Here is a 57,185-nt window from a genome sequence, read left to right as displayed (position 1 = left end):
TTGTCGCATTCAGCCCGCGCCGCAGCGTACGCTTGTTGCTGCGCAGTTCGGCAAGCAGCATGTTTTCCGCGACCGTCATCGAGGCGGCAGTGCCGCGCATCGGGTCCTGGAAGACGCGGGCAAGCCGCATGGCGCGCTTGTGCACGGGGGTCGCCGTGACATCGTCGCCGTTGATGACGATCTGGCCGGTGTCGAGCACGAGTGCGCCCGAGATTGCGTTGAGCATACTGCTCTTGCCGGCCCCGTTGGAGCCGATGACGACGCCGAATTCGCCCGTCGCGAGGCGGAGATTAAGGCCGTCGAGCGCGACCTTTTCGTCTGCCTGCCCCTTGTAGAAGACTTTGCGGGCCGATCTGATTTCCAGCATTGGCTCCCCCTAATCGTGGAGTGACGGCACTCTTGGCGCCGTCACTATTGAGACCAACCGGAAATCAGTCGACGACGCAGTTGCACTCGGTGGCGAGCGCTGCCGGCACTTCGATGCCGAAGGCGGCCGCCGCCTTCTTCGAGATCAGCGGTGCATGATCCTCATAGGCCGGGCGCGACGGCGCGATCGTCTTCGGGTCCGTGCCTTTCAGGATCTGGGCGGCGATCTTGCCGGCATTCATGCCGACCTGCTCGTAGTTGACGGCGAAGCTCGCCGGTACGACGCCGTCACGCACGGCGCCGTCGTCGGAGTTCACGATCGGGATCTGGGCCTGGCGTGCCGCCGCCGAAACGGCACCGATCGCTGGCTGCAAGAGGTTGGATGCGGGCGTGTAGATCACATCGGCCTTGCCGGCGAAGGAGGCGATGCGCTGCTGGATGTCGTTGACGTTGTCGACGCCGACCTCGACGACCTCAAAACCGGCAGCAGGGGCTGCTTCCTTGATCTTGTCGAGAAGTGCCGTGTCGTTCGCTTCGCCCGGATTATAGGGCACGCCGAAGCGCTTTGCGTCCGGCAGCAACTTGCGGGTAAAGGCCATGACCGCGGCCACGTCCTGAAGGTCGGTAGCGCCGGTCATCCCTTCATCGCCTGCCTCCCACGAAGGCACCAGCTTGGCAGCTACCGGATCGGTGACGGCCGAGAAGACGACCGGAATGCCGGAGCCGGCGAGCGCCTTCTTGGCGATCTGCGAGACGGGCGTCGTAATCGTGTAGACCAGCTTCGGCTGTTCGGCCTGCAGCTTGGCGATCATCTGCGGCACCAGCGAGGCGTCGAAGTTTGTGTGGCTCTCGGTGTAGACAACATCCTTGCCTTCGACGAAGCCGTTTTCAGAGAGCGCCTTCTTGAAGCCCGCGATCGATGCGTTCAATTGCGGATGCTCGCCGAAATTGGCGATGCCGATGCGGATCGGATCGGCGGCGGCCGTTCCCGCGCCCAACGCAATCGCGCCGGCGACAACCAATCCCGAAAGCCACGTGCTCTTAAGCCTGCTCATACATCCCTCCCAGAATCTGACGAGCGTTACCGCCCTCCTCGGCGGCTTGCGGGGATGATGGCGGCGGTCGGAGTTCTTGTCAAACAAATATATATATTTTCATCCATCGCTCGGAACTATATATATTTGCGCTAATTCGGCGTGGGCGCAAAGGGAATGGGATGCAAGACCACGAACAGTCGACCAAGACGGAATCGGCCTACCGACTGCTGCGCCGCGACATTCTTGCGACGCGGCTCACGCCTGGCGCGCCGATGAAGCTGAGTGCGCTGCGTGAAAGCTATGGGATCGGCTGGACGCCTCTACGCGAGGCCCTGTCGCGGCTGGAGGCGGAAGGCCTCGTCACCGCGATCAGCAATCGCGGCTTTGCCGTCGCACCGGTGTCACGCGAAGAACTCGACGATCTCACCCGTGCGCGCCTGGCGGTCGAAATGCCGCTGCTCATCGAGTCGATCGAGAATGGCGACAGCGCATGGGAATCCGCCGTCGTCACGGCACACTACCGGCTGTCGCGCTGCAAGGCGTCCGTCGAACACTTCTCGGAAAGCGAGGTCGACGAGTGGGACGAGAAACACGCGGCGTTCCATTTGGCGTTGATCAGTGCGGCACGGTCGCGTTGGCTTTTCCGTTTTCAGGCGACGATTTCCGACCAGCTCCGACGCCACCATCGCTTTTTGAGCCTTGCCCCGACGATGGGCGCCGCTGCGGGCATGAGCGCAGGATACGAAGAGGCGGTCGCGGCTTTGCAGGATGCCATGGCGATCGAGCATCATACCGAACTGATGGAGGCGGCACTCGATCGCGACATCGAGCGTGCCCGCGCGCTGATGGCCGAGCACATCGGCTTTACCGTCAACGTCTATGTCCAGTCCGAAGACGGTGGTCGTACCGTACCATCTCCCGGCCGGTCGACCTCCGGCCTTGCGTCCAAATGACGGCCCGTGACAACCTGTCCAAGACCTGCCAACGTCATTAAGAACAGGATCACGAAAGCGCGCGGTGATTTGCGCAGGGTTGGAAGCGGACGTTTCGAATGATGGGTGAAGACAAGTTCGACATTTCACCGGAATGGGTGGATGGCGAGACCAAGGCGCTCGAGGCGCCGGGCGATCATCGTGCAGAACTCAGGCTCTGGCTGCGCCTTCTGACCTGCTCGACGCTGGTCGAGAGCGAAGTTCGCCGGCGGCTCAGGGAAGAATTTGATTCGACCCTGCCGCGCTTCGACCTGATGGCCCAGCTCGAGCGCGCGCCCGACGGCATGGTGCTCGGCGAAGTATCCAAACGCATGATGGTCTCTCCGGGCAACATCACGGTGCTGGTCGAGCGCCTGACCGAGAGCGGCCACATCAGCCGCACGACACTGCCGACGGACCGACGCGTCCAGATCATTGCGCTTACCCCCTTCGGCCGCGCCGAATTCGAGAAGATGGCCGCAAGGCACGCCGACTGGATCTCCGACCTCTTCGCCGGGCTTCCAGCGAAGGACGGCGGCGTGCTGATGGACGAGCTCGCCACGCTCAAACGCTCGATCATCACTTCACTCGCGCGAAACGCCTGAGCCCTCCTCTTCCCCTTCCTGGCTCCGAGCCACATCGCAACGGCACGATACCGCCGTCGCGCTCCGAACGCATGCGAGGGTGTCCCTTCTGGCCAAAACAATTTTAAGCTTGAAATTTCTCCTGAACGAGTCCACCCTGCATCCAGCAGTTCGGGAGGACGACCAAAGTTCTCTCGACGGCGACGCGCGCAGCCGGAGCTCGGGAGGAGAACGACATGCGGATCGTCTGTATCGGTGGCGGGCCCGCCGGCCTCTATTTTGCGCTGCTGATGAAGCGCCAGCACCCGGAGCATCACGTCACCGTCGTAGAGCGGAACCGCGCCTTCGACACCTTCGGCTGGGGCGTCGTGTTTTCCGATCAGACCATGCAGTCGATGCGTCAATGGGATCCGGAAACAGCCGAAGCGATCGAGGTCTCGTTTAATCACTGGGACGACATCGAGCTGGTTTTCAAGGGCCGCAAGATCAGGACGACCGGTCACGGTTTCGTCGGCATCGGCCGTAAGAAGATGCTCAACATTCTGCAGGATCGCTGCCTTGAGCTTGGCGTCGAACTCCTTTTCGAAACGGACGTTGAAAGCGACGAACAGTTCGCCGATGCGGACCTGATCATCGCTTCCGACGGGGTGAACTCGCGGATCCGCAACAAATATACCGAGATCTTCCAACCCGACATGGTCGTCCGCCCGAACCGTTATGTCTGGCTCGGTACGAACAAAAAGTTCGACGCCTTCACCTTCGATTTCCAACGCACCGAGCACGGCTGGTTCCAGGCGCATATCTACCGCTTCGACGAGAACACCTCGACCTTCATCGTTGAGACCACCGACGATGTCTTCCGCGCCCATGGCCTCGACCAGATGGACCAGGACCAGTCGATCGCGTTCTGCGAAAAGCTCTTTGCAGGTACGCTCGACGGCCACAGGCTGATGACCAACGCGCGACACCTGCGCGGCTCCGCCTGGCTGAATTTCGGCCGGTTGATCTGCGAGAAGTGGAGCCACTTCAACGGCCGCAGCCACGTCGTGCTGATGGGCGATAGCGCCCACACGGCGCATTTCGCGATCGGCTCGGGCACCAAGCTCGCGATCGATGACGCGATCGAGCTCACCCGCCAGTTCGATATTCTCGGCCATGACAAGGCCAACATCCCCGCCGTGCTCGCGACGTACGAGGACGTGCGCCGTGTCGACGTCGCCCGCATCCAGAACGCTGCGCGCAACGCCATGGAATGGTTCGAAGTGGTCGGCACGCGCTATGCCGACACGCTGGAACCGGAACAGTTCATGTACTCGATGCTGACCCGCTCGCAGCGCATCAGCCACGAGAACCTTCGCCTGCGCGACAAGGACTGGCTCGAGGGATTCGAGCGCTGGTTTGCTGAGCGCGCCGGCGTCGAGCCGGCGGCGAACGGCGCTGTTCCCCCACCAATGTTCACGCCTTTCAAGCTTCGTGGCATGACGCTCAAGAACCGCATCGTGGTTTCGCCGATGGCGATGTATTCGGCGACCGACGGTGTGCCGAACGACTTCCACATGGTGCATCTCGGCGCGCGCGCCATGGGCGGCGCCGCTCTCGTCTTTCCGGAGATGACCTGCGTATCGGCGGATGCCCGCATCACGCACGGTTGCCTGGGCCTCTGGAACGACGAACAGGCACAGGCTTTCAAGCGCATTGTCGACTTCGTGCACCAGCAGACACCCGCCAAGATCGGCATCCAGCTCGGCCACGCCGGCCGCAAGGGCGCGACCAAGCTTGCCTGGGAAGGGATCGACCAGCCCTTGAGCGAAGGCGGCTGGCCGCTGATTTCGGCCTCCGCCCTGCCCTACCTCAAGCACTCCGACACACCGCGCGAAATGACTCGCGCCGACATGGACCGCGTCCTTGCCGACTTCGTGCAGGCCGCTGAACGCGCCCGCGACCTCGGTTTCGACATTCTCGAACTGCATGTGGCCCACGGGTACCTCTTGTCGAGTTTCCTGTCACCGCTCACCAACCATCGTACGGATGCGTATGGCGGCGACCATGCGGCCCGTGCCCGTTTCCCGCTCGAAGTGTTCCACGCGGTCCGCAAGGCCTGGCCTGAGGACAGGCCGATGTCGGTGCGCCTCTCGACCCATGACTGGCATGAAGGCGGCAACACACCCGAAGACGCGGCGATCTTTGCTCGCCTGTTCAAGGAGGCCGGCGCCGACATGATCGACTGCTCCTCCGGTCAGGTGGTGAAGGAAGAAAAGCCGGTTTACGGCCGCCTGTTCCAGACACCGTTCTCCGACAAGATCCGCAACGAGATCCAGGTCGCAACCATTGCCGTCGGTGCGATATCGGAAGCCGACCACGCCAATTCGATTATCGCCGCCGGCCGCGCGGACCTCTGCGCCATCGCCCGCCCGCATCTGGCAGACCCGTCCTTCGTCCTGCACGAGGCGGCAAGGATCGGCTACGACGGCCAGCCCTGGCCCAAGCAGTACCACTCTGCCCGCGCGCAATACGTCAACAATCTGGCGCGCGCCGCTACGACGGCAGGAAAATCATGAGCAAAAGGCATGCTTTCGTCACGGGCGCGGGAAGCGGTATCGGCAAAGCGATCGCCCTGGCGCTTGCCGCCGACGGCCACGCCGTCAGCCTCGCGGGGCGACGTGCGGAACCCCTCGAAGCCGTGCGAGAAGACATCCGTACGCTGGGGGGCGAGGCACACGTTTGCGCCAGGTTTGACGTGACCGATCCGGAAGCGGTCGAGCAGGGCATCGCGGCTGCGATTGCCAAGAGCGGAGATATTGCCGTTCTCGTCAACTGCGCCGGCGAGGCGCCTTCGGCACCGTTCGAAAAGACCGACTTTGCGCTTTGGCAACGGGTGCTCTCCATCAATCTGACCGGCGTCTATCTGGTGACGCAGGCAGCCCTTGCTTCCGTGCGCCGGGCCGGAAACGGCCGGATCGTCAATGTCGCAAGCACGGCGGGCCTTACCGGCTACGCCTATGTTTCCGCCTATTGCGCGTCCAAGCATGGAGTCGTCGGCCTGACACGCGCGCTGGCGCTTGAGCTTGCGCGCACTGATGTCACCGTCAACGCCGTGTGCCCCGGTTTCACCGACACGCCGCTCATCGACGGGGCGCTCGATACGATCAGCGAGAAGACCGGCCGCTCGCGCGAGGAAGCCCGCGCCAGCCTCGCCCGTTCCAATCCGCAGGGACGCCTGGTGACGCCGGAAGAGGTCGCCCACACCGTTTCTTGGCTCGTCTCAAAAAAGGCGAGCGCGATAACCGGCCAGGCAGTTGCAGTTGCCGGCGGCGAAGTTCTCGGAGGATAGAGATGACAAACCCGATGCAGGCCAAGAAGCGTCCCCTCAAGGGCCATAAGGCGAAGCACTTCCTGTTCGAAACGGATGCCGACGGCCGGGTCGCCACAATCACCCTCAACCGCCCGGAAAAGAAGAACCCGCTGACCTTCGAGAGCTACGAGGAACTCGTCGACCTCTTCCGGGCGCTGGGTCGCGCCAGCGACGTGCGCGCCGTGGTGCTGACCGGCGCCAATGACAATTTCTCCTCCGGCGGCGATGTCTTCGAGATCATCGAACCGCTGACGCGCATGTCGATGCCCGACCTCCTGGATTTCACCCGCATGACCGGCGAGCTGGTGCGCCAGATCCGCGCCTGCCCGCAGCCGGTCATCGCAGCCGTCGATGGCATCTGCGCCGGCGCCGGCGCAATTCTCGCCATGGCGTCGGATTTCCGTGTCGCGACGCCGGAGGCAAAAACGGCTTTTCTCTTTACTCGCGTCGGGCTCGCGGGCGCCGATATGGGTGCGTGCGGCATTCTTCCCCGCATTATCGGCCAGGGCCGCGCGGCCGAACTGCTTTTCACCGGCCGCGTCATGACAGCGACCGAGGGCCACGCCTGGGGTTTCTACAACGCCCTGCACGAGCGTCCGTCGCTGCTTGCCGAAGCACAGAAATTCGCACGGACCATCGCTGACGGCCCCTGGTTCGCCCACGCGATGACCAAGAAGATGCTCGATCAGGAATGGGCCATGGGCATCGACCAGCTGATCGAATCGGAAGCGCAAGCTCAGGCGATCTGCATGGCGACCGGTGACTTCCGCCGTGCCTTCGAGGCGTTCGCCGCCAAGGCGAAGCCGGAATTCAAGGGGAACTGAACATGGGCTCCCATGAGACACCCCTGCTGCAGCCGTCCCGCGATCATCTCGACTGGCCATTCTTCGCAGACGGCCACCGCACGCTTTCCGGCGTACTGGACGATTTCGTCGCCGGCGGCGGTCTCGGCAAAGTCGATCACGGCAATGTCGATGCCGCGTGTCGGCATCTGGTTAATGCGCTTGGCGGCGCGGGCATTCTTCGCCACTGCGTACCGAAGGCATTCGGCGGCAGTAGCGATGAGATCGACAGCCGCTCGCTCTGCCTCATTCGCGAGACGCTTGCCTATGCCGACGGCCTTGCCGACTTCGCCTTCGCCATGCAGGGGCTTGGCACCGGCGCGATCAGCCTTGCCGGATCCGAGGCACTGAAGCAGGCCATCCTGCCCAAGGTCGCGGGCGGCGAATGGATCTCCGCCTTTGCGCTTTCCGAGCCCGAGGCGGGCTCGGACGTCGCGGCCATGGCCTGCGCTGCCCGCCGCGATGGCGATCATTTCGTGCTCGACGGCGAAAAGACCTGGATTTCCAACGGCGGCATTGCGGACGTCTACACGGTATTCGCCCGCACTGGCGAAGCCCCCGGTACCCGCGGCATTTCCGCCTTCGTGGTCTTCGCCAACACACCGGGCTTCACGATCGCCGAACGCATCGAGACGATTGCGCCGCATCCGCTCGCCCGGATCCGCTTTGACAATTGCCGCATTCCGGCTTCGCAGCTTCTTGGGTCCCCGGGCGAAGGCTTCAAGATCGCCATGCGCACGCTCGACATCTTCCGCCCTTCGGTCGCAGCCGCTGCGATCGGCTTTGCCCGCCGCGCGCTCGACGAGGCGGTCGCCCATGCGAAGAACCGCAGGATGTTCGGCGCAACCCTTGCCGACCTGCCGACCGCCCAAAGCACGCTGGGCGAGATGGCAACCGCGATCGACGCGGCGGCACTTCTGACCTGCCGCACGGCATGGCAGCGCGATGTCCAGAAACGGCCGACCACGCGGGAAGCGGCGATGGCCAAGATGACCGCGACCGAAAACGCGCAGTGGGTCATCGACCAGGCGCTGCAGCTTTTTGGCGGTCGCGGCGTGCGCGTCGGCGAAATCACCGAGCGGCTTTATCGCGAGATCCGGGCGCTGCGCATCTACGAGGGTGCGACCGAAGTTCAAAAGCTGATCATCGGCCGCGAGCTGATGAAGAGCGTCGGCAAGTAACGAGAAGGTGTCGAACATGCATGGTTCAAAGGCGTCATTCAATTGGCAGGATCCGTTCAGCCTGGATGCGCAGCTGACGGAAGAAGAACGCATGGTGCGGCACACAGCACAAGGCTATGCCGAAGACCGGCTGGCGCCGCGCGTGCAGGAGGCCTTCCGCCACGAGAAGACCGATCCGTCGATTTTCGCCGAGATGGGCGAACTCGGCTTGCTCGGCCCGATGGTTTCCGAAGAGTACGGCGGAGCCGGGCTGAACTACGTCTCCTACGGCCTGATTGCCCGCGAAATAGAACGCATCGACAGCGGCTACCGCTCGATGATGAGCGTGCAGTCGTCGCTGGTGATCGTGCCGATCTATACGTTCGGCAGCGAGGACCAGAAGCGCAAGTACCTGCCGGGACTGATCGCCGGCACGAAGATCGGCTGCTTCGGCCTCACCGAACCCGACCACGGTTCAGACCCGGGTTCGATGATCACCAAGGCCAGCAAGGTCGACGGCGGCTACCTGCTTTCCGGCTCGAAGACCTGGATTTCCAATGCACCGATCGCCGACGTCTTCGTCGTCTGGGCAAAGACATCAGACGGTGCGATCCGCGGCTTCATCCTCGAGAAAGGCTGGAAGGGGCTGAGCGCGCCTGCGATCCACGGCAAGGTGGGACTTCGCGCCTCGATTACCGGCCAGATCGTCATGGACGAGGTCTTCGTGCCGGACGAGAACATGCTGCCGAGCGTGGCAGGACTGAAGGGCCCTTTTACCTGCCTCAACTCCGCGCGCTTCGGCATCGCCTGGGGCGCCCTTGGTGCGGCCGAATCCTGCTACGAGACGGCGCGGCAATACGTGATCGACCGCAAGCAGTTCGGCCGGCCGCTTGCCGCCAACCAGCTGATCCAGAAGAAGCTCGCAGACATGGCAACGGAGATTGCCCTTGGGCTGCAGGGTTGCCTGCGGCTCGGCCGCATGAAGGACGAGGGCAACCCGCCGGTTGAGCTGACCTCGATCCTCAAGCGCAATTCCTGCGGCAAGGCGTTGGAAATTGCCCGGACTGCCCGCGACATGCTTGGCGGCAACGGCATTTCGGACGAGTTTCCGGTGGCCCGCCATCTCGTCAACCTCGAAGTGGTCAACACCTATGAAGGCACCCACGACATCCACGCGCTGATCCTCGGCCGTGCGATCACCGGCATCGCCGCCTTCGCCAACTGAGGTCGGGCATCAATGTTCAAGGCCAATAGACCGCTCCGGTTCGGCGATTGCGACCCTTCAGGCATCGCCTACTTCCCATCCTATCTCAACATTCTCGTCGGGGTGACCGAGGACTTCTTCGCTTCGCTCGGTTTCCCCTGGAAGACGATGAATGACGAGCGACGGATCGGCGTACCGACGGTCCGGCTCGATCTCACCTTCTCGCGTCCGGGCTTCCAGGGCGACGATCTTGAATTCGCGCTTACGGTCCGCGGCGTCGGTCGGTCATCCCTAGACATGGAACACACGGTGTCCGCAAGGGAGACGGTGCTCTGGACTGCGAAACAACGGGTCGTAGCCACCTCGCTCGACAATCACGCCTCATTGCCGTGGCCGGACGACATCCGCGCCGCGCTGACACAACATCTGGAGACGACCGATGCACACCATCCTGCAACCTGAAGGCTGGGCAAAGCCGATCGGCTACGCCAACGGCGTTGCCGCCACGGGCCGTACCGTTTTCGTCGGCGGCCAGATCGGCTGGAACGCGCAGTCCGAGTTCGAGACCGACGATTTCGTCGAACAGGTGCGCCAGACCCTGAAGAACGTCGTTGCGGTGCTCGCCGCCGGCGGCGCCGAGCCGCAGCACATCACCACCATGACCTGGTACTTCACGGACAAGCAGGAATATGTCGGCAACCTGCGCGGCATCGGCCAGGCCTACCGCGAGATCATCGGGCGGCATTTCCCGGCGATGGCGGCAATGCAGGTGGTGGCGTTGGTCGAAGACCGCGCCAAGATCGAGATCCAGGCCACGGCCGTCATCCCCGCTTGAGGCTTGTCGACATGCCCGAGATCAGGCTTTCGGAGAGCGTTTCCGCCCGCACTGAAGACGGCGTTCTTGTCGTCACCATCGACAACCCGCCCGTCAATGCTCTCTCCGCGCATGTCCGTTCAGGTCTGATGGCGGCACTCGACCATGCCGCTGCGTTGCCTGAGATTTTTGGTGTCGTGATCGCGGGGGCGGGCAACACCTTCATTGGTGGCGCCGACATCAAGGAATTCGGCAAGCCGCTCGTCGAGCCGACGCTTCCCGACGTGATCGACCGGATCGAGAACTTCGGCAAGCCTGTCGTCTCGGCAGTCAACGGCGCCGCGCTTGGCGGCGGCTGCGAAGTTTCGCTCGCGTGCCATGGCCGCATCGCCGGCGAGAAGGCGTCATTCGGCCTGCCGGAGGTGAAGCTCGGCCTCGTTCCCGGCGCGGGCGGGACCCAGCGCCTGCCGCGCGTAATCGGTCTTGTCGCGGCGATCGAGCTCATCGGAACCGGACGCGCCGTCAAAAGCGCTGAAGCGCTTTCGCTTGGGCTCGTCGACAGCATTGCCACCGATCCGGTTGCTGCGGCGAAGGCCTTTGTGCGGGACTACGCCGGTAGACCACTCCGCCAGACGGGCACAATCGCCGTTCCGCCCGCTGATCCCGCAACCGTCGATGCGGCGATCGCCAAAGTTCTGGCGAAAGCGCGCGGCCAATCCGCCCCGGCCGAGGCCGTTCGCCTCGTCCAAGCGGCAGGCGCACTCGCACTGAAACAGGGACTGGCAGAAGAACGCGCTACCTTCCTGCGCCTGCGCGATGGCGCAGAGTCAGCGGCCCTCAGGCATATGTTCTTCGCCGAGCGCGCCGCGGGTAAAGTCGAGAAACTTGGGGCCGTCTCGCCGCGGCAGATCGAAACCGTCGCGGTGGTCGGCACCGGGTTGATGGGGTCCGGCATCGCCGTCTCCGCCCTAACCTCTGGCTATCGCGTGATCGCACTGGAGCAGACGCCGGAAGCTGCCGCCAGCGGGCGAGCCCGCATCGCCGAGACGCTCGACAAGACTGTCCGTTCCGGGCGGCTCACGGTCGAGCGGCGTGGCGACTGCCTTGCACGGCTGCAGACGACCGTGGAGGCTGGGGACCTCGCGGTTGCCGATCTCGTCATCGAAGCGGTGTTCGACGACCTCCAGGTAAAGACCGATCTGTTCCGTCGGCTCGACGGCATCGTCGCGCCCAGCGCCATTCTCGCGACCAACACCAGTTATCTCGACCCCGATGCGATTGCCGCGGCGACTGCCGATCCGTCTCGGGTGGTCGGTTTGCACTTCTTCTCGCCCGCCAACGTCATGCGCCTGGTCGAAGTCGTCGATTGCGCAAAGACCGCGCCCGATGTCCTTGCGAGCGCACTTGCCTTCGTCAAGCGGCTTGGCAAGTTGGCCGTCGTCTGCGGCGTCACCGAAGGCTTCATCGGCAACCGCATCTTCTCCGCCTACCGCCGCGAAGCGGAGTTCATGCTTGAGGATGGCGCCCTGCCCCACGAGATTGATGCAGCGCTTGAAGCCTATGGCTTTCCGATGGGGATCTTCGCCGTCAACGACATGGCGGGGCTCGAGATCGCCTGGGCGCGGCGCAAGCGCCAGGCGGCAACCCGTGACCCTGACGCCCGTTACGTCGAGATCGCCGACAGGCTTTGCGAGAAAGGCCGTCTCGGCCGCAAGAGTGGCTGGGGCTGGTACGCCTATCCCGATGGCCACCGGACCGTCGATCCCGACGTTACCGCCACGATCGAAGCCGCGCGCGCGGTCAAGGGTATCACGCCGCGCGACTTTGCAGCAGAAGAGGTCATGGACCGGCTTTTGAACGCCATGGCCGAGGAAGGCAGGGCTCTGCTTGCCGAAGGCATCACTGCACGCGCGAGCGACATCGATCTGGTGATGATCAACGGTTACGGCTTTCCGGCGCACAAGGGCGGGCCGATGTTCGCTGCGGAGCAACGCAAGGAGCCGAAACCATGACCGACGCCTATATCGTTAGCGGCGTCCGTACGCCGATCGGTCGCTATGGCGGTGTGCTGTCTTCCGCGCGGCCCGACGATTTGGCCGCTCACGTGATCCGCGAGGCGCTGGCGCGCGTTGCATCCGTGCCGGCCGACGCGATCGACGAGGTCGTTTTCGGCTGCGCCAACCAGGCGGGCGAAGACAACCGCAACGTCGCCCGCATGGCGGGCCTGCTCGCCGGGCTGCCGGAGACGGTTGCCGGAACGACGATCAACCGGCTCTGCGGTTCGGGGCTGGATGCCGTCGGCTATGCCGCCCGCGCGATCCGGCTCGGCGAAGCCGACATCGTCGTTGCCGGCGGCGTCGAGAGCATGTCGCGTGCGCCCTTCGTCATGCCGAAGGCAGAAAGCCCTTTCCAGCGCAGCACCGAGATCCACGACACGACGATCGGCTGGCGCTTTATCAATCCGCTGATAAAAGACCGATACGGTATAGACTCCATGCCGGAGACGGCCGAAAACGTTGCGGCGGAGTTTTCGATCTCGCGCGAAGACCAGGACGGTTTTGCACTGCGCAGCCAGGCGCGCGCGGCCGCCGCACAAATGAGCGGACGTTTCGCCGAGGAAATCGCCCCCTACCCGATCATGGGACGCAAGGGCGAGACAACGTGGGTCGAGCACGACGAGCACCCGCGCGCAACGACGATCGAGAAGCTGGCAAGCCTGCCGACGCCTTTCCGTGCCAACGGCTCGGTAACCGCCGGCAACGCGTCCGGCGTCAACGACGGCGCGGCCGCGCTCATCCTTGCCTCAAGCCACGCGGTCGAACGCTATGGCCTTCAACCACTCGCCCGGGTGGACGGGATGGCGACGACAGGCGTACCGCCCCGCATCATGGGTATTGGCCCGGTGTTCTCGACGCGCAAGCTCCTGCAGCGCCTTGGGCTCTCTATTGGCGACATCGACCTTTTCGAACTTAACGAGGCCTTCGCGGCACAGGCACTCGCCTGCATGCGACAGCTCGGCCTTGCCGACGATGCCGCTCACGTCAACCCGAACGGCGGCGCCATTGCGCTTGGCCATCCGCTCGGCATGTCCGGAGCGCGGCTTGCCCTGACTGCGGCACTGGAGTTGCAACGCCAGGGCACAAAGCGCGCGGTCGCCACCATGTGCATCGGTGTCGGGCAAGGCATCTCCATGTTGCTGACGCGGCCCTGACGCCGCCCGGCGTGCGCCGTTTCCTGTTTCGACGATCCGGTCGCCAGTCGGCGGCCGCTCGCGGACGAACTTCCTACGGCCCCCTTGGCGCGACGGCCTCCGCCGGCGCGCCAAAATGCAACCGAACAGGCGTTACTCGTCGATGTCGACCTTGTCGAAGCGATGCGATCCCAAGGGTTCCATGACGTAGCCCTTCACCTTCTTCGACATGGGCAACACGACGGTGGAATTGGCAATCGGCACCCAGGGCGCCTGGTCGCTGATCATCACCTGTGCCTCTTCGTAGAGTTTCGTCCGCTCGTCCTGGTTGGAACTGATCCGGGCTTTCTGAAGGGCCTCTTCGAGCGGCTTGTAGCACCAGTTGGCATTGTTGCTGCCGCCAACGCCGGCGCAGCTGAAGAAGTAGCCGAGCAGGTTGTCCGGGTCCCCATTGTCGCTCGTGCCGCCCAGGATGACGGCGCCATCGCGCGCCTCGTCGCGCACCTTTTTCAGATACTCGCCCCATTCATACGAGACGATCTCGACGCCGATGCCGACCTTGGCAAGGTCCGCTTGCATCAGTTCTGCCGCGCGACGGGCATTCGGCATATAGGGACGGCTGACGGGCATCGCCCAGATCTTCATCTTCAGATCCTTGACGCCCGCCTTCTCCAGAAGCTTCTTTGCCGTCTCCGGATCGTAACCATAGCCCTCGACGGCGCCGTTATAGCCCCACATCGTCGGCGGCAGGACGCTCTCAGCCACCTGCCCCATGCCTTGGTAGACGGACGAGACGATCGCCTTGCGATCAATCGCCATGTTGATGGCCTGACGCACCTCGAGCTTGTCGAAAGGCGCGACCAAGGTGTTCATCGCAAGATAGGAGATGTTGAGACCGGGTTGCTCCAGCACGTTGAGGTCCGGGTTTGCCTTGAGCCCCGCGACGTCGGCCGGCGCCGGGTAGGGTGCGACGTGGCATTCACCGGCCTGAAGCTTCTGCATGCGCGTCGTCGCGTCGGTGGTGATCGCGAAGATCAGGTTGTCGATCTTCGGTGCGCCTCCCCAATAGTCCGCGTTTGCGGCAAAACGGATCGCCGCGTCCTGCTGGTAGTCGACAAAGCGGAAGGGGCCGGTGCCGAGGGGCTTGCGGTCGAGGTCCTCACGCCGCCCCTCTGCCGCCAGCTTGTCGGCATATTCCTTCGACATGATCGAGCCGAAGTTCAGAGCGAGCTTCGAGGGAAGCGACCCGTCCGGCTGGTTCAGCACGAATTTGACGGTGCTGTCGTCAATCTTGACGATGTCCTTGATGATCGATGGCATCTCCATCGCGTTGAACATTTCCCAGTTCGCGCCGGGGAAATAGCTGTTCCACGGATCGTTCTTGTCCAGCTGGCGCTTGTAGGTGAAGAGCACGTCGTCCGCGTTGAAATCCCGCGTCGGGGTGAAGCCTTCGGACGCCTGAAACTTCACGCCGTGGCGCAGTTTCAGCGTGTATTCGAGATTGTCTCCGGAAACGGTCCAGCTTTCGGCGAGCCCCGGAACGACCTTCGTCGTACCGCTTTCAAATTCGGTCAGCCGGTCGTAGATGGTCTCGGCCGAAGCGTCCCACGTGCTGTTGGCCGAGTAGAGCGCCGCATCGAAGCCCTCGGGCGCCCCTTCCGAGCAATAGACGAGTGTTTTTGCCATCGCCGGCGTCATGGCGACACCCGAAAGCACTGTGGCTGCCAACAGGGAAACAAGAGTGTTGCGCATCCGCGCGCGTTTCATGGTCATCCGCGTTCCTCCTCAGGAATGGAAATGAGAATTCGGCCAGGTAGTCAGCAGGGCACGCTCAATCGGCCCTTCCGGCCGTCGTGCCGAGACCGCGGTTGGGTGCCCAGACGGGATCAGGCGCGGTCCAGAGCACGTCGTTGCGGATCAGCTTCACCAGCTCACCCGCCTGCAGATCGAGAAAGCGTTCGCCCTTTTCAGCGGTTGCGCTACGCGGATCGCCCCAGGTGCCGGTGACGGGCGCGCGCTCGGCAAACGAATAGAACCGGGAAACGTCGGTGGGCACGTCCACCGGATGCTGCTGGTTGCCGAAGGCCTGGCCGAACATCTCGGTCTTTACCGCGTCCGCAACGATCGCCAGCATGACCGACGCCTCGCCTTCGCAAGCGTGATGAGCGCCCGTGTCGACCTCGAAAATCTTGCTTGCCTCTTCCGGCGCCAGCATCCACGGCGTCGTCGCGACGATCGGCATGGCGAATTCGACCGCCAGTTCACGTACGGCAACCGCCAGCGGATCCATGTTGCCGCCGTGGCCGTTGACGATGAACAGTCGCTGGAAGCCGAGCGTCTTCAGCGAGCGCACGATGCAGCGGATGACGCGGCTCAGCGTATCATAGTCGAGGGTAATGGTGCCGCCGAAAGGCAGGTGGTGCTCGCTCATGCCGAGCCACAGGCCAGGAAGAACAGCAACCGGAGTTTCATCCGCGACGAGCCGCGCGGCGCGAATGGCGGCCGCCGATGCACTGGCTGTGTCGGTGATGACAGGCAGATGCGGCCCATGCTGTTCCAGCGAGCCGATCGGCAGGATCGCAAGCGCCCCCGGCTTTCCGGCAAGTTCGCGCAGAGTTGGGGCGGTCATGCGCGCCCATTCAACTTCCTTCGTCATGATAAGCCTCTTTCATGTGATCAAATCAAAAGTTCCGCCGCGGCCGCAGATGGCCGTTCGAGCGATTACGTCTGCCTTCCCCGCGCATCGATCCTGAGCGCCGCGGCACGCCCATCCGACTGCCGCAAGGTCACGCTGTCGAACTGCGCAACGACCGCGCAGGCATGGTTGGGAAAGATGCGCACGCGACTGCCGATCGTGGGCGGGGTGTTCGAAAAGCGAACGAACCCATGTTCCTCGGAGAGGCGTTCAACCTCGAAGGTTTCCGCATATGCGCCATCCGCGCTGACGGCCACGCCGAACCCGCTGCCGCCCGAGCCATGCGCACCGAGATCGGATGACAGGGATTTGGAACCGGCATCGATGATGAAGTGCTTGTCGTTGTGGGCCACGACTGTAGCGATGACTGAAAGGGAGATGTCGTCTGGCGTTGAGATGCCGAGGCGCAGCGCCGTACGATCGAGAAAGGCGTAGTTGCCCGGACGAATTTCGGTCACGCCCTCTGGGATCGCAGCGCCGAGGCAGGTTGGCGTGGCGCCGACGGAAATCCTCGATACGTCGACCCCGGATTGCCTGAGGCGTCGAGCCAATTCGGCAAGCGCCGCTGCCTCCGCGTCCGCGATCTTCGAAATCTCCTCCAGGATCTTGCTGCCATAAGAATGGCCGGCGTGGGAAAGCAGCCCAGCGAAGATCAGGTGCGGATGACGGCTGATGCTTTCAGCCAAGACGAGGGCGCGAGGATCTGAAGGCTTGACACCGACACGACCGAGGCCAACATCGATCTTGAGAAACACCCCCAGTCGAACGCCGTGAGCCTCTGCCGCAGCACCGATTGCTTCGATACCGACCTCGCTCGCTGCGATCAGAAACAACTCGGTTCCACGGGATTTCACGCTCTGGACGAGCCGGTCGATCGACTGGGGCCTGACGATCGGATAGGCGAGCGTTACGGAGGGGATGCCCGCTTCGACGAAGACAAGCGCTTCTTCCGGCTTCGACGCCGTGACACCGACAGCTCCAAGTTCGAGCTGGCGGCGCGCGATCGCCAGGCACTTGTGCGTCTTGATATGCGGCCGCAGTGTTACGCCCGCAGCCATTGCCCGCGCCTGCATTCCGCGCAGGTTGCGCGTCAGCCGGTCCTCATCGATCTCGACATAGGGTGTCGGAAGGTCGGCCGGAACCGGCCGAAGGAAAGCCGCGATCGGCGCTGCATCAGTCAATGTCGTCTCCGCAAACGGCGGGCGCGAGCGACGCTCGTCCCAGGTGGGCGTTACCGCCCGAGGCGGCTTGCGCAGGTTTGCACACCCAGCAACATCAAGCAAACTGTTTTTCCTATACGAAAATATTCTTTCTTAAAGTGCCGGAGATGCGCACCAAATGGCACTATGTCGCGCGACCACCCTCCGTGGTGGCGGCCGCCCGGCGGCATCTCTTCTGATCGTCTGGCGGTTTAGCCTAATGCCAGATGGCATCTGACATGGCGTGGGCCGTCGTCGGCGCGCTGCAACACCTGCTGCGTTTCGCATCCGGCCGCAGCCTTGCCGCATCTTTGCTTGTAGAAACAGCTGGCGGGAAGTCGGCGGTTGTTGGGAAGCTCCCCCATGCGTACCTCCGCAATCGTCGGCAACGGTGTGTCGAAACTGGGGGCTGCCGCCAGAAGGGTTTGGGTATAGGGGTGCTGCGGAAGGCTGAGTACCTCGTCGGCCGGGCCTGTTTCCACGATCTGACCGAGATACATCACCGCCACGTCATCGCAGAAATGACGCACCAGCGCGACATCGTGCGAAATCATGAGATAGGTCAGCCCACGTTCGCGCTGCAACTTCAAAAGCAGGTTGATGATCTGCGCCTGTACGGACACGTCGAGGGCCGACGTCGGCTCATCCAACACCAACAGATCGGGGTCGGTGCTGATCGCGCGGGCGATCGCGATGCGCTGGCGCTGCCCGCCTGAAAATTCATGCGGCAAACGATCGAGGTGTTCTGGTCTCAGACCGACAGAAACGGCCAGCTGCTCTGCCTTTGCGTGAAGATCGGCTTTGCTGTGGCCGCCACGAATGTGCAGCGGTTCGCTGATCAACCGCCACACCGGCAGCCGTCGATCAAGCGAGGATTGCGGATCCTGAAAGACGATCTGCATCTTCTGCCGCAGCGCGCGCTTCTCTTTCCCCTGCACCGCCCCAAAGTCCTCACCGTCGATCGCCACCCGCCCCCGTTCGTAAGGGGCAAGCCCGATGATCGCCTGGGCGAGTGTACTCTTGCCGCAACCGGATTCCCCGACAATACCGAGACTTTTGCCGGCACGCACCGTCAGGTTCACGCCATTGACGGCGTGCACATGCGAGGTAGGACGACCGAGCCAGTTGCGGGAAGCCGGGAAACGGACATGGAGATCGGACACGTCCAGTACAGCGCGCCCCATTTTTTCGACGTCCCCTGTCATTGCCGGTCCCCCTGCCCCGATGTTTCTGCCGCCGCGCCGCGCTGCCAGCACGCCACCTGCTGACGGTCGGGGCCGGCCAACCGCGGGGATCGGGATCGACAGAGTTCAACCGCTTCCTTGCACCGCGGCTCGAAGTAACAGCCTGAAGGCGGGGGGTGCACGAGATTGGGCACGGCACCGGGAATGGCTTCAAGCTCCTGCTTGGGGGCGACGCGCTCGGGAAGGCAGCGCAGAAGAGCCTGGGTGTAGGGATGCTGCGGCGTCTCGAGGACGGTGCTGGTGGCGCCATGCTCAACAATCCGTCCGGCATACATGACGTAAAGCCGGTCGCATAGTTGCGACACGACGGCAACGTTGTGCGAAATGAAGATGACCGAGGTACCCGTCCGGCGGGCACGGTTCTGGATAAGCCGCAGGATCACCGCCTGGACGGTGACGTCGAGCGCGGTCGTCGGCTCATCGGCAATGATGAGGCCGGGATTGCAGGAGAATGCCATGGCAATCAGGACGCGTTGGCGCATGCCGCCGGAAAGCTCGAACGGATAGGCTTTCATGATCCGCTCGGGCTCGCCAATCAACATGTCGGCCAGCGTGTCACGCGCGATGCGCCTGGCATTCTCAAGGCTTGTCGCCTCATGGCGCATGATGACGTCCGTCAGCTGCTTGCCGATGCGGATCGTCGGATTAAGCGCGTTCATCGGCTCTTGAAAGATGGTCGAAACGACCTTGCCGCGCACATCCTGCAGCGCGCCGTCGTCCATTGCCAGGGTGCTGTGGCCAAACAGGCTGACTGAACCACTCGTGATCCTGTAACGCCCCTTCGGCAGAAGCCCGGTTGCAGCCATGGTCGTCACCGACTTGCCGCAGCCGGACTCGCCGACAATCCCGACAATCTCGGACCTTCCAACGTCGATCGACACATTGTCGAGCGCCTTGACCGCACCGCTGAAGGTCGGGAACTCCAATGACAGGTTGTGAATGGCCAGCGCCTGGCCGCTTTGTGTCGCTAGGTTCATCATCTGCCCCTCAAGCGCGGGTCGAGCATGTCGCGAATGCCATCACCGACAAGATTGCATCCCGTGGCCGTGATCAGAATGGCGAGGCCCGGGAAGGTCGCGTACCACCACTGATCGAGCATGTAGCTGCGACCGCTGCTGACGAGCGCGCCCCATTCGGCGGTCGGCGGCTGAGCGCCCAGGCCGATGAAGCTGAGGGCGGCTGCAATGAGCACGACGCCGCCAAGATCGAGCGTCGCCTGCACGATGATCGGCGACATGGCGTTGGGCAAAATGTGCCAGCGCAGGATGTAGAACGACGAAGCACCATAGGTGCGCGCCGCCTTGACGAACACCTGCTCACGCAAGGAAAGCGTTTGACCGCGAGCAAGGCGCACATAGGCCGGGATCCGGACGATCGCCACCGCAAGCATGGAATTGAACAGGCTCGGACCAAGCGCTGCGGCGAGCGCCATCGCGAGCACGAGCGCCGGCAGTGCGAGCACGACGTCCATCAGCCGCATGATCGCCGTGTCGACACGACCACCGACCACACCTGAAAAACAGCCGATCAACACTCCGACGGTCGTTGAAATCAGGACGATCATGAAGGCAGCACCACAGGACGCCCTGGCCCCGAAGATCACGCGCGAAAACAGGTCGCGGCCGACTTCGTCGGTGCCGAACCAATGCGCCGAACTCGGAGGTAGCAGGCGGGCGGTGAGCGAAACCTTGTCGGGATTGTAGGGCGCGATCCATGGTGCAGCGACGATCATCACCATGACCATGAGGATGATTGCAACGCCCAGCAGCGTCAGCGGGCTGCGGCGGCCCAGATACCAGAGATAGCGCAGCCGCTCGGATAGAGGCTTGGCTCTGCGCGTTACGGCAGTTGCCGCAGCTGGCTCGGTCGGCATGACAGCAGACATTATCAGACCTCCCTGATTTGCGGGTCGGCAACCATGTAGGCGAGATCGACCATGAGGTTGATCAGCACGTAGCCAATGGATGCGACGATGGTGAAACCCATGATGGCCGGGAAATCGAGCGTCTGGATCGATGTCACGACATAGGTTCCCATGCCGGGCCAGGCGAAGATTGTCTCCGTCAGCACCGCGCCGTAGAGAAGATCGCCAAGGGCCAGGCCGAGGAGCGTAATGGAAGGGATCAGCGCATTTCTGAGCGCGTAATTGAAAATAATCATGCCCTTGCGCAGGCCGCTGGCGCGGGCGGTCCGAATGTAATCTTCCTGCAGCACGTCCAACATCGAGGCGCGGATCTGGCGGGTGATTACGCCCATGTTGGCAAAAGCCAACACGAAGCCCGGCAGGACGATGTGATAGGTGGCGCTGCGAAATGCATCGAAGCGACCCTGCAGCAGTGAATCGATCAACAGGAACCCGGTGATCCTTTCGGGCGGTACAATGCCCATGGCCAGACGCCCGCTGCCGGGCAGGACCTGGAACTTGGCGTAAAAGACATAGATCAGGATCAGGCCGAACCAGAACACCGGCATCGATATGCCGCAGACGGAGACGGTTCGCGCGAGTTGGTCGATCGGACCATCCTTGTAGACGGCCGACAGCACGCCGAGTGGCACGCCCAGACAGATCGCAATGAAGAGCGCGATCGTTCCAAGCTCGAGCGTCGCCGGCAGGAAGGTGCGGATGTCGGCGGCAACGGGGCGACCGGTCCGCAGCGATGTGCCGAGATCACCGTTCAGAAGATTGCCGATGTAGATCGTGAACTGTTCGACGACGGGCCGGTCGAGGCCGAGATTGCGCCTGACGTTTTCAAGCGTTTCGGCGCTCGCCCGGTCGCCGGCGATCATGCGCGCCGGATCGCCGGGGATCAGATGCGAGATCGTGAAGGTGATGACCGCAACCCCCAGCACGACGAAAAGCAAGAGGATGAGGCGCGGAATGATGATGCGGGTAATTGCCATGGACGTCGGCCCTTTCGGCAGGGGAACCCCGATTTGCTTTGAGATGGACGAAACCCTGCTGCCGCGACAGTGACGGCCGGCAGCAGGCATTTCGTCGATGGAGGCCCTTCAGGCGGCAGGAGCGGTTTCACCCGCGCCGGTCATTCCGTCTTCGACATTGTCCCGAAGTTGTAGACCTGGATCAGCATGGGGTTGTAGACATAGCCCTTCACCGCGGCGCGGCGGGCAAAAATGTCGTTCTTTTCCATGATATAGAGATAGGGCGCATCCTCGGTCGAAAGCTTCTGCGCCTCAATGTAGAGGGCCTTGCGCTTGACCTCATCGACGATCGAGCCTGCCTCCCGCACAAGGTCGGTGACCTTGCTGTTGCTGTAGAAGGAACGGTTGCCCGGACCGCCCATCTTACCCGCGTCGAACCAGTAGTTCATGAACATGTAGGGATCGGCGAAATCGGGAGTCCAGGCACCGGGCGCCAGGTCGAACTTGCCGTTGGCCGCCAGTTCGCGCTTGGTCGTATCGGCGACCGATTGCAGATCGAGCTTGATGCCGATTTCCGAAAGTGAAGCTTGCAGCGCAAGGCCGACCGGTTCCCAGGCAGGATCGGCCTGGGAGAACGTGTAGGTCAGGTGGATATCGCTCTTGCCGGATTCGGCAAGCAGCGCCTTGGCCTTCTCGATGTCGTAGCTGTACTGGAAGCCTTGTGGGTCGTGGCCCCACATCCCGCTCGGCACCGCCCCGCGCATCTGCTTGGCCTGGCCGAGCATGATGCCGTCGATGATCCCCTGATAGTCAACCGCGTAGGAAATCGCCTGTCTAACCTTGGGGTCGTCCAGCGGTGGCTGGCGGTTGTTCATGTATATGTAGTTCACATACATGCTCGGATTGCTTTCGACCACGACGGAAGCGTCCTTCTGCAGCGCCTCCGCCTGATCGAGCGGAATTTGTTCAATGATGTCGGCATCGCCATTTGTCAGTTGAAGACGGCGGGCCGACACATCCCCCACGATACGAATGACGACCTGCTTCAGCGCCGGTGCCGCACCGGCATAATGTTCGTTGCGGTCAAGCACGATGCTCTGGTTGCGCTCCCAGGAGGCGATGCGATACGGGCCGCTGCCGGCCGAATGCTCGGCGAGCCAGGCCTTCGCCATGTCGCCGTCCTTCTCATGCTCCATCACTTTCGGATTGACGATGGCCGCACCGGAAACGGCGAGCGTCGAGATAAAGGGGGCAAAGGGCGCGGTCAGGTGGAACTTGACGGTCTGGGGATCGACGACCTCGACCTCCTTCAGCACAGGGAACGCGTCAGAGGGGCCTGCCTTCAGCTTCATCAACCGATCGAAGCTGAACTTGACCGCCGCGGCATCAACCGGCGAACCGTCATCGAACTTGTGGCCACCCGCGAGCTTGAAGGTCCACACCAGGCCGGCATCGTCAGCCGTCCAGCTTTCCGCCAGTTCGGGACCAACTTCAGTCGTCCCGCCCTTGTAGGCGACCAACCGCTCATAGGCGGCGTAGATCAGCGTATAGCCGCTGTTGCTGATTTCAATACCGGGATCGGCAGTCGGCGGATCTTCCGCGCGCGCCAACACCAGCACATCCTGCGCTGCGATTGCGCCGGAAAGCGGCGTCGAGGCCAGCAGCAATGCAACGCCGATCGATTTCCACTTGGAACCGTTCATCTCGTAGTCCTCCCCAGAACTGCGGCGCACGATGCCCTCCCGGCACTCACCGCAGCAACAGACTAGGAAAGGATTTTCCGAAGCGCAAGATTTTTTCCTATCATGCGCTATTTTTACAGGAGCTAGTCCCTGCGCTTGATCGTCTGCGTACTTTCGAGCGTGGAAACCAGCTCGGTTTCCGGCGTGGAGCAGACGCAGATGATCTGGGCCGGCTCATCGCTCACGCTGAGATAGGCGTGACCGGTCGTGGCATCGAAATAGGCGGAATCACCCTTTTTCAGCCTAAGCGGCGCGTAGATTTCCGTATGAAGCTCGAGCTCGCCTTCCAGAACATAGAAGAACTCCTCTCCATGATGGCGGATAAGGGGGCCGAACTCCTCCAACGTGCGCGCCCTCACGACCGCAAAGATCGGCACCATCGCCTTCTTTGAGATCTCCGTACACAGGTAGAGATAGTCGTAGTTGTGCGTGATGATCGCCCGGCCGTCGCCGGTCCGGGTGTATGTTCGGCGCCCCAGAAGGTTCTGCGTTTCGCCGCCTGCCGCCGGCGTGCCGAAAAGCTCGACGATGTCGACCTTCAGCCCTTCGGCAAGCTGGATCAGCCGATCGTACGTCAGCTGCATCTGGTTGTTCTCGACCTTGGAAAGGGTCGACACCGCAAGCCCGGTCATCGAGCTCACCTCCGACAACGTCCAGCGATTGCGGTTGCGAATATCCTTCAGGATCTCGCCGAGGCTGGATTTCGCGTCTGTCATCGTTGGCGTCTCCAAGTTGCCTGCAGCCGCTTCGAACCGCCCACCCGGTCCATCCCGGGAGGGATTCGATTGGCATGATAGGAAAACCATTTCCTATAATACGTGCGTGAAATCAACATCACGCCGCAAGGCCAACCGTCTGCGCTTGGCCCTGGCGTCGCCATTTGCAGTGACCGACCCCACCGTTCGGCCATGACTTTCCCGGGCAGACCACGAAGGACAGGCAGGCGACGCAGATCACGAAACGCAGCCGCAGCCCACCGTTATTCGGCGAACGGGTCGGCGACCCGCGGCCAATAGGGCCGCTTGAGCTTTGTGAAGGGCACGTCGGCGAAGAAAGGTTGCAGCGCACCTGGGGCCGCGACATAGAGGATCTCACGTGCGATGGGTTCAAAGCCGGCGCGGAAGTGGTTGCTGGATTTCACCACCACGATCTTCTTCAGCGCCGGGTTCAATCCCAGTGCCACCATGCATTCGGGGTGGAAGGTTTGCGTGCGCACGGTGTTCAGGACGATGTCGACGCTGCCGGCGCTGACCCAGACCGCATCGCCTATACCAAGCGGTGTCGCGCCAAAGCGCTGGGTAATGCCGGAGGCGATGCGCCTGACCGTCACGGTCAGGTCCAGCGGGTCACCGGATGCCGGACCGATCTTGCCACCGAGCCGCAGCGGCAGGGTTGCTCCCTCTCCCGCCTCGCGGCATAGACGCACCGCAATCGGATCCCAGTAAAGGCAGGCCGCCACGTCCCCGATACCGCGCTCGACGATCCGTCGAAGGACAAAGGTGGAATCACCCGGCGCGCCTCCGCCTGCATTGTCGGAAACATCGGCCAGCACGATCGGGCCGCTTCTGGCTGCCACGGCACGATCCAGTGCAGCGTCGATGCTGAGATAGGCGCCCCGCATTTCTTCGCGCGCATCGAAAATTTCGCGCCCGAATGCCTCTGCTGTCTGCGCGGCCTTGTCCGGATCGTTGTCAGTCACAACGAGCATCTTGGCGCCGACATCCTCGACGTCGCCCCAAGGGAAACCGTGACCGAACGACACTGAAAGCACACCATCCTGTCCTTCCGCGGCTTTCATTCGGTCGACAATGCCGCGCAATGGCGCCCGATGCGGATGAAAGGTGGAGATCATGCGGCAATCGTAAACGCCCATCGTCGGCCGCACCTCGCCTGCCAGCGTGCGCTCCATCAGATGAAACAGCTCGGCGGCAACGTCCTCGATGTCGGTGTGCGGATACTCCTTGTATGTCGCGATCATGGTGGCACTGGCGAGCATGCGGTCGGTGATGTGGCAATGCAGATCGAGTTCGGCGGCGACCGGGATAGCCGGCCCGACCAGTTGGCGCACATGGTGGAGCAGGTCGCCCTCGACATCGTCATACCCCTCGGCGACGCAGGCGCCGTGCAGGGCGAGCATGACGGCATCGACCGGCATGGCCGCCTTGAGGTCATCAAGGATCGTGCCGCGGAAGCTCTCGTAAACAGCGCGCGTGGTCTTGCCCCCGGGCTCGGCCACCGCGCAGAGGCTCTCCACCACCTGCCAGCCTTTATGCTCGGCGGCCCTGCGCCACACGAACATCTGCGAGGAGCAGCAATTGAGCGGCCTGCTCGTCCCGTCGCCATAGGCGATCAGATTCTCCTCGAAGGCCTCGATACCCGTCTGCATCGGCGAAAAGGTGTTCGTTTCGGTGTCCAGACCCGCGATGAAAAGCTTCATTTTTGCACCTCACACAAAAAGAAATATATTTTCTAATCATAAAACTATGTTTATCGTCGGAAAGTCAAATGCATATTCCGCGCGATCGCGCGGCTGATAGGGGAGGCAGGAATGCGCTTATATATTTCCGCTGATATCGAGGGCATCGTCGGTGTCGTCAGCCGCGACCAGCTGATGCCTGAAGGCTTCGAATATGAGAATGCCCGCCGCTGGATGACCGATACCGTGGTCAACGCGTGCGAGGCGGCGCATGAAGAAGGCGTTGAAGAGGTTATCCTCAGCGATTCCCACGGAAATGGCGAGAGCATCCTGATCGATCGCCTGCCCGACTATGTACAGATCGTGCGCAGCTGGCCGCGCCCGCTGATGATGATGCAGGGTGTCGAGCTCGGTTCCTTTGTCGGCGCGATGCTCCTGGGCTATCACGCCGGCGCAAGCCACATTGGAGGTGTGCTGTCGCACACCATCGGTGGCACGGCCTTTGCCGAGGTTCGCATCAACGGAATTGTCATGCCGGAAGCCGGCATCAATGCCGCAATCGCCGGCCATTTTGGCGTGCCAGTGCTGCTTGCTTCGGGCGACAACGTCGCACTGGACGAGATAAGCCAGGTCATCGGCGGAGACATCGTCGCGGTGCCGGTGAAGCAAGTCTACAGCACGCAATCCGCAATCACGCTGACGCCTGCGGTCGCCCACCGCCGCATTCGCGAGGGCGTCAAGAAGGCCTTGTCGAGGGCAGGTTCGGCGAGACCTTTCAAACTGGACAATCCCGTCCTTGAAATCGTCTTCCGCAACCGCCTGCCGGCCGAATATCTATCCTATCTAAAAGGCATCGAGCGCACCGACGGCTACACCATCCGCTACCGGGCCGACGACATGGTTGATGTCTCCCGTTTCATCGAGTTCGTAGTCGGTTACAACTCGCGCCTGACTTTCTGACGAGCCCTTCTGCGGAAACAACAATGACGACATCCATCGTTCTCGGCGCCGGCATGGTCGGCGTCTCAACAGCACTCGCCTTGCAGGAAAGCGGATACCAGGTGGTGTTGCTCGATCGCAAAGCACCGGGCCGGGAAACCAGCTACGGCAACGCCGGCATCATCCAGACTGAGGCCGTCGAGCCATACGCCTTCCCGCGCACGGCGCGCGAGATTGCTTCGGTTGCCCTGAAGCGGGGCAACGATGTCGACTGGCGACTGGCCGACCTGCGGCACCTGGCGGGCCCGCTCTGGCGCTATTTTTCCCAATCGGCGCCGGAACCCTATGCCAGAAGCGTCGCGGCCTATTCGCAGCTAGCGGTGCGCGCAAGCGACGACCACGCGCGCTTCATCGAGCCTGCGGGCGCCAGCGAGTTGATCGTCCGGCAGGGATGGCGCGCGGTCTATCGGACCGCACAAACACTCGAGCGCGCGGCAGCGACCGCGGAGCGCCTGAAACATGCGTACGGCGTGCCATCAGATGTCCTCGGCCCGGACGAACTGGCTCGAAGTGAACCCGCCTTGCGACGCCGTCTGGCCGGCGCAGTGCATTGGACCGGGCCGTGGAGTTGCCGTGATCCGGGCGAACTCGTCGCTCGTTATGCCGCTCTCTTCCTTGCGCGCGGCGGTACGTTTGAAAGCGGCGACGCCATGACGCTGCGGCAGGATGGCCATGGCTGGCGCGTATCGACACAGCATGGCACCGTTTCAGCGCAACACGCCATCATCGCCCTTGGCCCCTGGTCGCCTCAGCTCGCAAAGACGTTTGGCTATCGCATCCCCATGGTGTTCAAGCGCGGCTACCACCGGCATTTCTCGGCGCAGGACGGGCCGCGCGTCCCGATCCTGGATGTCGCCAACGGCACGCTGGTCGCCCCCATGACCGCGGGATATCGCGTTCTGACCGGCGCGCATATGGCGCCGCCGGACGCAAGACCCGCATCGCGGCAGATGCGGCACGCCGTGGACGCCGCGCGCGAGCTTTTCGCACTACGCGAGCCCATCGAGCAGACGCCGTGGTCCGGCACACGTCCCTGCATGCCAGACATGCTGCCCGTTGCCGGCCCCACCCGGCATAAGGGCCTGTGGTTCCACTTCGGCCACGGGCACCAGGGCTTCACCCTGGGACCGACGACCGCGCGCCTGCTGGCCGAACAGATTGACGGCGGACAGGCCAACCCGCTTGCACTGCCCCTGTTGCCGTCGGCGCGAACCTGGGCCTAGGGATGAAACGTCGCTGGCCGGCGACGTCCCCGGCCAAGGTACTGCTGCGTCGGTGCCGTAACGCCCTGCCAAACAAATCATCACTGGTACGGTTCGCGGCGGCCGATGACGCCAACATGCCTGAGCGAGATGGCGCCAAGGACGGCTGGTACTATGCGGCTTGCGGCACTCCCCATCGCCGCACCATTGAACCCGTCAGCGCCTGCCCCGCCATCAAGAGACCAAACCGCGGCACTTCCATGCTACAGCCCCGCGGGGCTGAGCATCTGCCTGACCAGATTGTCGAGGGCGGCATTGGTGCCGATCTCGGTACCCACGATCATCTGGTCGCCGACGAAAGAGGTGACCTGCACGGTCATTTTGACCATCGTCGCGTCACCCTCGGCCTGCAGTTCCGTTGTGATCAGGCTCGCCATCAGCTTTTGTCCGCCTGCTTCGACAAGCTCGCTGCTGACCACACGTCTATCCGCAACGATGGAGACATAGGTCGTGCGCCCGGTATATTGCGGGTTCTCCCTCGAGCCGCAGCGGAAATGGTCTTCGCCCCCTTCACGAAAGTCGGCCGCATCATAGAAGAATGCAGCGCCGTCGGACGGCGCACTCCAGCTTGCCCGCGCGACCGGGTCCGCAAACGCGGCAAACACACGCTTCACCGACGCCTCACAACGCCGTTCGAAGACAAACGTCCTGTGTGTGATTTCCGATCCCATCACCTGCTCCATTCACGCGCGGCAAGGGCCGCCCCGCTAAACCGATCTCGAAACGCAACCAGAATTATCTATCAAAAGCGATTGCATTTCGCAATCAGAATGACAGTCTGAGCAATCCGACCGCCTTTGCCAAATCTTGGCACTTGGCACCGCAACTCTCCACAGCCGTCGGCACATGGTGTGCTGACGCTCCAGATCCGACAGCGATCCATGGCGTTTGGTGCTGCGACCCTCGACGGGGTCATCATTCGGGATTTCGAACGTGCATACCAACAACACCTTGTCCGCCACAAAGCAGATTGAGCTCGCCGTCATCCGAATGCTCAAAGAACGCATCGCGATTGCAACTGCAAATTCGCGGCGGTCTGTCGAAGCGCCTGAAAAGCTCGTTGATCACGTTCTGGATCAATATCGCCTCAGCCTGCATTTTCTTTCTACTGGCCTGCCACATCGTGAAGCGTTGCATCACTCGACTGATCAGAACTGGCCGGCCTTCCGCAAACATGTCAGGCTGTTCCAAGGTATCGTCGCCGAAGTGATCGAGGCTGGGATACGAAGCAGCCACTTCAAGGCGCAGGATCGCGTGTTGGCAGCGGATCTCTTCACCGCGCGAACAAAACCGATCTGGGATCCTGCGGCCGTGGCGGCACGCCTCCAAGGATCCGAACCCTACAGTCCGTACGAACAGGCCCGGCGCGCCGTAAACGACCTGACTTGACCAAATCCGCGATCGGCAGCGTGACGCGTGCTCCCGGGCGGAAGTCCTCTTCAATCTGACCACCCATGGCGCCACCGCTCTCATGCGCCCCGAAATCACCGGCACGGGCATGACGGCCTGGAGGGAGACGTCACTACCCAGCGCGACGGTCACGCGACAAACGGCTATCGACGTTAGAAACTTGGGCGCCGGAACTTACGCCATCAGATTGACTTCAGCCGATTAACCGCCCCTTCCGCGCGCCCAGTTCGCGGATGGTTCACCTTGTCGTTGTCGGCGCAGATGCCACGCCGAAACCAGGGCCCACCCGGTGCCCGACATCTAAGGCCCAGCCGAAAGACGATGCATGTGCCACAGCAAAAGCGTTGCCCTTCGGCGAGCGTGGCCGATCATGCGGGCCAGCCGCCGGCACCGGCTGCAGGTCGTGAACCGACACGCGATGCACACGCAGCCGATCGTCAGGCCACCCGCCATTTTCAGTTGAAGTGTCAGTGACCACCGGGGAATTGCAGACGCTCGGCTCAAAACACTGAGGCGAGGCGCGACAAGGCAACTTGGTATCTTTCGCCTGCCGCACGAGCGGTTGCGATGTGCGGCCCTGCGCCTCCGGCAGGAAAACGCCGCCAGTCGCAGGGACAGACTGGCGGCGTTGACCACTTGGAGATCGCCTTCTTCTCAAGGCATGGCCGTTCTATCACAAGCCGATTCATTGTCAATACATATAAGCACTAATCTCAATTCATATTTTATTGGCATTTCCCAGATCCGTCAAGCGGCCATCAGGCCAATCGGCGTGACGTCTGAGTGTAGCAATTTTGCAATACCAATCTTACAAGCGAACCTTTTCAATTCATAATCGATATTTTCTCAATTCACTTTGCCGTCGAACATGATACCCGTCCTCCTGCGCTGGCCAGTCGCAAATCGAGTGGCGCCAACAACCACAGCGCAAAGCATGCAGGTCGCGAATCCATGACGAGGTGATGGGTGGCGCAGGCTTGCTGATCAAAGGACCAAAAAAGGGATATTCCCATGACTATTAAAAGCATACTTTTGGGTTCGGCAGCCGCGATCGCGGCTACCTCCAACGTCCATGCAGCGGACGCGATTATCGCGGCTGAACCGGAGCCGGCGGAATATGTTCGCGTCTGCGACGCGTTTGGCACCGGCTACTTCTATATTCCGGGAACCGAGACGTGCCTGCGCATCGGCGGCTACGTTCGTTTCCAGACGAATTTCGGTCCCAAGGAAAGCGCAAAGCGCTGGGAAGGCAAACAATCGACATCCGATTGGGACGCCTTTGCACGTGCGCAGCTGACCCTCGACGCCAAGAACGATACGGAATACGGCGCGCTCACAAGCTACATTGCGATCCAAGCGGACACGGACAACGACGCCCACAACAACTTCAAGCTCGACCAAGCCTACATCGAGCTCGGCGGATTCCGCGTCGGCCATTTCGCGAGCTGGTGGGACAAGGGCCTGAATGGCGAAACCGACATCAGCGGCAACGACACGACGGTCTTCAACTCGGCTTCTTACATCTATGACGCCGGCACGTTCCAGGCAGGTATCGCCGTCGATGAACTGGAGGGCCTCACCTCCAAGAGCAACGGCGTTGGCGTCGAGGGTATCGTTTCCGTATCGCTGGGCGGCGTGTCATTCGACTTGCTCGGCAGCTACGACACCGAGGTGAAAGACGGCGCCGTTCGCGGTTTGATTTCAGCCGATCTTGGCCCGGGCGTGCTGCAGGCTCTCGGCGTCTGGTCGTCGAACCCGAACGCTTACTGGTCTGCGTCGAAGTGGAGCGTCGCGGCCTCCTATCGCCTCAATGTCACCGACAGGTTCGCGATCACGCCTGGCGCTCAGTACTTCGGCGACCTGCGCCGGGGCACGCTCTTCAACACCGCCTGGAACGGCGCTCAGTTTTCGAACGAGAGCTACGGCAACGGCAATGCCTGGCGGGTTGGCATTACGGCTGACTACGAGATCACCAAAGGCCTCGATGCCCGAGCCACCGTCAACTACACCAAGGTCGACTACGACAACAAGTTCAAGGACGACGACTACGTGACCGGCTTCCTCCGCCTACAGCGCAGCTTCTAACGACCAGAAACAGACGCAATATGGCCCGCAATCTGAATTGATTGCGGGCCATTTTTGCATGGAAATGCCGCTTCCCGTGCCTCATAAATCGCGATCTGCATTCGGATACCTCACGCATCGGATGGCCTTGGACGAGCTTTTATTCAGAACAAGCCATACAGTCATCGCAACAGCGAGAGCCTGTGACGATTGATTTGCATCTACTGAACCATGTAAAGCTTATCAAACGCCATACAAAAAATCGGGGTTCGGATGCCAAAGTTCAATTATCTCTCGCCCGCCTTGCAGGCCGAAGACGCTGCGTCAATGCAATACACGTCCCTGAGCGGCATTGAGGCGAAGATCCACGTTGACCTTTGGAATGCGATTATCGACCGCAAGCTGAAGCCAGGCGTCAAGCTGGAAGAGCTGGTGATGTGTGACATTTACGGGATCAGCCGCACCGTCATGCGAAAAGTCCTGATGATCATGGAACAGGACGGGCTGGTTTTCCTTCCGCCCAACAAGGGCGCCTACGTCGCATCGCCTTCTTTGCAATCGGCTTTCGAAATGCTCGAGTTGAGCGAGGCGCTTCAAACTTTCGTCGTCGACCGCATTGCCGCCAACCGCGCGTCCATTCCCTCCGCCCAGCTCGACCGGCTCGCACAACATACCAAGGCCGAGGAGAAGGCAGAGACCGCGCACGACTTCAGAATGTTGCGCCGCCTCGACATCGAGTTCGGGATCCTGCTGTGCCTGGTCCACGGCAACGGCACCCTTGCCCGCGAATGGGAGCGAAACGCATCCTGCCTTGCGCTGGCGCTGTCACTTCACCAAAGCGTCCAACCCGCCGGTAGACAATCCGGTTTTTCCAGGCAGATGCTCGAACGCCTGGCAGCTGGAGACGCGACGGGCGCTGTTGCTCTGGTACGCGAGCGAACCAGCCATCTGAAAAGTTCGCTGGACACCCAACCCGACGACGAGAACGTCAATCTGCGCGAAATTCTCGGCTTGCATTAGCAGCCGATTGCACGCGCGAAAAGAAGCGCGCCGGCCTCCATTTCGATGTGTCCAATGCGAGCCGATCGCTCCCGGGCACTGGGAACATCTTCGAGCCGGGAATTGAAGGCCGACCCGCGATCGTCGATCGTTTCGGCAACGCCGCCTTGTAAAAGGCGATTATCCCGAGTGCCCGCGCCGGTTGCCGGCCGCCGTCGACAGGATACTTCAGCCTGATCTCGGCTCTAGTCTCGCCAAGCTTGGTCGTCCGGGACAGGAGCCTGCTGTGCAGTCTCGACGATCGCATCGAGCAGGCCTGGAAAACGACGATCGAGTTCGGCTCGGCGCAACGATATCAGCCGACTCGTGCCGGACACCTCGGTGAGGGTAATGCCAGCCTCGCGCAACTTGGCGAAGTGGTAGCTGAGATTGGTCCGGGACGAGAGTTCAAGAAATTGCCAGCAATTCATCGGCACATCGTTGTTTCGCGCAAGCTGGCTGACGATGGCAAGCCGCGTCTCGTCACCAAGCGCGGCGAGCACGTTCGAGAGGTTGATCTGGTCGAGATTTGGATGCGGCAGCGACATGGTTCATCGGCAATTGGTGCGAATGCAGTTCAGGGCAAATCGCCGGCTGCGCGAGCCGACGAGATGCAGATTGACATGCGGCGGCCACAAGTTCAATAGTTCAATATATTTTGAACAACGGACACCATTATGGATAAGCGCCTTATTTGGCTCGCGGTCGGCTCGTTTGCCATGAGCACCGTCGGCTTCGTGTTCTCCAGTCTTTTGCCGGCGATTGCCGCTGACGCAAATGTATCCGTGCCGTTCGCGGGCTATCTCATCATGGCGTTTTCACTCGCCTATGCGATCGGTGCGCCAGTGCTGTCCGCCTTGGCCGGCGAAATCGACCGACGCCTCGTGCTCGCGGCAACGATGCTCGTCTTCGTCGCCGGCAACCTTATCGCCGCAACGAGCGGCTCATTTTTTGGATTGCTGGTCGCCCAGATTGTGATGGGCATGTCGGCCGGGCTTTATGCCGCGACCGCACAGGCGACCGCCGTGTCACTGGCGGGGACCGAACACAGAGCCCGCGCGATCGCCGTCGTTGTCGGTGGCACGACATTTGCCGTCGCGCTCGGTGCGCCTCTCGGGTCGTTGATCGCAACGATGTGGGGTTGGCGCGGCACGTTTGCGTCCATTGCGTTCCTCGGGATTTCTTGCGCGGCCATCCTGTGGATGCGACTGCCACGGGGGTCACGGGGCATCAAGCTGACGCTCGCCGAGCGCTTCAGCGCTGTAACCCGACCAGGCATTCTGCCGTCCCTTCTCGTGACGCTGCTCTATCTGGCGGGCGGATTTACCGTGATCTCTTACATCGCACCCTTGGCCCTGGAAGGAGCGGCTCTGCCGGCCATTGCGCTGCCTGGCATGTTGCTCGCCTTCGGCGCCGGCGCCGTCATTGGCAATCTGTCGAGCGGCTATCTGGCCGACAAGATCGGCGCAACGCGCATGGTCGTCATCTCGCTTTTGATGTCGTCAGGCTTTTGCATTGCCATCGCACTCACTCTGAAGCTGTTGCCGCAGCCTGTCGCCGGGCCGGTGCTAATCGGCCTGATGGTGCCGTGGGGCATTATCGGGTGGGCGTTTCCACCGGCACAGGCAAGCCGCATCGTCGGCTTCGCTCCCGAGGTTGCCCATCTGACACTGTCCCTGAACGCTTCTGCACTGTATTTCGGTATCGCGCTCGGCACGGTCATCGGCGGCCGTGTCCTGGAGTTCGCGACGCCGTCCGATCTCGGCCTTGTCGCGTCGGCCTTTCCGCTGGCAGCGCTTGCCGTGCTCGCGGCAAGCGGCAGCTTGGTCAGGCTCGCGCCGAGCAGCAAAGCCGGGGGCCACTAGGTTACCGGCTTTGCGAGCACCGGCTCAGCGCACTTACCCCAGGCGAGTCTGCACCAAGACCACGTCCAGGAGGACGTTCGCGCCCGCCGTGACGTCGGCGGGAGCAGCATATTCTCGCGGGTTGTGGCTGATGCCCTGCCGGCAAGGAACAAAGATCATCGTGGTCGGCACGCGCCGCGCGAGATTGAACGCATCGTGGCCGGCACCGGACACGATATCGCGGTATGGCAGGCCGCGATCCGTGGCGCTGTCACGGACGGTGTTGATCAGCCTGCTGTCGAAGGCGACGACTGGGGAGTGCCAGGTTGGGCGCGCGTTAAGGTCAATCTCGGGGTGACCGTGGCCGAGCGCGGCCAACCCGTCCATGAAGCGGCGGTGCATCGCGTCAAGAACTGCCTCATCCGGGTGCCTCAGATCAACCGTCATGTCGGCACGGCCGGGAACCACGTTGATGGCCCCCGGCGACAGCTCGATCTTGCCGATCGTGCAGCGCGCGGCTTCATCGCTGCGGCCGATCGCCTGCACCAGCGAAATCACATGCGCAAGGACGGGCACCGGGTCCTTGCGAAGTGCCATCGGCACCGGCCCCGCATGGGTTTCCTCACCGACAACCGAGATCTCATACCAGCGGATGCCCTGCCCTCCCGTGACGACGCCGATGGTCTTTGCCTCCGCCTCAAGGATCGGCCCCTGCTCGATGTGCAGTTCGAGGTAGCACGCGGCATCGGCGAGGCGCGGCCAGGGTTCGCGATCGTACCCGTGGCGGACAATCTCGCTTGCGAGGGATATTCCGGCGTGGTCGCGCGCGGCAAAAACCGTTTCCAGATCCAACGCGCCGCAGGCGACACCCGAGCCCATCATCGCCGGCTGGAAGCGGCACCCTTCCTCGTTCGTCCAGACGCAGAGGTCGATCGGGCGATCCGTTTCGACTGCCCTGTCGTCCAGGGTCTCCAGGACTTCGAGCCCGGCGAGCACGCCGAGCACGCCGTCAAAGCGGCCGCCGGTAGGCTGGGTATCGAGATGGCTGCCGATCAAGACCGGCCCTGCCTCCGGGTTGCGCCCCGCTCGGCGCAGGAGGAGATTGCCGATCCTATCCCTGCGAAACTGGTAGCCGCGCGCCGCACACCAGCCAAGAAACAGAGCGCGCCCCGCCTCGTCCTCATCCGAGAGCGCCTGCCGGCAGGAACCGCCCTCGGGCGTGGCGCCGATCTTGGCCATGGCCATCAGCCGTGCCCACAATCGCTCTCCGTCGACATCGTACCGCATCTCGTCCTCCTCGCGCGCCGTTCGTCGGGATCAAATTCCAAGGCCACCCGCACGGGCACCAGTCACCCATGTGGGGGACTGTGAGGGTATTGGCGCTGCTCGCTAAAACAGGAGAGAAACGGATCAAGCGTGGAGGCAGGTCATGGACACGACACCGGACAGACGATGGCACCGCATCGCGGACGCACTCCGCCCCGAGACGCGACTGCTGATTGACGGGCAGTTTCGCGCAGCCGCAGACGGGGCAACGCTCGCTTCGATCAATCCGGCGAACGGCGCTCTCGTCGCCGAAATCGCCTGCGGCAGTACTGCAGATATCGACGCTGCCTGTGAGGTCGCTGCCAAGCGCTTCCGACAGGGCGTCTGGTCACGCATGGCCCTCAGGCAGCGCATCGATGTTCTCACGCGCTTCTCCGATTTGATCGCCGAGAACCGCGATATGCTCGCCGTGCTCGACACGATGGAAATGGGCAAGCCGATCACCGAGATGTGCACCATAGACGTGCCCGGGGCGGTGCTCACCATGCGTTTCATGGCCGAGAGCATCGACAAGATCGCGGGTAGCGCACCGGTCACCAATCCGGACGCCCTGCATTACATCCTGCGCCAACCGCTCGGCGTCGTCGGCTGCATCACGCCGTGGAACTACCCCCTGATGATGGCGGTCTGGAAGATTGCGCCGGCCCTTGCCGCCGGCAATTGCGTCGTCCTCAAGCCGGCCGAGGACACGTCGCTCAGCGCGCTTCTGCTCGGCCGCCTGTTTCTGGAGGCCGGTGGTCCCGCTGGGGTCTTCAACGTCGTTCCGGGACGCGGCGCCGTGGCCGGACAGGCGCTGGCGCGCTCCATGCATGTCGAAAAGATTGCCTTCACCGGCTCGACCGCGATCGGCCGGCAAATGTACCGCTATGCCGCGGATACGAACCTCAAGGCCGTGTCGGCCGAACTCGGCGGCAAGTCCCCGCAGATCGTGCTTGCCGATGTGGAGGATCTCTCAGACGTGGCGGAAAAGATTGTCGATGGGCTGTTCGGCAACCAGGGCGAAGTCTGCTCGGCCGGCTCGCGCATACTGGTCGAACGGACGCTTCACGACGAATTTTGCAACCTCGTCGCCGGCCACGCCGCACGGAAGTACCGGCCGGGCGATCCGCTTGATCCCACAACCACGATGGGGCCACTCGTCAACAAGGTGCATCAAGGCCGGGTTCTCGACTATATCGACGGCGCGCGGCAGGACGGCGCGGCGCCGGTGCTTGGCGGCCGCTCGTCCGATCGCACGGCCGACGCGGCATGCTTCGTCGAGCCGACGCTCTTTGCTGGTGTCGACAACCGCATGAAGATCGCCCAGGAGGAGATCTTCGGACCGGTCGGCGCGATCATTCCGCATGATGGCGTCGAGGATGCGGTGAGGATCGCCAACGACAGCCCCTACGGTCTTGCCGCCGGCATCTGGACGTCCAGCCTCGGAAAGGCCCACCGCATTGCTCGCGATCTCGAATGCGGCATGGTCTGGATCAACGGCTACATGAACGGAGACATGAGCCAGCCCTGGGGTGGCTGGAAACTCTCCGGCCATGGCCGCGACAAATGTCTGCAGGCGCTCATCGACAACACCCAGTCCAAGTCGGTCTGGGTCACACTCGGTTGACGGTCTGCGACGACTGGCAGCGCAGAACGAGCCGCTGCCGGCAAGAAGCACGCCCGCGATATATCGCTATTGGGAGAGTACACCTGCATGGATGTCGCGGGCGTGGTAGTTAGTAAGTCCGACAGGAAAGGTACGACCCCATGCCCCGAAACATCAAGAAAACGCTGCGATCGCTGACCGGCCTGCTGCTGGCCGCGACGGCGCTTTGCGGCGCCGGCAGTGCCACCGCCGAAACTCTTGTGATAACCGACGCCAAGGTTCGCACGATGAACCCGGCCGCGCCGGTGGCAGAGGCGGTTGCGATCGATGAGGACGGTATCATCCTTGCCGTTGGCGACGAAGCGAGCGTTCTGGAAAAAGCGGGAGAGGACACGCATATCGTCAAGCTCGGCGGCAAGCTGGTCTTGCCAGGGTTCCAGGATGCGCACGTGCATCTGATCGAAGCCGGCGTCAACGCAAGCCTGTGCGAATTCGAAGCCTTCGCTTCTCTCGAAGAGACGAAGGAAACGGTGCGCGATTGCGTGAAAGAGAGCGAAACCGATTGGGTGGTCGGCTCCGGCGTCGGCATGACCAACCTGCTCGACGAAACCGACGATCCCGTCGGGGTGCTCGACAAGATTTCCAGCGACCGGCCGATCCTGATCCTCGACGACATCGGCCACGGCGCCTGGGCCAACAGCGTTGCACTTGAAGCAGCGGGCTACGACAAGCTCGAGGGCAACCCGCCCGGCGGCATCATCCTGCGCGATGAAAAGACCGGTGCGCCGAACGGCATCGTGTTGGAAAACGCCCAGCAGAAGCTGCGCAACCTCGCCTTTCCCGATACGCCCGAAAACGTCAAGTTCGCCTATGAAAGCATGCTGCCAACGCTGAAGACGATGGCCGAGAACGGCATTACCACCGTCAGCGACGCCGGCGGCTTCTGGCCGCAGGGGCACCTGAAGGCCTGGCAGATGGCCGAGAAGAACGACACGCTGACGCTGAGGGCCGCCAATGCACTCTACGTCTACCCCGACCTGCCCTTCGACGAGCAGGTGGAAAAGCTCTCGAGTTTTTACAGCAACGATCCGAACCGCCTTCTGAAATTCAACCAGGTGAAGATCTATGTCGACGGCATCCTCGAGCAGCGCACCGGCGCCCTGCTTGCGCCGTATAAAAAGGGGCCCGGCATCGACCACGGCTTCGACAGCGGCTTCCTCTATTTCGACGAAGAGGTGCTCGACCGTTACTCCAAGGTGCTTTCGGAGAAGGGCTTCAAGCTGCACTATCACGTGACCGGCGACCGTGGCGCTCGCCTGGCGCTCGACGCCATTGCGCAGTCGGACCCGGCGCCAGGCCCACACCGGCTGACGCATATCTATCTGCTCGACAAGGCCGACTACCACAGGTTCAAGGACGAGGGCGTCGTTGCCGATTTCCAGCTGGCGCCGAGTTCCCTCAGCCGTGAGTATGATACCTTCATCCGCAAGTTTATCGGTGAGCGTGCCGACAGCATGATGCCGGCCGGAAGCATCGAGAAGACGGGCGCGACCGTCGTGATGAGCAGCGACTTCGACGCTGACGAGCTTTCGCCGCTCATCAAGATCCAGACGGCGCTTGAGCGCAAGAAGGACGGTGCGCCTGATGTGGAAACGGCCGTCAAATGGATGACGATCAATCCGGCGAAACTGCTGAACCAGGACGACAAGACCGGCACGATCGAGCCCGGAAAGTTCGCCGACCTCGTCGTCATCGACAAGGATATCTTCGACATCCCCGTCAAGGAGATCGGCAAGGCCGCCGTCGAAGCGACGTTGCTCCAGGGTGATCCGGTCTATGACACGGAAGGCCTGTTCTCCGGGAACTGAGGGCTCAGGCACTGGGCGTTCAAATGAACGCACAGTGCCTACGATTTTATTTCCTGAGCATCTTCTCCGGGTCCAATGATCAATCTTGAAAGGAGAGCAGGTGCTTTAGCCGCTGGCACCGCCGAGCAGGAGCGAGAACAGCTCGCCTTGCGAGGAGATCTTGAGCTTGGAATAGATGCGCTTGCGGTGAACCTTCACCGTTTCCGGGCTGTTGCCGAGAATGCGCGCGATGCTCTTGGTGGAATGCCCTTTCAGCATCAGGCGGATGATTTCCCCCTCACGCGTGCTGACCTTCAACTGCGAGAGCGTGGCAAACACCATATCGGCCGCGGGCTCGCTTGCCGACGATCCGGCGACCGGTTGCGGCCAGTGCTTGCGGCAAAGTTCGGTGACGACGGGTAGCAGACCATCGAGATGGGCGCGGGCCTGCGGTCCGGGGCGGCAGTCCGCCGTCCGCTGGCCAAGCGACAGGGCGATCGCGGTGCCCTCGGCGCTCGCGACCAGCATGACAATCTCGTCGTACAGCCCAGTTTCGGCATAGAACATGCGGTAATATTCGCTCTCGCGAAAATCGTCGGGCGCGCAGTCGTCAAGGCTTACCACCCGGTCGCCGGGATCGCTCAGATAAAGGCTGTAGAACGGATCGAGCAGGTAGGCGAAGCTCAGATAAGGCCCGATCGTGCGCCGGGTCGCCTCCGGATCGAGATCGCTATAGAGCTGCAGCGGCGGCTGGTCGGCGGAAAAGACCGAGACGAACAGGCTGTCGAAGCCGTAGACGTCGAGGCAGAGTTGCCTCAGCGCGTCCGGAAAGGCCGGGCTGCCGATCGCAGCCACGGCCTTGCCGATCAATGTCATCTGTTCAAATGGAAATCCCGTCATTCCCCGCCTTGTCGTCAAGTTACCCTCGACGATCAAAGCGGTTCCTGCTGGGTAATGCAATGGATGCCGCCGCCACCGATGGCAATGGCGTCGATCCGGACCTCGCGCACGCGCCGATCGGGGAACAGCGAACGGAACATCTGCCGCACGACCGTGTCGGACTCAATGCCATAGCACGGCATGATCACGCCGCCGTTCACGAGGTAGGAATTGACATAGGAGCGGCAGAACTTCGGATGATCGGACGGCGCGTCGACCGCTTCTGGAACTGTGACGATCCGGATCGGCCGCCCTTTCGCGTCGGTCTGGCCCTGCATCGCCTCCAGGTTCAGGCGGATGTAGTGGTTCCACTCCTGCTCCTCCTTGCTGCCCCCTTCACGAGGGCTTTCCATCAAGACAACGCCGGGCGCGACGAAGACGGCGATGCCATCCACATGGCCGTCAGTCTCGTCCTCGATCGGATTGCCGGGCAGCCAGATCACCTTTTCACCGCCGAGCATGTCGAGAAGCTCGCGCTCGATGTCGTCACGGCTCCAGCCGGGATTGCGGTTGCGGTTGGGGAAGCAGGTCTCGGTGGTGATGATCGTGCCCTCGCCGTCGACGCTGACGCCGCCGCCTTCGGCGATCAGGTTCGACACGAAACCGGCGACGCCGGCCTTCTCCAGCACCAACCCGGAAAAGGCGGCATCGCCCTTAAACGGATGGTACTTTCCGCCCCAGGCGTTGAACGTGAAGCGCGCACCGGCGCGTCGGCCATCGGCGGCCGTCAGGAAGCAGGGACCAGCGTCGCGCGCCCAGCTGTCGTCGATGTCGGCCTCGACGAGATCGATCGACGGGTCGAGGATGGCGCGGGCTTCGGCCATGTCTTCGGGTCGCGCAGCCATCGTCACCGGCTCGAATTCGCGGATTGCGTGGGCGACGGCGGCATAGTCGCGGCGGGTCGCGGCTATATCGTCCCAGACCTCGTGGCGGCACGGCCACATCATCCAGGTGCGCTTATGCGGCTCCCATTCGGCCGGCATGCGAAACCCGGATTCGCGTGGCGTCTGGTTCTTCATGATGTAATTCCTCCTGCCTGGTCTCGACGCCCGGGATATAGCCGACGCGCCGGGGATGCCGGGCTCATTGCAAATGTTGCTCGTTCAAGAAAATCCGGTCAGACGATCGCCGTCTGGCCATCGAGAGTGCGGATGGCGCCGTAGAGATCCGGCCGGCGATCGCGATAGATCCCCCAGCTGCGCCGGAAGGTGCCGATCGCGTCAAGATCAAAGCGCGCCGTCAGATAGGTTTCGTCGGTGCGGCTGGCCTCGGCAACGATCGCGCCCGTTTGATCGGCGATGAAGGAGGTGCCATAAAACAGCGCCTCGTTGCCTCCGGCCGCTTCAGTGCCCACCCGGTTCGAGGCGATCACCGGTACCATGTTGGCGGCCGCATGGCCCTGCATCGTGCGGCGCCAGTGGCCGGAACTGTCGATCTCGGCCTTCTGCTCGCTGCCGATCGCCGTCGGGAAGAACAGAAGCTCCGCCCCCTGGAGTGCGAGTGCCCGGGCCGTTTCGGGAAACCACTGGTCCCAGCAGATGCCGCAGCCGATCCGCGCGTATTTCGTGTCGACGGCCCGGAAGCCGGTATCGCCGGGACTGAAGTAGAACTTCTCCTCGTAGCCGGGCGCCTGCGGGATGTGGGACTTGCGGTAGTTCCAGAGGATTTCACCGTCAGCGTCGATGATTGCCAGCGAGTTGTACTGCGCCGGCCCGGCCTTCTCGTAGTAGGAGATCGGCAGCACGACGCCGAGCTCCTTCGCGACCGCGCGGAAATGCCGGACGGCCCGGTCGTCGCCAAGGCTCGCTGCGAGATCGAGGTGGTCGATCGTCTGCTCCAGGCAGAAATACGGCGTCTGGAACAGCTCCTGCAGAAGGATGATCTGGGCGCCATCCTCGTGGGCAAGCCGCACCAATTCCTCGGCCCTCTCGATATTCTCGTCGATGTTCCAGCTGCAGGCCATCTGCGTCGCTGCGACGGTGACTTCGCTCATGTCTTGCTCCTCAAGCAGCGCTGCGGCGGGATGCCGTGAAGGCAGCGATGGATTCCGACAAAGCGGAAACGATCGTGTCGCATTCGGCCTCCGTGACGATCAAAGGTGGCGATACAATGAGCCGGTTGCCGACCGGGCGAACGACGACGCCGCGAGCAACACAGCCCTGGAAGATGGTTTCGCTTGCCTTCTCGTAGATCGGCAGCGGCTGCTTCGTCGCCTTGTCGGCGACCAGATCGATTCCGAGCATTAATCCGGCGCCGCGCACGTCGCCGACGATGTCGTGGGCGAGCAGGGCCTTCGCCTGCTTCTGAAGGTACGCGCCGGTTCTGGCCGCATGCGGCAGCAACCGTTCCCGCTCCATAATCTCGATGTTGGCAAGCGCCGCGGCGCAGGCGACCGGGTGTCCGGAATAGGTGAGCCCCATCGAAAACACGCCGCCTTCGCATTGCGGACGGCTGATGACGTCGTAGATCTCGTCGGAAAGCAGGGTTGCGCCGAGCGGGATGTAACCTGATGTGATGCCCTTGGCCGAAACCAGGATGTCCGGCTGGGTCTCGTAGATCGCGTCGGACGCGAACCATTCGCCCAAGCGGCCGAAGCCGGTCACGACTTCATCGGCGATATAGAGAATATCGTTGCGACGGCAGACCGCCTGCATGCGTTTGTGATAGCCCTTCGGTGCGACGAGAACGCCGCCGGCACCCATGATCGGCTCGGCGATGAACGCGGCGACATTCTGGGGGCCGAGTTGTTCGATGCGCATCTCGAATTCGCGCACCAGCAGGTCGCAATAGGTCTCCTCGGTCATACCATCAGGACGGGCGTAACAATCGGCAGCGGAGACGTGGTGGATGAAGTCTTCGCCGACCTGGGCAAAACCGTATTTGGTGCCGTGGATACCCGTCAGCGCCGCCGCCACGTAGGTTGCGCCATGGTAGCCATTGTTGCGCGAGATGATCTTGCGCTTTCCCGGCTTGCCGCGCATGGCGAAATAGTAGTGCACGATACGGATCGCCGCATCGTTCGCCGTCGAGCCGCCGCAGGTGTAGTAGACGTGGTTGAGGTTACCGGGCGCAAGCTCCGCCAGCCGGGCGCCGAGCTCGGCGGCGGGCACGTTGCCCGAGGCACCGAAGGGATTGTAGTAGTCCATGTCCATGACCTGGGCGGCAATGGCATCGGCCATCTCGCGGCGGCCATGGCCGATGTTGACGCACCAGAGACCGGCGATACCGTCGAGCAACCGGCGCCCCGCGTTATCGACGACATAGGCGCCCTCGGCCTTCTCGATGATCTGGCTGCCGGTCGCAGCAAAGGTCGAGAAATCGGTATAGGGGTGCAGGACGTGATCCCGGTCCTTCTCGAAGGCCGAACGGTTGTTCGGCCGGTCAGAGCCGGCGGCTGCAACGGATTGAACGATAGTCATTTTCTTCTCCAGAATGGCATGAGGCGTGGTTTCCGAGCGGCCCCGGTCAGCGCAGAAGCTTGGTCCAGACGCGGTCGTAAAGTTTGGTGACGGCAGGCGTGCAGGCGGTCAGGAACTCCGGCACCGGCGCGCTTTCGGGCGGGCTTAGCTCCGGGGCACCGGCGAGCGCCTTGTCGACGAAGGCTTCGGACCCCTTGATGCCGTTGGCATAACGGGCGTAGTTGGTGATCATCGCCGCGTTTTCCGGATCCATGATGAAGTTGATCCAGAGCTTGGCGTTCTCGAGGTCGGGTGCGCCCTTCGGCACCGCGACATTGTCCATCCAGCCGGTGTAGCCTTCCTTCGGGTAGATATATTCGATCGACGGCCGCTCATCGCGAGCGCGCATGGCGTAGCCGTTCCAGCTCATGGAGACAGCAGCTTCGCCGGAAACCAGCAGTTCCTTGGTCTCGGAATTGTAGCTCTTGACGAATTGCTTCTGCGTCGAGAGCAGGTCGAGCACCGCTTTCAGGTCTTCGGGGTTGTCGTTGCAGCGCGGCTTGCCGAGGTAGCGCAGCGCCATGTTGATGACGTCGTTGACGTCGCGCAGCATGTTGATCTTGCCCTTCACCGCATCGTCCGGTTCGAACAGGATCTTCAGCGACGTGTCGTCGCCCTTGACGATATCGCGATCGACGGCAAGACCGGTCGAGCCCCAGGCCCAGGGTGCCGAATAGAGGCGCCCCTTGTCCCAGAAGACATCGCGCCACATCTCGTCGACATGCTGATAGTTCGGCATTGCCGCGACATTGATCGGCTCGAGCAGCTTCTCGCCAATGAGGATCGTCATCGTATCGTGGCCGGGCACGATGATGTCGTAGCCACCCGCCCCCGACTTCAGCTTGGCAAGCATCGTCTCCATGGAATCGTAGGTGTCGATATGGACCTTCACCCCATAGGTCTTCTCGAACTTTTCCACCATCTCGGGCGGCGTGTACTCGCCCCAGGTGTAGATGAAGAGGTCACCGGCGGCGGACGCGGGTCCGGCAACGGTCGAGGCAAACAAGGCAGTCATGACGGCAGCTTTTTTCATCGGATGTTCCCTTTCTCTTTTTTGATTTTCGAGTGTTTTCGCCGCGTCAGTGCTTGCGGCCCGCCTGTCCGAGCAGTCCTGAAATCAGCACCAGCACGGTCGAGGCGGCGAGCATCAGTGTCGAGATCGCGTTGACCTCGGGCGTCATGCCGAGCCTCAGCATCCCGTAGATGTGCAGCGGCAGGGTCGTGGCGCCGGGACCGGCGACGAGTGCCGTGATGATGAAATCGTCGAGCGAGATGATGAAGGCGAGCAGCCAGCCGGAGACGAGGCCGGGGACGAGCAACGGTAAAGTGATGCGCAGGAATGCATTGGCCGGAGAGGCGTAGAGATCTGCCGCGGCCGACGGCAGGGTCGCGTCCATGCTTTCCAGCCGCGCCTTGATCGGCAGGTAGGCGAAGGGAATGCAGAAGACGATATGGGCAATGAGGATGGTCGCGAAGCCAAGGCTGATACCGACGGCGACGAAGAAGACCAGCGATGCGACGGCGGTCACGATTTCGGGCACCATCAGCGGGAAGGTGAGAACGACATAGGCCCCCTCGCCGCCACCCTTCTTGCCGTTGACAGTCGCAATCGCGGCACCAAGGGCAAAGACGCTGGCAACGGTTGCTGCGATGACGGCGATCACCACCGAGTTCAACGCCGCCGTCTGGATGTTCTGGTTGGCAAACACGGTCTGGTACCAGCGGAACGAGAAGCCTGCCCAACGCGTGACCGACCGGCCATCGTTGAACGAGTAGATCGCGAGGACGACGATCGGCGCATAGAGGAAGACGACGCAGCCGACGGAGAGAAGCCCGAAGCCTGGAAAGACGCGCAGGTCGCGCATACGTGCGGTGGACATGGCGGACCTTTCCTTAGTTCGATCGCTGCTGCTGCGCGGCGCGCCGGGCAAGCCAGAGAAGGACGATGAGGGTAATGGTGAGCAGGATCATCGACAGCGCCGCACCGAACGGCCAGTTGCGTGCCGCCTGAAACTGGGTGCCGATGAGATTGCCGATCATCAGCGTCTTGCCGCCGCCGAGAATGTCGGGCGCGAGATAGGAGCCGACGGAGGGAATGAAGACGAGCAGGCTGCCCGCAATCAGGCCCGGACGCATGACCGGCAGCACGATGCGGAAGAAGGCGACCTTTCGGCTGGCGTAGAGATCGTAAGCCGCTTCCAGGAGTCTGAAGTCGAAGCGCTCGAAGGCCGAGTAGAGCGGCAGCACCATGAAAGGCAGGAACGAGTAGATCAGCCCGAGCGAGATGGCGAAGCCGTTGTAGCTCAGCGCCAGGGGCTGGCCGATCACGCCGAGGTCGAGGAGCGCGCTGTTGATCGGACCGTCATCACGCAGCACGAAAAGCAGCGCGATGGTGCGGATCAACAGGTTCACCCAGTAGGGAATGGTGATCAGGAACAGCCAGATGTTCTTTGCCCGGTCGGAGCGGGTCGCAATGTAGTAGGCAGTCGGCACGCTGATCACGAGGCAGAGAAGCGTCGCGACGGTTGCCTGCGTGAGCGAGCGGGCAACGATGATCAGATAGTCTGGCGTAAACGTCAGGCTGTCGTCGAGGAAATCGCGCTCGAACAGGATCTGCTCGTAGGCGGCCGTGGTAAATGTCCATTCGACGCCGCCATAGGCGCCCGGGACGAGGAACGAATAGGTGAGCATGATCGCGATCGGCGCGATCATGAACGCCAGAATGATGCCGAGCGACGGCCAGAGCAGACCGGCATGGGCGAGCCCCGACGGGATGCGCGAGGACAGAGCGAGAGGCCGGGCGCTCATGACAGGAGCACCTTGATCGAGCCCGGCTCGAAGCCGAGGCTGACGACGTCACCCGGAACAAAGTCCTGCCGGCCGCGCAGGCCGCCGCGCGGCGAGCGCGCCGTCAGGGCATGGTCGCCCGCGCGCAGGTGATATTCGACCGCGTTGCCGAGATAGGTCCTGTCAGTGACCGTTGCCTGTGACCCTTCGCCATTGCAGGCGCCAAGGACAAGCCGCTCCGGCCGGATCGAGAGCCAGACCTGTTGCCGCTCTTCGATACGTTGCATGGTCGGCGCGTGGACCTGGCCGAAGCCTTCGATATCGAATGCCGCCTCCCCGCCTGTGGTGCCCGCAACCCTTGCCGCGATCAGGTTCGATTCCCCGATGAAGTCGGCAACGAAGCGGCTTTGCGGTTGCTCGTAGATATCCTCTGGCGAACCGACCTGCTGCAGAAGGCCGTTGCTGATGACGGCGACGCGGTCGCTCATCGCCAACGCCTCCTCCTGGTCGTGGGTGACGAAGATGAAGGTGATCCCGGTTTCGCGCTGAAGCGACTTCAGTTCCAGCCGCATCTTCTGCCTGAGTTTCAGGTCGAGCGCCGACAACGGCTCGTCGAGCAGGAGAAGTTTCGGCTGCGGCGCGAGCGCTCGGGCAAGGGCGACACGCTGACGTTGGCCACCCGACATCGTGTCAGGGCGACGATCCGCGTATTCGGTCATATGGACCAGATCGAGCATGCGCTCGACGGTGCGCTCGACCTCGGCGCGCGGCTTGCCGAGCATTTCCAGCCCGAACGCAATGTTGCGGCGGACCGTCATATGCGGAAACAGCGCGTATTGCTGGAAAACCGTGTTCACGGGGCGCGCTTCCGGCGGCAGGCTGCTGACGTCCTCGCCAAAAATGCGGCACGTGCCCGACGTCAGCATTTCGAAACCGCCGAGGATGCGCAGCAAGGTCGTCTTGCCACAGCCGGACGGTCCGAGCAGCGTGAAGAACTCGTTGGCGCGAATGGAAAGGTTGACGTCCCTCAGCGCCTCGTGGGCATGGGGCGTGCCGGCATTGTAGGTCTTGCGGAGGTTTCGAACCTCGGCGGCGACGCTGCTTGGATGCTGCACCGGATCGGATCCGGCCATCGGCACGATGTTGCTTTCGGCCGGCGGCCTTGGATCGGGGTGTTTGACGGCGCGCTGCATGTTTCTCCTCCACTTCGGCCGACGGGAGCGAGAGACCGTTCGGCATGGGGGAACTATGCGTGGCACCGCCTGCAGGCGTTAGTCCCCCAGAGGGGGTACCAACCGTGCTGCGACACGGGGGCCGTCGGAAACGCGAGAAGGCGGCCCTTTGGCCGCCTTCCGAACACCGGAGACTGCAGGCACCAGCAGCCCACGTCCGTGACATTCAAATCGTTGAGTTCCTATAGGATCAACACCACGTGCACTTAAGCTTCGGACTTCCGCAGCAGAATGACCAAGGTCGTTGCCACGATCATGATCACCGAGATGGCTGCGACGGTCGGATCGAGGTCGAGCCGCAGATTGTCCCATATGCGCTTCGGCAGCGTGATGACGTTGACGCCGCTGACAAACAGGGTGACCGAGCTCTCCTCCCAGGACATGAGGAGGGCGACGAACCATGCGGCAAAGAGACCGAAGCGGATGTTGGGCAGGATCACCCGGAAGATCGACTGAAGCTGGGATGCCCCGAGGTTTCGCGCTGCAAGCTCGAGGTTGCGATCCAGCCGACTGAGTGCGCCAAGGACGGCGATCACCGAGAACGGCACGATCATCACCACATGCGAGAGCACCAATCCCGGTATCGTGTCGAGCAATCCGATCTGCGCCAACAGGAAATAGAGCGCGACGGCCGACGTGACGGGCGGAACGATGATCGGCAAGAGAACGAGGCCGATCAGGAAGCGCCCGCTCGCCGGCCGGCGCAGCCAGATACCGATGCCGAAGGCGGCGGCAAGCGCCGTTGCAATGACGCTTGATAGCAGGGCGATGAGCGTGCTTGTGCCGATGCTAGCAAGCCAAGTGTCGGGATCGAAGATCGCCAGATAGTGCCTCAGCGAATACTCCCCGTCCGGCATCGACAGGAAACGTTTGGATGTGAAGGAGAACGGGATAACGGCGACGAGTGGCAGCAGCAGGAAGAGCCCGGCTGCGCCAGCCAGAAAACCCCCAAGACGTGAATTTCCAAACATATCTGCCCTACCGCGACATGAGCTGTTCGATGCGCATGACGCGCTGCGACAGCCAGAGGATTGCAAAGACGACGACGAGCAACACGGCGCCAAGGGCTGCACCCAGCCCCCAATTGGCCGTCTGGAACATCTGCACGAACACCGTCTCCGCCGTCATCACCACCCGTCCGCCACCGAGGATCATCGGGGTCACAAAGAAGCCGAGCGAGAAGATGAAGGTCATCGCCAGTGCCGAGAAGACGCCGGGCAGCGACATCGGCAGGTAGATCCGCCAGAAGACGCCGAGCGGCCGGCACCCGAGACCGACCGCCGCAAGCAGCACGCGCCTGTCGATCTTGCGCATGACCGAGGCCATCGGCAGGATCGCGAAGGGCACCATGAAATGCACCATGCCTGTCATGACCGACCAGACGTTCCGGCCGGTTGAAAGCCCGCCGAGACCGACTGCACTTGCAACGTCGCTTGCAAGCCCGTTGTTGCGCAGGATCACCACCCAGCCGAAGGCGCGCACCAGCACCGAAATCCAGAAGGGGATGAAGATGCAGATCTCGACGAGCCGGCTGCGCCGCCCACTGCCCATGACCCAGTAGTAGGCGAGCAGATAGGCGATCGGGATGGTAATCACCGTGCTCACCAGGCATACCCAGAACGTTCTCACGAAGATCACCTGGAAGTCCGCACCGGTGAAGATGCGGACGTAATTTCCGAAGCCGAGCTCGGGCCGGGTGACGCTCCAGAGCGTCACGCCGGCAAAGGGCAGCACGTAGGCCAGCACCAGGATCACCGGCAAGGCCCAGAGCATCGCGAGCGATCCGGTTGCACCGAAGCGCCGGACAGGGGTCGAATGTGCGTGCATCATGACGCTGTCATCGCCAGGTACTTTTCGAGCGCCTGATCGCCACGGGCCGAGTACCAGTCCATGTCCATCAACACCTGCTGCGACATGTTCTCGGCCGAGCTGCAGTCGAGCCGCTTAAGCTCCGCCGGCACGAGATCATGGGCACGCGGATTGGTCGGCCCGCAGCCAAGCGTCCGCAGCAGATCCACCTGGCGCGCCGGATCCTGGCAATAGCGGATGAAGTCCATCGCCCTTGCGGATCCCGCCGGATTGCCCTTGATGACCGCCCAACCCGACGGCGCGAGAACACCCTCGGCATAGGTCCAGCTGACGGCCCCGCCTGTGTCCTTTTCCACGAGGTTGGCGCGGGTGTGCCACATCAGGGCCATCGACGCCTCTCCGTCACGCATCAGTTGCTGGCTCTCCGCACCGGAATCCCAGAAGCTGACGATATGCGGCTTGATCTCGTTGAGCTTGCGGATCGCGCGTTCCTCGTCGAGCGGATAGAGCTGATCCATCGGCACGCCATCGGCGAGAAGCGCTGCTTCCATGCAGCCCGACATCCATTTGTAGAGCGACCGCTTGCCCGGAAATTTCTCGACGTTCCAGAAATCCGCCCAGGACTTCGGCGGATTGTCGCCGAACTGCTTGGCGTCATAGGCGATGACGTAGCTGAGGAAATAGTTGGCAACGCTGTATTCGTAGGCAAAGCCTGCCTGCACCTTCTCGCGGTCGACCACCTTGTAGTCGATCGGCTCGATCATGCCGGCCTCGCCGAGCGACTTCGTCGCACCCGGATCGCAATCGCAGACATCCCAGGAGACAGCACCGCTTTCGAACTGCGCTTTCATCGCACCCTTCGTCGGGCCGGAGCCGTCGATTTTGACCGCAATCTTCTGCTGTTCGGCGTAGCTGCCGGTCAGCGCCGCCTCGAAGGCGCCGACGGCGTCGCCGCCCCAGTTGGTGACGACAAGCTGTCCGTCAGCGGCGCGGGCCGATCGGCCACCGAGATGTGGTGCGACACCGAGCAGAACGAGGCCCGTCAGAAACGTCCGCCGGTCGATGCGGCCGGCAAGATGGCCGTCCTTCAAGAGTTCCAGGCATTCCGATTTCAGGTCGTTATTCATTGCATTTCCCCTTGTTGTTGTTTGGTTCGCATGCATTTGAATGCGCGTCAGCCGGCGAGCACCCGGCAGTCCAGGTGGCCCCAGTGCACCCAGAGCTGTTCGCCGCGCGCCGGCGGCAAGCCAAGCGCATCACGCGCCGTTGTCAGCGTCAGGCTCGTGCCTTCAGGAGCGCTGCCTTTGACGATCGTCGTTCCACCCTGAAAGATGACGCCGTCGATGGTCATCGGCAGAAGGTTGTAGTCGGCCTTCGGCTGGTCGCGGCAAAGGGTCAGTTTTTCCGGGCGGATGGCCAGGATGGCCGGCTTTCCCTCCAACTGTTCAGCGTCAGGCAGCATGGCCCTGACACCGAACTCGCCGACATGCGCATGAAGTTCGCCGGCAACAGCACGTTGTCGAGAAACCGGCAGCGTATTCATCGTGCCGAGGAATTCGGCGACGAAGCGGGTGTTGGGCTCATCGTAGAGCACGTTCGGCCGGTCGAGCTGCACAATGCGACCGCGATCGAAGATCGCGATCCGGTCCGACATCGCCATCGCTTCCATCTGATCGTGGGTGACGAACAGGAAGGTCGTTCCCGTCTTGCGATGGATTGCAACCAGTTCGTCCTGCAATTGTTCGCGCAGGTTCTTGTCGAGCGCCGACAGCGGCTCGTCGAGCAGCAGGAGTTCGGGCTCGAACACCAGCGCGCGCGCAAGCGCCACCCGTTGCTGCTGACCGCCCGACAGCGCCGCCGGGCGTTTGTGTTCGTGTCCCCTCAAGCCGACGAGGTCGACCATGCGGGCTACCCTCTGCTCCACGTCAGCCCGCGCCACCTTGCGAACGCGCAGCGAAAACGCGATGTTCTCGACGACCGTCAGATGCGGAAACAGCGCATAGCCCTGGAACACCATGCCGAAGTTGCGCTTGTCGGCCGGTGTGTCACCGATGTCCCCGCCATTTTTCAGAATAGTGCCTGACGACAACGGCTCGAAGCCGGCGATCGCGTTCAGAAGCGTCGACTTTCCCGATCCGGATGGACCGAGGAAGGTAAGGAACTCGCCCTTCTCAATGTCGAGCGAGACGTTTCGCAGAGCCTCGAAGGTCCCGAAGGACTTGCAGGCTTTGCGAATGGAAATATGGGCTGGCATGGCTGCCTCCGATCAATCGACGCTGTCGCGGATTAGCGGACTCGTCGAGCAATGGATACCGCCGCCGTTAAGTTGCACCTTGTCGTAGTCGATCTCGAGCACGGTGACGTTGTTGCGGGAAAGCGCCTCACGAGTACGGTCGGAAAGGCCGCGCGGCATGATCACGCGGCCCGGCGCAATTGCCAGACCATTGACGATCCACGGGTTGTCGTCCTCGTTCATTTCGATCGTACGGATGCCGAGTTCGCGCAGCTTTTCGAGGAAGACGAAGGAGAGGCCGCGCGGCCAGATCAGCGCGAGATCGACGTCGATCATCAGGAAATGCCCGTCGATATGGATGTCGTAGCCGCAGAGGTCGACGACAAGCAGTTCGACGCCCTGATAACGCAGCACCTCGGCGACCTGGCTGATGCCGTCGTCGTTGATGCGGATGCCGCGGCCGATGACGGCGGTGCGGCTGTTGAGCCAGGCGAAACTGCCGCCTTCGGCCATCGCCGTTCCGTGCAGGGTGCGCAGAACAGGCATACCGTGTTTTGCCAGCGTCCGTGTCACCGGAAGCTCTTCGCCATGGCGCATGCGCGGCGCCAGCCGCGGGACGATCGCGCCACCTTTGACGGCAATACAGGAGTCACGGGTGTAGACAGACTTGAACCGACCGTGATCGACGCCCTCGACATAAACAACCTCGACGCCTTCGGCGCGCAGCAGGTCGGCGAGACCGTCATGCTGGGCCTGCAGTTCTTCGAGCGTCGGAATGCTGTCGCTCTGCCAGTACCAGCCGGCGTCGAGATCGCCATAGGTGCCAATCTCTTCGATCCGCTTGCTGCGGTCGATGACGGAGAATTCGTCACCCGGGCGGTGCATCAGGACGGTGCGCAGCGTCCCGACATCGTTGTCGCAGCCCCAGTTGCGCCCCCAAAGGCGGGTTAGCCGCTCCGGCGCCTCGAAGGCCGGCTCGGGAACGGAGCCGAAATACTTGATCGTCGCGGAATAGAGATCTTTTTTCTTCGGCGGTGCGGCGTTCACGTGTGGTCCCCTTTATGCGGGCCGGTGGCGACAATCGACCCGGCCTTGTTTCGATAAAGAAGATGCTAACGTATCGTTTTCCTCCCGCATATCGAATTGATTTCCGCTCATACTTGAGGTTTTCTCAATAACGACGATCGACGGGGAGAACGATCCGTGACGAGATTGCCGCCACTCAACGCCCTGCGCGCCTTCGAGGCGAGCGCCCGCAACAAGAGCCTGACGAAGGCCGCGAACGAACTGCACGTGACACCGGGAGCGGTCAGCAAGCAGTTCCGGCAGCTCGAGGAACATTTCGGCTTCGCCCTGGCCACGAAATCACGCGACAGCTTCGCCTTGACACCACAAGGTCAGGAGCTGTTCTCGAAGGTCACGCAATCCTTCGAGACGCTGAACGATGCGGTGCTCGGGCTGCAGCGAAACCCGATCGCCGGACGGCTCGCAGTCCGCTGCATGCCCGCATTTGCAACCCGCTGGCTCGTGCCGCGGCTGGGAAAGTTCTACGACCGCTACGAACGTGTAGAGCTACAGATCCTGTCGATGCCGGAATGGGGCGAACCGTTTCCCGACGGCCAGGCGGACCTTGCCATCATGTTCGGCGATCCGAGCGTCGCGAAAGGAGAAACGACGCCGCTGAAGCAGATGGAATTCTTCCCGGTCTGCAGCCCGATCCTCATCAACCGGGACGGTGACATCAAACGCACCCGGGACCTGGCACGGCACATCCTGCTCGATGGTGTCGGCTCCACGCATTGGAACGACTGGTTCAACCATCACGGCCAGGAGATCCCCGCGACCGTCCGTCGTTTGAGCTTCGAGGATTTCAATCAGAACCTTGCCGCGGCGCGATACGGGCTGGGCATTGCCATGGGCGACAACATCACGGCCGCTGAGGAGCTCGCCCAAGGCGCGCTCGTGCGACCGCTGAAGGGGTCCATCAAGTCGGGGACCAAGGGATACTACGTCATCACGCAGAAGAACCGGGACAGGTCACCGCTTGCGAAGGTGTTCATCGACTGGGTTGTCAACGAGGCCGAAGGCACGGGCGATTTTTCCTGAGAAACACCCGTCATGTCACCGCGACCATAGGGCGTTGGGACGAAGCCGGCCTCCGGGATGGCCCTTACCGGCGCCCCTTGGGCCTGGTCGCGAGCGCATTGCGGATGGAAAAGCTCGAGTGGATCCGCGAAACCCCGGGGAGGGCCGAGAGGATCTCCTTGTGGATGCGCTCGAAATCGCCGGCGTTGGCGACCTCGACACGCAAAAGGTAGTCCGAGCCCCCGGTCATCAGGAAACATTCCTTGATCTCTGGGTGGCGCCGCACCGCCGCCTCGAAACGGTCGAGGTAATCTTCGGTCTGGCGATCCAGGGTGATGTTGATGATGACCGCAATGCTCGCCTCGACGTTCGACGTATCCACCAGCGCGGTGTAACCGCGGATGACCCCGGCCTGCTCCATCAGCTTTATCCGTCGCAGGCAGGCCGATGGCGAGAGCCCGACTTCTGCCGCCAGACTGGCGTTGCTCCTTCGTGCGTCCAGCCGCAGCAGACGAAGGATGTTGCGGTCTATCGCGTCGAGAGCACTCATTGCAGATGATTCCAAAAATTCGTCGTTTCGTTCATTGAACACAAGCTGACGCAACGATCAATCACACTTTCATCGGCAATTTCACGATCGTTTCACTAGTCTTCGATCAATCTGGGAGGCTGGACATGGATGGCTTGATAAGGGACGACGGGCGGAGCAAGACGGCGCGCGCAAGCGGTGCTTCCGGCTACCTGACCATCGATCTTGCCGCACTGGCGCGCAATTACGATAAACTCTCGGGCGAAGTGGCTCCGGCGCGCGCTGCAGCCGTCGTCAAGGCCGATGCCTACGGGCTCGGCGCCGGCCATATTGCGGCGAAGCTTTATGCCCAGGGATGCCGCGATTTCTTCGTCGCACAGTTCGTCGAGGCGGTCCGTCTCAGGCCGCATCTGCCCGGCAATGCGCTGATTTTCGTCCTCAACGGTCTGCAGCCTGGCAACGAGGCTGGCTGCGCGCAGCAGGGCATCATTCCCGTTATCAATTCCCTCGACCAGTGGCAGCAATGGTCCGGCATGGCGCAGGCGCTTGGCCGCAGGCTTCCGGCTGTGCTGCAGTTCGACACCGGAATGTCACGGCTCGGCCTGCCGCCGGAAGAGCGCCCAGCCCTTTCGGATGCGCTTCGGGCTGGTGGCATGATCGACGTGCTTTTCATCATGAGCCACCTCGCCTCCGCCGACGAGGCCGATTGCGAGCAGAACGTCAGCCAGCACGCGGAAATGACGCGCATCGCCCAGGAATTCTCCGGCTTTGACCTGTGCTTTGCCAATTCGGGCGGCATCTTCCTCGGGGGTGACTATCACGGTGTGCTTGCCCGCCCGGGCATCGCGCTCTATGGCGGCGCACCGACCGCGGGCGTGACAAACCCGATGGAACCGGTCGTGCGGCTCGACGTGGCCGTTGTCCAGACGCGCACGGTTCCGGCCGGAGCGCGTGTTGGCTACAGCGGCACCCATGTCACAACCACGGAGACCCGGCTTGCGACCATCGCCGCCGGATACGCTGATGGCTTGCCACGCAGTCTCAGCGGCAAGGGAGCCGTCTATTGCGACGGCGTGCGCCTGCCGATCGTCGGGCGCGTGTCCATGGACAGCATCACCGTCGATATCACCGGCTTGCCAGCCGACCGTCTCGCACTAGGTGACCTCGTCGAAGTCCTCGGGTCGAACCAGACACTTGAAGACATCGCGCAAGACGCAGGCACCATTTCCTACGAAATCCTGACCGGTCTCGGCGATCGCTACGAGCGGCAGTACCGGTAATCTTTTTTCCCAGTGAGGAACTCATGAAAGTCATCGTTCTCGGCGCCGGCATCGTCGGCGTAACGTCCGCCTACCAGCTTGCCAAGGCGGGTCACGAGGTAACGGTCATCGACCGGCAACCCGGTCCGGCACTGGAGACAAGTTTCGCCAATGCCGGCGAAGTCTCCTTCGGCTATTGCTCGCCCTGGGCCGCACCCGGCATCCCGATGAAGGCGATGAAATGGCTGTTCATGGAGCACGCACCGCTGATCCTGCGCCCCAAGGTCGACATGGCCATGGTGAGCTGGATGGTCAAGATGCTCTCCAATTGCACGTCCAAGCGTTATGCCATCAACAAGAGCCGCATGCTGCGGCTTGCCGACTACAGCCGCACCTCGCTTGCGGCGTTGCGCGCCGATACCGGCATCGCCTATGACGAACGCATGCAGGGCACGCTGCAATTGTTCCGTACCCAGCAGCAACTCGACGCCTCGGGCAAGGACGTCAAGGCGCTTGCAGCCGACGGCATTCCCTACGAAGTTCTCGACCGTGACGGCTGCATCCGCGTCGAACCGGCACTGAAGCATGTGCGCGAAAAGATCGTCGGCGGCCTGCTGACACCGAAGGACGAAACCGGCGACTGCTTCAAGTTCAGCAATGCTCTGGCGAAGAAGGCCGAAGAGCTCGGCGTGCGCTTCAACTACGGCAGCATCATCCGGGGTCTCGACGTTGAGGGCGATCGCGTCCGCGGCGTCGTCACGGCGCACGGAACGCTTCAGGCCGATGCGGTTGTGGTGGCGCTCGGCAGCTTCTCGCCGCTGCTGGTCAGGCCGCACGGAATTCGCCTGCCGGTCTATCCGGTCAAGGGCTATTCGCTGACGATCCCGATCACGGATCCCTCCCGCGCGCCGGAGTCGACCGTCATGGACGAGACCTTCAAGATCGCCATTACCCGTCTCGGCGACCGCATCCGCGTCGGCGGCATGGCGGAGATCTCCGGCTATACCAACGATCTCGGCGAGCCCCGCCGCCTCACGCTCCAGCATTCCGTAACGGACCTGTTCCCCGGCGGCGATGTCTCGAAGGCAAGCTTCTGGTCGGGCCTTCGCCCCATGACGCCGGACGGCACACCGGTGATTGGTGCAACCAAAGTCGCCGGCCTCTATCTCAACACCGGTCACGGCACGCTCGGCTGGACGATGAGCTCGGGTTCGGCTCGCGTGATCGCCGACCTCGTCAGCGGCCACAAGCCTGAGATCGACGCGACCGATCTCGCGATTGCCCGTTACGCCTGATCCTATTTCGACTTTCTACGCCCTCAAAAGACCTCACGAAGCCCTCTAGCCGTTTCGCTCGAGGGCTTTTTGTATCGTTGCGTAATGGTAGCGCGCACGGCTTTGTGACGCCGCAGTCCCGCAGGGCTGCTTGAGCCGTCAGTTTCTGGCGCTTTTCAAGTTTGGCGCTTGGTTTTGGCCCCACTCCGCCAGTTGGCGTGGGCCGGCGCGGTTTGGTCGGGCATGGACGAACTGGCAGCACGCCGGGTGGGGACTGACAGATGGCTTGACGATCGCCGGCTTTCGTCTGCGCGTGTTCGCATTTCGCATTGTCCAGAAACGCCGAAAGCCCCCGGTCTTTAGGACGCGGGGGCTTTTGGGTAGATTTGGTTGCGGGGGCAGGATTTGAACCTGCGGCCTTCAGGTTATGAGCCTGACGAGCTACCGGGCTGCTCCACCCCGCGCCATCGCGGTAAACCGCTTTGCGGTTTATCCGCTTATCCGGGTTT

Annotated in this window: 51 protein-coding genes and 1 tRNA gene (1 of these 52 running past the window's edge); 22 read left to right on the top strand and 30 right to left on the bottom strand. The window is 62.5% G+C overall.

The annotated features are described in order from the left end of the window. Together VGO04_RS27865 and VGO04_RS27860 are read right to left on the bottom strand one after the other, a co-directional pair. Nucleotides 1–367, bottom strand: partial view of an ABC transporter ATP-binding protein gene (locus VGO04_RS27865; RefSeq protein WP_327499213.1) — the 5' end (the start) only. Its footprint begins 413 nt before the window's first position; the window shows 367 of its 780 coding nt (coding positions 1–367); the start codon lies at nt 365–367; the stop codon falls past the left edge of the window. A 64-nt stretch (nt 368–431) separates the two neighbouring features. Then, entirely contained in the window at nt 432–1,421 is a 990-nt protein-coding gene (locus tag VGO04_RS27860) for an ABC transporter substrate-binding protein (RefSeq protein WP_327499212.1), read from the bottom strand. 161 nt (nt 1,422–1,582) lie between these two features. On the opposite strand from VGO04_RS27860, the gene VGO04_RS27855 reads away from it, so the two are divergent. The 11 genes from VGO04_RS27855 to pcaF all read left to right on the top strand — a co-directional run bounded on the left by VGO04_RS27855 (nt 1,583) and on the right by pcaF (nt 13,541). Further along, nucleotides 1,583–2,356: a GntR family transcriptional regulator gene (locus tag VGO04_RS27855; protein ID WP_327499211.1), complete on the top strand. Its 774-nt coding sequence runs from the start codon at nt 1,583–1,585 to the stop codon at nt 2,354–2,356. 98 nt (nt 2,357–2,454) lie between these two features. Beyond that, nucleotides 2,455–2,979: a MarR family winged helix-turn-helix transcriptional regulator gene (locus VGO04_RS27850; RefSeq protein ID WP_327499210.1), complete on the top strand. Its 525-nt coding sequence runs from the start codon at nt 2,455–2,457 to the stop codon at nt 2,977–2,979. A gap of 215 nt (nt 2,980–3,194) precedes the next feature. Beyond that, nucleotides 3,195–5,516 (top strand): bifunctional salicylyl-CoA 5-hydroxylase/oxidoreductase, encoded by a 2,322-nt coding sequence (locus tag VGO04_RS27845; RefSeq protein WP_327499209.1) that lies wholly within the window; start codon nt 3,195–3,197, stop codon nt 5,514–5,516. Next, entirely contained in the window at nt 5,513–6,289 is a 777-nt protein-coding gene (locus VGO04_RS27840) for an SDR family NAD(P)-dependent oxidoreductase (RefSeq protein ID WP_327499208.1), read from the top strand. Before VGO04_RS27845 ends, VGO04_RS27840 begins: the two co-directional genes overlap by 4 nt. A gap of 2 nt (nt 6,290–6,291) precedes the next feature. Beyond that, a complete protein-coding gene (locus VGO04_RS27835) occupies nt 6,292–7,134 on the top strand; it encodes an enoyl-CoA hydratase family protein (protein ID WP_327499207.1) in 843 nt (280 codons plus the stop codon). A gap of 2 nt (nt 7,135–7,136) precedes the next feature. After that, on the top strand, nt 7,137–8,333 hold the full coding sequence (locus VGO04_RS27830) for an acyl-CoA dehydrogenase family protein (RefSeq protein ID WP_327499206.1): 1,197 nt from the start codon (nt 7,137–7,139) through the stop codon (nt 8,331–8,333). Between the two features lie 16 nt (nt 8,334–8,349). Continuing rightward, on the top strand, nt 8,350–9,537 hold the full coding sequence (locus tag VGO04_RS27825; protein WP_327499205.1) for an acyl-CoA dehydrogenase: 1,188 nt from the start codon (nt 8,350–8,352) through the stop codon (nt 9,535–9,537). A gap of 12 nt (nt 9,538–9,549) precedes the next feature. Next, nucleotides 9,550–9,978, top strand: coding sequence for a thioesterase family protein (locus VGO04_RS27820; RefSeq protein WP_327499204.1), 429 nt, complete (start codon nt 9,550–9,552; stop codon nt 9,976–9,978). Continuing rightward, nucleotides 9,956–10,351 (top strand): RidA family protein, encoded by a 396-nt coding sequence (locus VGO04_RS27815; RefSeq protein ID WP_327499203.1) that lies wholly within the window; start codon nt 9,956–9,958, stop codon nt 10,349–10,351. Before VGO04_RS27820 ends, VGO04_RS27815 begins: the two co-directional genes overlap by 23 nt. An 11-nt stretch (nt 10,352–10,362) precedes the next feature. Beyond that, a complete protein-coding gene (locus VGO04_RS27810) occupies nt 10,363–12,342 on the top strand; it encodes a 3-hydroxyacyl-CoA dehydrogenase NAD-binding domain-containing protein (protein ID WP_327499202.1) in 1,980 nt (659 codons plus the stop codon). Continuing rightward, complete coding sequence (gene pcaF / locus VGO04_RS27805) at nt 12,339–13,541, top strand: 3-oxoadipyl-CoA thiolase (protein ID WP_327499201.1); 1,203 nt, start codon at nt 12,339–12,341, stop codon at nt 13,539–13,541. Before VGO04_RS27810 ends, pcaF begins: the two co-directional genes overlap by 4 nt. Nucleotides 13,542–13,673: 132 nt before the next feature. Here the strand turns inward: pcaF and VGO04_RS27800 are convergent, their stop codons facing one another. The 10 genes from VGO04_RS27800 to VGO04_RS27755 form a co-directional block, all read right to left on the bottom strand. Next, on the bottom strand, nt 13,674–15,272 hold the full coding sequence (locus VGO04_RS27800) for an ABC transporter substrate-binding protein (RefSeq protein ID WP_327499462.1): 1,599 nt from the start codon (nt 15,270–15,272) through the stop codon (nt 13,674–13,676). Nucleotides 15,273–15,351: 79 nt separating this feature from the next. Further along, a complete protein-coding gene (locus tag VGO04_RS27795; protein WP_327499200.1) occupies nt 15,352–16,176 on the bottom strand; it encodes a creatininase family protein in 825 nt (274 codons plus the stop codon). A 65-nt stretch (nt 16,177–16,241) separates the two neighbouring features. Continuing rightward, nucleotides 16,242–17,396: an alanine racemase gene (locus VGO04_RS27790; protein WP_327499199.1), complete on the bottom strand. Its 1,155-nt coding sequence runs from the start codon at nt 17,394–17,396 to the stop codon at nt 16,242–16,244. A 230-nt stretch (nt 17,397–17,626) separates the two neighbouring features. Beyond that, complete coding sequence (locus tag VGO04_RS27785) at nt 17,627–18,619, bottom strand: oligopeptide/dipeptide ABC transporter ATP-binding protein (RefSeq protein ID WP_327499198.1); 993 nt, start codon at nt 18,617–18,619, stop codon at nt 17,627–17,629. Beyond that, entirely contained in the window at nt 18,616–19,635 is a 1,020-nt protein-coding gene (locus VGO04_RS27780; RefSeq protein ID WP_327499197.1) for an ABC transporter ATP-binding protein, read from the bottom strand. The genes VGO04_RS27785 and VGO04_RS27780 overlap by 4 nt, the downstream gene beginning before the upstream one ends. After that, the gene (ddpC, locus tag VGO04_RS27775; RefSeq protein ID WP_327499196.1) at nt 19,635–20,543 is read right to left on the bottom strand and encodes a D,D-dipeptide ABC transporter permease; all 909 of its coding nucleotides are present in this window, start codon (nt 20,541–20,543) and stop codon (nt 19,635–19,637) included. The genes VGO04_RS27780 and ddpC overlap by 1 nt, the downstream gene beginning before the upstream one ends. 2 nt (nt 20,544–20,545) lie before the next feature. Further along, nucleotides 20,546–21,559: an ABC transporter permease gene (locus VGO04_RS27770; protein WP_327499195.1), complete on the bottom strand. Its 1,014-nt coding sequence runs from the start codon at nt 21,557–21,559 to the stop codon at nt 20,546–20,548. A gap of 140 nt (nt 21,560–21,699) precedes the next feature. Beyond that, nucleotides 21,700–23,271: an ABC transporter substrate-binding protein gene (locus VGO04_RS27765; RefSeq protein ID WP_327499194.1), complete on the bottom strand. Its 1,572-nt coding sequence runs from the start codon at nt 23,269–23,271 to the stop codon at nt 21,700–21,702. 92 nt (nt 23,272–23,363) lie between these two features. Then, nucleotides 23,364–23,996 (bottom strand): XRE family transcriptional regulator, encoded by a 633-nt coding sequence (locus tag VGO04_RS27760; protein WP_327499193.1) that lies wholly within the window; start codon nt 23,994–23,996, stop codon nt 23,364–23,366. A 263-nt stretch (nt 23,997–24,259) separates the two neighbouring features. Beyond that, nucleotides 24,260–25,717, bottom strand: coding sequence for a M81 family metallopeptidase (locus tag VGO04_RS27755; RefSeq protein WP_327499192.1), 1,458 nt, complete (start codon nt 25,715–25,717; stop codon nt 24,260–24,262). Nucleotides 25,718–25,828: 111 nt separating this feature from the next. Here VGO04_RS27755 and VGO04_RS27750 point away from each other — a divergent pair, with 111 nt between their 5' ends. Both VGO04_RS27750 and VGO04_RS27745 read left to right on the top strand, forming a co-directional pair. Next, the gene (locus VGO04_RS27750; protein ID WP_327499191.1) at nt 25,829–26,656 is read left to right on the top strand and encodes a M55 family metallopeptidase; all 828 of its coding nucleotides are present in this window, start codon (nt 25,829–25,831) and stop codon (nt 26,654–26,656) included. Nucleotides 26,657–26,679: 23 nt separating this feature from the next. Beyond that, nucleotides 26,680–27,918: an FAD-dependent oxidoreductase gene (locus VGO04_RS27745; protein ID WP_327499190.1), complete on the top strand. Its 1,239-nt coding sequence runs from the start codon at nt 26,680–26,682 to the stop codon at nt 27,916–27,918. A gap of 242 nt (nt 27,919–28,160) precedes the next feature. Here the strand turns inward: VGO04_RS27745 and VGO04_RS27740 are convergent, their stop codons facing one another. Beyond that, the gene (locus VGO04_RS27740; protein WP_327499189.1) at nt 28,161–28,571 is read right to left on the bottom strand and encodes an SRPBCC domain-containing protein; all 411 of its coding nucleotides are present in this window, start codon (nt 28,569–28,571) and stop codon (nt 28,161–28,163) included. 319 nt (nt 28,572–28,890) lie between these two features. On the opposite strand from VGO04_RS27740, the gene VGO04_RS27735 reads away from it, so the two are divergent. The 3 genes from VGO04_RS27735 (at nt 28,891) to VGO04_RS27725 (ending at nt 32,451) form a co-directional block, all read left to right on the top strand. Then, on the top strand, nt 28,891–29,346 hold the full coding sequence (locus VGO04_RS27735) for a hypothetical protein (protein ID WP_327499188.1): 456 nt from the start codon (nt 28,891–28,893) through the stop codon (nt 29,344–29,346). A gap of 1,032 nt (nt 29,347–30,378) precedes the next feature. Further along, the gene (locus VGO04_RS27730) at nt 30,379–31,452 is read left to right on the top strand and encodes a porin (protein ID WP_327499187.1); all 1,074 of its coding nucleotides are present in this window, start codon (nt 30,379–30,381) and stop codon (nt 31,450–31,452) included. Between the two features lie 282 nt (nt 31,453–31,734). Then, nucleotides 31,735–32,451, top strand: a complete 717-nt coding sequence (locus tag VGO04_RS27725) for a GntR family transcriptional regulator (RefSeq protein ID WP_327499186.1) — start codon at nt 31,735–31,737, stop codon at nt 32,449–32,451. A gap of 224 nt (nt 32,452–32,675) precedes the next feature. Here the strand turns inward: VGO04_RS27725 and VGO04_RS27720 are convergent, their stop codons facing one another. Continuing rightward, entirely contained in the window at nt 32,676–33,017 is a 342-nt protein-coding gene (locus VGO04_RS27720) for a helix-turn-helix transcriptional regulator (protein ID WP_327499185.1), read from the bottom strand. Nucleotides 33,018–33,146: 129 nt separating this feature from the next. Between VGO04_RS27720 and VGO04_RS27715 the strand changes: the two genes are divergently transcribed. After that, nucleotides 33,147–34,334: an MFS transporter gene (locus VGO04_RS27715; RefSeq protein ID WP_327499184.1), complete on the top strand. Its 1,188-nt coding sequence runs from the start codon at nt 33,147–33,149 to the stop codon at nt 34,332–34,334. A gap of 33 nt (nt 34,335–34,367) precedes the next feature. Here VGO04_RS27715 and VGO04_RS27710 read toward each other — a convergent pair whose 3' ends face one another. Continuing rightward, complete coding sequence (locus VGO04_RS27710) at nt 34,368–35,600, bottom strand: M20 family metallo-hydrolase (RefSeq protein WP_327499183.1); 1,233 nt, start codon at nt 35,598–35,600, stop codon at nt 34,368–34,370. 142 nt (nt 35,601–35,742) lie between these two features. Here VGO04_RS27710 and VGO04_RS27705 point away from each other — a divergent pair, with 142 nt between their 5' ends. Continuing rightward, nucleotides 35,743–37,245 carry an aldehyde dehydrogenase family protein gene (locus tag VGO04_RS27705; RefSeq protein ID WP_327499182.1) on the top strand — a complete coding sequence of 501 codons (1,503 nt, stop codon included), beginning with the start codon at nt 35,743–35,745 and terminating at the stop codon, nt 37,243–37,245. 140 nt (nt 37,246–37,385) lie between these two features. Then, complete coding sequence (locus VGO04_RS27700) at nt 37,386–39,092, top strand: amidohydrolase (protein ID WP_327499181.1); 1,707 nt, start codon at nt 37,386–37,388, stop codon at nt 39,090–39,092. A gap of 105 nt (nt 39,093–39,197) precedes the next feature. On the opposite strand, the gene VGO04_RS27695 is transcribed toward VGO04_RS27700, so the two are convergent. From VGO04_RS27695 to VGO04_RS27635, 13 genes are all read right to left on the bottom strand, one after another. Then, nucleotides 39,198–39,971 carry a helix-turn-helix transcriptional regulator gene (locus tag VGO04_RS27695; RefSeq protein ID WP_327499180.1) on the bottom strand — a complete coding sequence of 258 codons (774 nt, stop codon included), beginning with the start codon at nt 39,969–39,971 and terminating at the stop codon, nt 39,198–39,200. Nucleotides 39,972–40,003: 32 nt separating this feature from the next. Further along, on the bottom strand, nt 40,004–41,029 hold the full coding sequence (locus tag VGO04_RS27690; protein ID WP_327499179.1) for an agmatine deiminase family protein: 1,026 nt from the start codon (nt 41,027–41,029) through the stop codon (nt 40,004–40,006). 98 nt (nt 41,030–41,127) lie between these two features. Continuing rightward, nucleotides 41,128–42,003, bottom strand: a complete 876-nt coding sequence (aguB, locus tag VGO04_RS27685; RefSeq protein WP_327499178.1) for an N-carbamoylputrescine amidase — start codon at nt 42,001–42,003, stop codon at nt 41,128–41,130. 10 nt (nt 42,004–42,013) lie between these two features. Further along, the gene (locus VGO04_RS27680) at nt 42,014–43,429 is read right to left on the bottom strand and encodes an aminotransferase (RefSeq protein WP_327499177.1); all 1,416 of its coding nucleotides are present in this window, start codon (nt 43,427–43,429) and stop codon (nt 42,014–42,016) included. Nucleotides 43,430–43,475: 46 nt separating this feature from the next. Continuing rightward, complete coding sequence (locus VGO04_RS27675; protein WP_327499176.1) at nt 43,476–44,501, bottom strand: extracellular solute-binding protein; 1,026 nt, start codon at nt 44,499–44,501, stop codon at nt 43,476–43,478. 46 nt (nt 44,502–44,547) lie between these two features. After that, the gene (locus tag VGO04_RS27670) at nt 44,548–45,348 is read right to left on the bottom strand and encodes an ABC transporter permease (protein ID WP_327499175.1); all 801 of its coding nucleotides are present in this window, start codon (nt 45,346–45,348) and stop codon (nt 44,548–44,550) included. Nucleotides 45,349–45,361: 13 nt separating this feature from the next. Then, nucleotides 45,362–46,276, bottom strand: coding sequence for an ABC transporter permease (locus VGO04_RS27665; protein ID WP_327499174.1), 915 nt, complete (start codon nt 46,274–46,276; stop codon nt 45,362–45,364). Beyond that, nucleotides 46,273–47,448 carry an ABC transporter ATP-binding protein gene (locus tag VGO04_RS27660; RefSeq protein WP_414650611.1) on the bottom strand — a complete coding sequence of 392 codons (1,176 nt, stop codon included), beginning with the start codon at nt 47,446–47,448 and terminating at the stop codon, nt 46,273–46,275. Before VGO04_RS27660 ends, VGO04_RS27665 begins: the two co-directional genes overlap by 4 nt. A 245-nt stretch (nt 47,449–47,693) precedes the next feature. Continuing rightward, nucleotides 47,694–48,458 carry an ABC transporter permease gene (locus VGO04_RS27655; RefSeq protein WP_327499173.1) on the bottom strand — a complete coding sequence of 255 codons (765 nt, stop codon included), beginning with the start codon at nt 48,456–48,458 and terminating at the stop codon, nt 47,694–47,696. Nucleotides 48,459–48,465: 7 nt separating this feature from the next. Next, the gene (locus tag VGO04_RS27650) at nt 48,466–49,317 is read right to left on the bottom strand and encodes an ABC transporter permease (RefSeq protein ID WP_327499172.1); all 852 of its coding nucleotides are present in this window, start codon (nt 49,315–49,317) and stop codon (nt 48,466–48,468) included. After that, nucleotides 49,314–50,423, bottom strand: a complete 1,110-nt coding sequence (locus tag VGO04_RS27645) for an ABC transporter substrate-binding protein (RefSeq protein WP_327499171.1) — start codon at nt 50,421–50,423, stop codon at nt 49,314–49,316. Before VGO04_RS27645 ends, VGO04_RS27650 begins: the two co-directional genes overlap by 4 nt. A 47-nt stretch (nt 50,424–50,470) precedes the next feature. Beyond that, entirely contained in the window at nt 50,471–51,550 is a 1,080-nt protein-coding gene (locus VGO04_RS27640; protein ID WP_327499170.1) for an ABC transporter ATP-binding protein, read from the bottom strand. A gap of 12 nt (nt 51,551–51,562) precedes the next feature. After that, complete coding sequence (locus tag VGO04_RS27635; protein WP_327499169.1) at nt 51,563–52,576, bottom strand: dimethylarginine dimethylaminohydrolase family protein; 1,014 nt, start codon at nt 52,574–52,576, stop codon at nt 51,563–51,565. A gap of 156 nt (nt 52,577–52,732) precedes the next feature. On the opposite strand from VGO04_RS27635, the gene VGO04_RS27630 reads away from it, so the two are divergent. Beyond that, complete coding sequence (locus VGO04_RS27630; protein WP_327499168.1) at nt 52,733–53,635, top strand: LysR substrate-binding domain-containing protein; 903 nt, start codon at nt 52,733–52,735, stop codon at nt 53,633–53,635. 64 nt (nt 53,636–53,699) lie between these two features. On the opposite strand, the gene VGO04_RS27625 is transcribed toward VGO04_RS27630, so the two are convergent. Further along, nucleotides 53,700–54,164 (bottom strand): Lrp/AsnC family transcriptional regulator, encoded by a 465-nt coding sequence (locus VGO04_RS27625; RefSeq protein ID WP_327499460.1) that lies wholly within the window; start codon nt 54,162–54,164, stop codon nt 53,700–53,702. A gap of 119 nt (nt 54,165–54,283) precedes the next feature. Here VGO04_RS27625 and alr point away from each other — a divergent pair, with 119 nt between their 5' ends. Next, nucleotides 54,284–55,423 (top strand): alanine racemase, encoded by a 1,140-nt coding sequence (alr, locus tag VGO04_RS27620; protein ID WP_414650619.1) that lies wholly within the window; start codon nt 54,284–54,286, stop codon nt 55,421–55,423. A 23-nt stretch (nt 55,424–55,446) separates the two neighbouring features. Then, complete coding sequence (locus VGO04_RS27615; RefSeq protein ID WP_327499166.1) at nt 55,447–56,697, top strand: D-amino acid dehydrogenase; 1,251 nt, start codon at nt 55,447–55,449, stop codon at nt 56,695–56,697. Between the two features lie 366 nt (nt 56,698–57,063). Here the strand turns inward: VGO04_RS27615 and VGO04_RS27610 are convergent. Beyond that, a tRNA-Met gene (locus VGO04_RS27610) sits at nt 57,064–57,140 on the bottom strand. Between the last annotated feature and the right edge of the window lie 45 nt (nt 57,141–57,185).

This window comes from Ensifer sp., from assembly GCF_035999185.1.
Lineage (GTDB): Bacteria > Pseudomonadota > Alphaproteobacteria > Rhizobiales > Rhizobiaceae > Ensifer.
Note: the sequence above shows the minus strand (reverse complement) of the source record. Positions and strands in the feature narration are given on the sequence as shown.

What these genes read in the sequence shown, in the direction of transcription:
- VGO04_RS27640 (WP_327499170.1), bottom strand. Translation starts at nt 51,550, where the DNA reads ATGCCAGCCCATATTTCCATTCGCAAAGCCTGCAAGTCCTTCGGGACC.
- VGO04_RS27815 (WP_327499203.1), top strand. Translation starts at nt 9,956, where the DNA reads ATGCACACCATCCTGCAACCTGAAGGCTGGGCAAAGCCGATCGGCTAC.
- VGO04_RS27860 (WP_327499212.1), bottom strand. Translation starts at nt 1,421, where the DNA reads ATGAGCAGGCTTAAGAGCACGTGGCTTTCGGGATTGGTTGTCGCCGGC.
- pcaF (WP_327499201.1), top strand. Translation starts at nt 12,339, where the DNA reads ATGACCGACGCCTATATCGTTAGCGGCGTCCGTACGCCGATCGGTCGC.
- VGO04_RS27770 (WP_327499195.1), bottom strand. Translation starts at nt 21,559, where the DNA reads ATGGCAATTACCCGCATCATCATTCCGCGCCTCATCCTCTTGCTTTTC.
- VGO04_RS27710 (WP_327499183.1), bottom strand. Translation starts at nt 35,600, where the DNA reads ATGCGGTACGATGTCGACGGAGAGCGATTGTGGGCACGGCTGATGGCC.
- VGO04_RS27665 (WP_327499174.1), bottom strand. Translation starts at nt 46,276, where the DNA reads ATGAGCGCCCGGCCTCTCGCTCTGTCCTCGCGCATCCCGTCGGGGCTC.
- VGO04_RS27850 (WP_327499210.1), top strand. Translation starts at nt 2,455, where the DNA reads ATGATGGGTGAAGACAAGTTCGACATTTCACCGGAATGGGTGGATGGC.
- VGO04_RS27745 (WP_327499190.1), top strand. Translation starts at nt 26,680, where the DNA reads ATGACGACATCCATCGTTCTCGGCGCCGGCATGGTCGGCGTCTCAACA.
- VGO04_RS27715 (WP_327499184.1), top strand. Translation starts at nt 33,147, where the DNA reads ATGGATAAGCGCCTTATTTGGCTCGCGGTCGGCTCGTTTGCCATGAGC.
- ddpC (WP_327499196.1), bottom strand. Translation starts at nt 20,543, where the DNA reads ATGTCTGCTGTCATGCCGACCGAGCCAGCTGCGGCAACTGCCGTAACG.
- VGO04_RS27825 (WP_327499205.1), top strand. Translation starts at nt 8,350, where the DNA reads ATGCATGGTTCAAAGGCGTCATTCAATTGGCAGGATCCGTTCAGCCTG.
- VGO04_RS27845 (WP_327499209.1), top strand. Translation starts at nt 3,195, where the DNA reads ATGCGGATCGTCTGTATCGGTGGCGGGCCCGCCGGCCTCTATTTTGCG.
- VGO04_RS27730 (WP_327499187.1), top strand. Translation starts at nt 30,379, where the DNA reads ATGACTATTAAAAGCATACTTTTGGGTTCGGCAGCCGCGATCGCGGCT.
- VGO04_RS27785 (WP_327499198.1), bottom strand. Translation starts at nt 18,619, where the DNA reads ATGACAGGGGACGTCGAAAAAATGGGGCGCGCTGTACTGGACGTGTCC.
- VGO04_RS27670 (WP_327499175.1), bottom strand. Translation starts at nt 45,348, where the DNA reads ATGTCCACCGCACGTATGCGCGACCTGCGCGTCTTTCCAGGCTTCGGG.
- VGO04_RS27680 (WP_327499177.1), bottom strand. Translation starts at nt 43,429, where the DNA reads ATGACTATCGTTCAATCCGTTGCAGCCGCCGGCTCTGACCGGCCGAAC.
- VGO04_RS27655 (WP_327499173.1), bottom strand. Translation starts at nt 48,458, where the DNA reads ATGTTTGGAAATTCACGTCTTGGGGGTTTTCTGGCTGGCGCAGCCGGG.
- VGO04_RS27840 (WP_327499208.1), top strand. Translation starts at nt 5,513, where the DNA reads ATGAGCAAAAGGCATGCTTTCGTCACGGGCGCGGGAAGCGGTATCGGC.
- VGO04_RS27835 (WP_327499207.1), top strand. Translation starts at nt 6,292, where the DNA reads ATGACAAACCCGATGCAGGCCAAGAAGCGTCCCCTCAAGGGCCATAAG.
- aguB (WP_327499178.1), bottom strand. Translation starts at nt 42,003, where the DNA reads ATGAGCGAAGTCACCGTCGCAGCGACGCAGATGGCCTGCAGCTGGAAC.
- VGO04_RS27810 (WP_327499202.1), top strand. Translation starts at nt 10,363, where the DNA reads ATGCCCGAGATCAGGCTTTCGGAGAGCGTTTCCGCCCGCACTGAAGAC.
- VGO04_RS27625 (WP_327499460.1), bottom strand. Translation starts at nt 54,164, where the DNA reads ATGAGTGCTCTCGACGCGATAGACCGCAACATCCTTCGTCTGCTGCGG.
- VGO04_RS27700 (WP_327499181.1), top strand. Translation starts at nt 37,386, where the DNA reads ATGCCCCGAAACATCAAGAAAACGCTGCGATCGCTGACCGGCCTGCTG.
- VGO04_RS27705 (WP_327499182.1), top strand. Translation starts at nt 35,743, where the DNA reads ATGGACACGACACCGGACAGACGATGGCACCGCATCGCGGACGCACTC.
- VGO04_RS27750 (WP_327499191.1), top strand. Translation starts at nt 25,829, where the DNA reads ATGCGCTTATATATTTCCGCTGATATCGAGGGCATCGTCGGTGTCGTC.
- VGO04_RS27720 (WP_327499185.1), bottom strand. Translation starts at nt 33,017, where the DNA reads ATGTCGCTGCCGCATCCAAATCTCGACCAGATCAACCTCTCGAACGTG.
- VGO04_RS27820 (WP_327499204.1), top strand. Translation starts at nt 9,550, where the DNA reads ATGTTCAAGGCCAATAGACCGCTCCGGTTCGGCGATTGCGACCCTTCA.
- VGO04_RS27855 (WP_327499211.1), top strand. Translation starts at nt 1,583, where the DNA reads ATGCAAGACCACGAACAGTCGACCAAGACGGAATCGGCCTACCGACTG.
- VGO04_RS27800 (WP_327499462.1), bottom strand. Translation starts at nt 15,272, where the DNA reads ATGCGCAACACTCTTGTTTCCCTGTTGGCAGCCACAGTGCTTTCGGGT.
- VGO04_RS27780 (WP_327499197.1), bottom strand. Translation starts at nt 19,635, where the DNA reads ATGAACCTAGCGACACAAAGCGGCCAGGCGCTGGCCATTCACAACCTG.
- VGO04_RS27695 (WP_327499180.1), bottom strand. Translation starts at nt 39,971, where the DNA reads ATGACGGGATTTCCATTTGAACAGATGACATTGATCGGCAAGGCCGTG.
- VGO04_RS27755 (WP_327499192.1), bottom strand. Translation starts at nt 25,717, where the DNA reads ATGAAGCTTTTCATCGCGGGTCTGGACACCGAAACGAACACCTTTTCG.
- VGO04_RS27795 (WP_327499200.1), bottom strand. Translation starts at nt 16,176, where the DNA reads ATGACGAAGGAAGTTGAATGGGCGCGCATGACCGCCCCAACTCTGCGC.
- VGO04_RS27615 (WP_327499166.1), top strand. Translation starts at nt 55,447, where the DNA reads ATGAAAGTCATCGTTCTCGGCGCCGGCATCGTCGGCGTAACGTCCGCC.
- VGO04_RS27645 (WP_327499171.1), bottom strand. Translation starts at nt 50,423, where the DNA reads ATGAATAACGACCTGAAATCGGAATGCCTGGAACTCTTGAAGGACGGC.
- VGO04_RS27830 (WP_327499206.1), top strand. Translation starts at nt 7,137, where the DNA reads ATGGGCTCCCATGAGACACCCCTGCTGCAGCCGTCCCGCGATCATCTC.
- VGO04_RS27650 (WP_327499172.1), bottom strand. Translation starts at nt 49,317, where the DNA reads ATGATGCACGCACATTCGACCCCTGTCCGGCGCTTCGGTGCAACCGGA.
- VGO04_RS27675 (WP_327499176.1), bottom strand. Translation starts at nt 44,501, where the DNA reads ATGAAAAAAGCTGCCGTCATGACTGCCTTGTTTGCCTCGACCGTTGCC.
- VGO04_RS27690 (WP_327499179.1), bottom strand. Translation starts at nt 41,029, where the DNA reads ATGAAGAACCAGACGCCACGCGAATCCGGGTTTCGCATGCCGGCCGAA.
- VGO04_RS27760 (WP_327499193.1), bottom strand. Translation starts at nt 23,996, where the DNA reads ATGACAGACGCGAAATCCAGCCTCGGCGAGATCCTGAAGGATATTCGC.
- VGO04_RS27660 (WP_414650611.1), bottom strand. Translation starts at nt 47,448, where the DNA reads ATGCAGCGCGCCGTCAAACACCCCGATCCAAGGCCGCCGGCCGAAAGC.